The sequence below is a fragment of the Nocardia sp. CWNU-33 genome (genome assembly GCF_046764895.1).
Classification (GTDB): Bacteria; Actinomycetota; Actinomycetes; order Mycobacteriales; family Mycobacteriaceae; genus Nocardia.
The window spans coordinates 1-57,671 of record NZ_JBKOQN010000001.1; the positions used below are offsets into that span (position 1 = coordinate 1).

Genomic DNA, 57,671 nt, shown 5'->3' on the forward strand with positions numbered 1-57,671 from the left:
GCATTACTTTCACCGGCCGGGTTGACACCGACCTGACACCGACCTGACAGGCTCACTGACACGGTGTTCGACCTGGTCACAGCGAACAAAGAGAGGGGTGGACAGGCACCGGTCCGGGTATTTCGCGGGATCATCGGCAGCGGTGCGGCCGACAGAACGCCCCACGCCAGCGAAGGCACCTCATCGCAGGGGATCCAACCCTTTTCGACCGCGTTCAACGCACGATGATGCCGCCTATTGCGTGTTTCAGTCGTTGGTTCAACGGGCGGGGATGCGGCCCAGGTCGCGGTCTTCGAGCCGGTAGCTGTCGCCTTTGAGGGAGATGACTTCGGCGTGGTGGACCATGCGGTCGATCATGGCCGCAACCACGATGTCGTCGCCGAACACCCGCTCCACCGCTCGAAGGGTTTGTTGGTCATGATCAGGGTGTTCGGGGATCCGATCATGCTCCAAGTACAGACCGGGCGGTCCAAAAGGATCAGTGAATTTTTCAGGGTTACCCCCGATGTGCCGAAGTGCTGGTCAAGCCCACTATGGGAAACATGACGAAAACGAGCTTCGGCGATCAACTCCAGCAGATGTGGCACACGCGGCCCGTCCGCTTGCCGCGGCAAGGTCCGATCGCGGGCGTCGCGGCCGGTTTCGGTCAGCGCTACAACGTCGATCCGGTGCTGGTGCGGGTCGCGCTCGTGGTGTCGACGATCTTCGGCGGGGCTGGGATCGTGCTGTACCTGTTGGCCTGGCTACTGCTGAGTGAAGCCGGGGATCAGGCGTCGGCGGCGGAGTCGCTGTTCGGCAAGGGGCAGAGTTCGCAGTCCCAAACCAAGACCATCGTGTTGATCGTGGCGCTGGCCATCGCGGTGAGCACCATGGGCCCGGTCGGGGTCGGGCTGGCCGGCTCGGGGCTGATCAGCATGGCACTGATGCTGGCCGGCTGGTGGATGCTGCATATGCGGCAGCCGACACCGCCGCCCGGCACCAGCGCGTTCGACGGTTTCGTCGCCGACGGTGGCATCGCCGCGACCGGCTATCCCGGCACGGTGTTCCCCTCCGGATCCCCGCTGCGGACGAACACCGCTGACTTCTACTCCCCCGATGTCCCGTCGACCAGCGTGTACACGCCGTACACCAAGCTGCCGGACGCCTACGTCCCGGACACACCGGTTCAGCACGAGACGACACCGGTCCCGCAGGACGAGGCGACCGCAACTCCGATTCAACGCAGCGCAGGCGCTCAGGCGCAGCGCGTAGCACCCGATGCGGTGCTGCTCGACAATGGCGATGCCGAGACTGTCCTGCTGGACAAGAACAACGCCGAGGCAGCGCTGCTGGACAAGACCACCACTGACACAGCGCAGCTCGACAAGAACGACACCGACACTGTCCTGCTCGACAAGAGCGGAGCCGAGACAGTCCTACTCGACCAGAGCGCCGACACGGCACAGTCCGACAAGAGCACGCTGTCACCACAGGGAGCGCCGGTCGCAGGCACATCGACGCCCGGCACCCAGCCGTCGGACCCCACGACACCCGAGGCGAACACCACGCCCGAGACCCCGTCGTCCAACACCAGAGGTCCGGTACCAGAGACGAGGATGACGCCCGAAACAGGCGGCTCGCCATCCGGCTCGGGCACAACGCCGTCGCTCGACAAGGACGCGCCCGCCGACACCGACCGCGCTTCGGACAGCGAGGGGCCCGCCTCGGCAACCGTCCACAAGAGCCTCGGCTCCGACGAACCTTCTTCCGGCACAAAAACTCCGAAGCCCCTGACTGGTCAGCTCCCGACGAGGACCACGAGCACACCGACCCACGCCGCCTTCGGCGACCGGACTCCGCCCTCCTGGGATCCGCTCGGCGTCGCCCCGCTCGCCTGGGATCTGCCCGAACCGACTCCCACCCGGACCATCGTCGCGCCGCCCCCGCAGCGTCCACGCTCCCGACTGACACCAGTGGTGCTCGGCCTTGCCATCCTCGCCGCGGCGGGAGCAGGCGCGGCGGCAGCCTCGGGCGCGGACTGGATGACGCCGGGACGAATCGCGGCGGTGGCGCTGGCGGTGATCGGCCTCGGCATGGTGCTCGGCGCGTTCCTGCGGCGGGGCTACGGCCTGCTGGTGGTGACCGCCCCGTTGGCCGGGTTCGTCATGCTGGCTTCGATGATCGGCCCGATCGAGTTCGACAACGCCACCATGGGTGAGCGCACCTGGGCGCCGGCGTCGATAACCGAGCTGAATGCGAATTACGCGGTGACCATGGGAACCGGCACGCTGGACCTGCGGTCGCTGAATCTGACCGAGAGCCGCAACGTAGATCTCGCGGTCAAGATGGGCGAGGCCAAGGTGCTGCTGCCCGCAGGCATGACGGTGCGCACTGTGTGCACCGTCAATATGGGGGAAGTCAACTGCCCCACCGGGATTACCGGCCCGAACACCCCCGGCGCACCGGTGCTCGATCTGAAGGTCAACGTCCGGGCAGGCAATGCGGAGGTGCGTCGTGGCTGACAAATCCGAGACCAACAACTCGACCGACCGCCGCGGACCGTCCGCCTCGCTGCTGATCGTCGGTCTGCTCGCGCTCACTGTCAGCGTCTGGGCCTTCGTCGGCCCGACCTCGATGCCCGCGACCGGCGTGATTCCACTCGGCTGGATCGTGGTGATCGCCGCCATCGTCATCGGCATCCTGCTGGTGGTCTCCCCACGCAGACGCCGCTGACCGACATCCGGATATGACCGACGACAATGACCCGTCCGCAAGACGGGTCATTGTCGTCGGACGACCGAGGAGAAAGCGATGACCACAGACCCGTTCGACAGACCCGAGACCGACGACGAACCGACCGACCAGGGAACCCCGATGGGACGGATCATCCCGCTGACACCGACCCGGTCCTACCTCGGCGGTGGCCTGCTGCTCGGCCAGTTCATCCTCGGCAGGCCGACGGGACCCACTGCGATGGAGTGAGGCGGCAACCGAACCGCACGGTCGATCGGGGCGCGACACCTTCGATGCGGGGCGTACGGCCGCCCCTCCCTCGATTGCGAACAGCCGCCACGCCCGATCCGCCACGCCACGAATCCCGCTGGGATCGAACGCGATCAGGACCGCGCGGACCACACGATCCGAACCCCGTCGAGATCGAACGCGATCAGGCGCGTCTCACTCCCACTCGATGGTGCCCGGCGGCTTGCTCGTCACATCGAGAACCACGCGGTTGACTTCCGCCACCTCATTGGTGATGCGCGTGGAGATCCGCTCCAGCACCTCATAGGGCAGCCGCGTCCAGTCCGCGGTCATCGCGTCTTCGCTGGAGACCGGGCGCAGCACGATCGGGTGACCGTAGGTGCGGCCGTCACCCTGCACGCCGACCGAGCGCACATCCGCGAGCAGCACGACGGGGCACTGCCAGATCTGGCGATCCAGGCCTGCGGCCGTAAGTTCTTCGCGGGCAATGGCATCGGCCTGACGCAAGGTGTCGAGCCGGTCCGCGGTGACCTCGCCGACGATGCGGATGGCCAGACCCGGACCTGGGAACGGCTGGCGCGCAACGATTTCCTCCGGCAGCCCGAGCTCACGACCGACCGCGCGCACCTCGTCCTTGAACAGCAGCCGCAGCGGCTCGACGAGCTCGAACTCCAGATCGTCCGGCAGACCGCCGACATTGTGGTGGCTCTTGATGTTCGCGGTGCCCGCGCCGCCACCGGACTCGACGACATCCGGATACAGCGTGCCCTGCACCAGGAACTCGACCGAGGGACCCGAGCCGTCCGACATCGCGCCGCCCTCGGCGATCACCACCTCCGACACCGCATCCTCGAACGACCGGATGAACTCACGGCCGATGATCTTGCGCTTCTCTTCGGGGTCGGTGATGCCCTTCAGCTCACCGAGGAACTTGTCGACCGCGTCGACGGTCACCAGCTTGGCGCCGGTCGCGGCGACGAAGTCCTGCTGCACCTGCTCGCGCTCCCCGGCCCGCAACAGACCATGGTCGACGAACACACAGGTCAGCCGATCACCGATGGCACGCTGCACCAGCGCGGCCGCGACCGCGCTGTCCACACCGCCGGACAGACCACAGATCGCGTGGCCGTCACCGATCTGCTCGCGCACCGCGGCGACCAGCGAGTCGGCGATATTGGCCGGGGTCCACGTCGCCGGGATGCCGGCCAGGTCGTGCAGGAACCGGCTGAGCACCTGCTGACCGTGCGGCGAGTGCAGCACCTCCGGGTGGTACTGCACACCCGCCAGCTTGCGGGCCCGATCCTCGAATGCGGCGACCGGGGCACCCGCACTGGTGCCGGTGACCTCGAAGCCCTCCGGCGCGTCGGTGACCGCATCGCCGTGGCTCATCCACACCGGCTGAATGGTGGGCAGGCCGCCGTGCAGCAGACCGCCGTCGATACTGAGTTCGGTGCGGCCGTATTCACGGGTGCCGGTGTGCGCGACCGTGCCGCCGAGCGCCTGCGCCATGGCCTGGAAGCCGTAGCAGATGCCGAAAACCGGGATGCCGAGATCGAACAGCCTGGCGTCCAACTGCGGCGCGCCTTCGGCGTACACGCTGGAGGGACCACCGGACAGGATCACCGCGAGCGGCTGCTTCTCCGCGATCTCCTCCACCGTGGTGGTATGCGGGATCACCTCGGAGAAAACACTCGATTCGCGGACCCGCCGGGCGATCAACTGGGCGTACTGCGCGCCGAAGTCGACGACAAGGACCGGTCTCTGAGTAGCTGCCACCATCACAGTTTAATGAGGGCGCAAATCGTCCCGCGCACCCCCGCACCGCTCGTTATCCTCATGCTCGTGCCATTCGCCCGCGCGATCGACGCCGACATCCACTATGAGGACAGCGGCGGGCACGGTCCGGTAGTGCTACTCGCGCACGAATTCTTCATGGACCGAACGATGTTCGCGTCGCAAATGGCCGCGCTGGCACCGGAATTCCGCATTGTGTCCTGGGATGCGCGCGGCCACGGGCGCACCAGGGACCAGGGATTGCCCTTCACCTATTGGACCGCCGCGCGCGACGCGCTGACGGTGCTGGATCACCTCGGCGCCGAACGCGCCGTGGTCGGCGGGACCGCGCAAGGGGGCTTCACCGCTTTGCGCGCCGCGCTCATCGCACCCGAACGGGTGTCGGCGCTGATTCTCATCAGCACCGAAGCACACGGACCGACTCCCGAACAGTCGACGGCGACCCAGAAATTTCTGGACGAATGGTACGACGACAGCTCCAGGCAGGACGCGGTCGACCAGCTGGCGCACTGGTTGATCGGCGACGACGAGTGGTACCGATCGATCTGGACCAAACGCTGGCTGGTGCGCGATCGCCGCGGCATCGAGGTCGCGGCGGGCTGCCTGCTCGGCCGGGATTCGGTGCTGGACCGACTGCCCGAAATCACCAGCCCCGCCTTGGTGATTCACGCCACCGACAGCGGCATCGCCCGCGACCGCGCCCAACAACTCACCCAGGGCCTGACCGGATCGACCTACGTCGAAATCGCGGGCGCGCGACTGGCCGTCACCATGACCCACCCGGAACCGGTGAACCATGCGATCCAGCAGTTCCTGCGTGAACGCACGGTTCCGACGCGAGTTCGTTGAGCGCGACGCGAGTTCACCGCACCACACGGGGGCACCGGGCGACTAGGGACGTCGGTGGTGATTGTCGCGACTCTGTTGGTTGTGGCCGACCGCGGCCCATGTAGTCGGGGGCTCGCCGGCACCGAACCGGACAACCCGGTGAACACCGCGATGCGGCGTTCCTGCGTGAGCGAGTCACCCCGAGTCACGCACGCTGAACGAGCTTCGGCGAGTGTGACATTCGAGCAATCGAACCGCGCGTCCGATCAAGCGCGAACGCTAAGCCCGACCTTCTGAAATTCCTTGAGGTCGGAGTAACCGGCCTTCGCCATCGAGCGACGGAGTCCACCAACGAGATTCAGCGAACCGAACGGGTCGTCGGAGGGCCCGAACAGCACTCGCTCCAGGCTCGGCCGGACCACGTCGCCGTCCTCGCTGTCGACCCAGCTCTCGTCGACCGGCAACAGCGCGCCGCGCGGCACCGAAGGATGCGCGGCGGCCGAAGGCCAGTACCAGCCGCGGCCCGGAGCCTCGGCGGCGACCGACAGCGGCACACCGAGCATGGCGGCATCCGCGCCACACGCGATCGCCTTGGCCAGCTGACCGGAGGTCGCGACGTCACCGTCGGCGATGACGTGCACGTAGCGACCACCGGTCTCGTCCAGGTAGTCGCGGCGCGCGGCAGCGGCGTCGGCGATCGCGGTGGCCATCGGGACCCCGATGCCCAGCACCTCCCCGGTGGTCGTCGCACCGGGGAAAGAGCCGTAGCCCACGATCACACCGGCCGCGCCGGTGCGCATCAGGTGCAACGCCGTGCGGTGATCGCTCACGCCACCCGCGACGACCGGCACATCGAGCTCGGAGATGAAGGTCTTGAGGTTCAGCGGCTCACCGTCACCGACGTGCTCGGCGGAAATAATGGTGCCGTGCACGACCAGCAGGTCGATACCCGCCTGCACCAGCGCCGGAGTCAGCGCGCGGGCATTCTGCGGGCTCACCCGCACCGCCACCGTGACACCCGCGGCACGCACCTGCGCCACCGCGGCCGCCAGCAGATCCGGCTGCATCGGCGCGGCGTGCAGTTCTTGAAGCAATGCGACGGCCCGCTCGTAACCGCCCTTGCCGACCAGCTCGACCAGCTGATCGATCTTCGCCGCGACATCGGCGTGCCTGGCCCACAAGCCCTCGCCGTTGATGACGCCGAGCCCGCCGAGGCGGCCGAGCTCGATGGCGAACTCCGGCGACACCAGCGCATCGGTGGGGTGCGCGAGGAACGGGATCTCGAACCGGTAGGCATCCAGCTGCCAGGACAGCGATACCTGCTTCGACGAACGAGTCCGCCGCGACGGGACGATGTCGACATCATCCAGCTCGTAGGTACGCCGGGCGGTCCGGCCCATGCCGATCTCGACCATGTCGCGCACTGGCTGTTCTCCTTGTTTTATTTGCAGCGCCTCCGGCGCTGCGTGTTCGCGGCCCCCTTGGTCTCGCTTCCGAGCCGGGCCGCGAACTCTAGGGCTCGGTCTCGCTTCGCTCGGAAGACGTTGTCGTGGCGAGTGGGTGTGTTCGGGGTAATGCTCGCGACTTTGTTGGTTAGTTGTGGGCGGTGGGTCCGGCGCTATGTCCTGACCCACCGTTTCGCTCGACTATTGGCTCGGCACCGCAATGGCACGCGTGCCAGGTCCATCATGCACCGACCGACCGGTCCAGTACATTACCGTCGGGCCGACTAGCCGCGACCGGTGTAGTTCGGGGCCTCGACGGTCATCGTGATGTCGTGCGGGTGGCTCTCTTTGAGGCCGGCGGCGGTGATCTGCACGAACTGGGCTTCCTGCAGGTGTGCGATCGACTGCGAGCCGGTGTAGCCCATCGCGGCGCGCAGGCCGCCGACGAGCTGATGGATCACCTGGTTGACCGGTCCGCGGAACGGCACCCTGCCCTCGATGCCCTCGGGCACCAGCTTGTCCTCGGCCAGCACATCGTCCTGGAAGTAGCGGTCCTTCGAGAAGGACTTCGCCTGCCCACGCCCCTGCATGGCGCCGAGCGAACCCATGCCGCGGTAGCTCTTGAACTGCTTGCCGCCCACCAGGATCAGCTCACCGGGCGATTCGGCCGTGCCGGCCAGCACCGAGCCGAGCATCACGGTGGACGCGCCTGCGGCGATCGCCTTGGCGATGTCACCGGAGAACTGGATGCCGCCATCGGCGATCACCGGAACGCCGTGCGGCTTGCAGGCGGCAACGGCCTCGAGGATGGCGGTGATCTGCGGCGCGCCGACACCGGCCACGACACGGGTCGTACAGATGGAGCCGGGGCCGACGCCGACCTTCACCGCGTCCGCGCCCGCCTCGACGAGCGCGGCGGCGCCTGCCCTTGTCGCGACGTTGCCGCCGACGATCTGGATGCGATCGCCGACCTCGGCCTTGACCTTGGTGACCATCTGCAGCACCTGCGCCTGATGTCCATGCGCGGTATCGACGATCAGCACGTCCACGCCGGCGTCGGCCAGCGTCATCGCACGCGACCACGCATCGTCGCCGACACCGATCGCGGCGCCGACCAGCAGGCGGCCGTCGCGGTCCTTGGTCGCGTTCGGGTACTGATCGGTCTTGACGAAGTCCTTGACCGTGATGAGTCCGCGCAAGCGACCGCCGCCGTCGACGATCGGCAGCTTCTCGATCTTGTGCCTGCGCAGCAGACCGAGCGCGGCCTCCGCGGTGACGCCCTCCTGCGCGGTGATCAACGGCGCTCTGGTCATCACATCGGCGACGCGACGGTTCTGGTCCACCTCGAAGCGCATGTCGCGGTTGGTGATGATGCCCACAAGCTCGCCGGTCTCATCCACGACGGGCAGGCCGGAAATGCGGAAGCGCGCACACATCGCGTCGACCTCTGCGAGGGTGTCGGTCGGGCGGCAGGTCACCGGATCGGTCACCATGCCTGCCTCGGACCGCTTCACGGTCTCCACCTGCGCAGCCTGGTCGGCGGCCGCCAAGTTACGGTGCAGCACACCCATGCCGCCGGCGCGCGCCATGGAGATTGCCATCCTGGCTTCGGTCACGGTGTCCATCGCCGAACTCACCAGCGGGGTGCGCAACCGAATCTCGCGGGTCAGCTGGCTGGAGGTCTCCACCGAGCTGGGGATGAGGTCCGAAGCGGCCGGTAGCAGCAGCACATCGTCGAACGTGAGGCCGAGCATGGCGATCTTGTTCGGATCGTCACCACCCGTATGGGGGCGGACTCCGATACGTTCGCCCGGTACGGGATTACTCATTCGGATCGACCCCTCCTGGACGTCGAAAGCGACCGACACCGGTCGACCGGCGTCGCGCAGAACTGATGGGATGGACGGTGACGGCTCCGCCAATGGTCGGGTACTGGCCGGCGCCTTTCACCCATGGTATCTGTCCCGCAAACTCGCCCACGATCGCGGTGCGCGAGGGCGGCTGCGGCTCTGGTCAACTCGCGACGCGCACCCGCGCAACTCGACGCGCCGGCGAAACTGGCGTGGCGCATAGCTGGCGAAGACCCCCCTGTTCTGCGTACCGTGGGGGTGTGCGTGACCATCTACCACCTGGCTTGCCGCCGGATCCGTTTGCCGGAGACCCCTCCGACCCGTCCGCCGCGCTCGATGCCATCGAGCCCGGCGAGCCGCTGGATCCCCACGAGCGCCTTGCGGTCGAGGAGGATCTCGCCGATCTCGCAGTGTATGAGGCACTACTGGCGCATCGCGGTATCCGTGGACTCGTGGTCAGCTGCGAAGACTGCAGGCAGGATCACTACCACGACTGGGACATGCTGCGCGCCAACCTGCTTCAGCTGCTGGTCGACGGCACCGTCCGCCCGCACGAGCCCGCCTACGATCCGACGCCGGAAGCGTATGTCACCTGGGACTATTGCAGGGGCTACGCGGATGCCTCGATGAACGAGGCTTTCCACGGCGACGGATTCGACGGGTTCGACAGCTGACCCTTCCGTTAGCAACAGGGTCGGCCCAGCCGAGCGAACAGCACGGGACTCGCACAGACGTGCTGTAAGCAAGAACACAGACAAAAAGCCGACCGCCGGTCGGCGATCGGTTGATGTCTTTTTATCGGTTGTTGTTCTCGAGCCTAGGTTGCGGGGCCTGCTCCGCCCGTTCCACCAAAAACTCCGGTTCCTCCGGTTCCGGTGGACCCGCCAGTTCCACCGGTTCCCCCCGTTCCGGTGGACCCGCCGGTTCCAGTTGATCCGCCGGTTCCGGTTGATCCGCCCGTTCCGGTTGATCCGCCCGTCCCGGTGGGAACCACAACAGATCCGGGGTTGCCGGCCGACGGAGGCGTCGCGGGCTGTGTTGGCGGAACGGGCGGCTGGATGACCACCGTAGTCGGCACGGCGGGGGGTGTTTGATCCTGCGTCGATGGCGGATTCTGCGTGGGGGGCGTTGTCGGCTCGGCCGTGATCGGCGGAATCACCGGCGGCACTGTAGTCGACGGTAGGCCAGGAGCAGTTAGGTCCGCGCTCGTCGGCGGCTTGGTCCCCGAGGAATCCGGCGACTGCAGAATGGTCTGCTGCGGGTTGCCGGTCGTCGGCTTCGTACCGGAGGTGTCAGAGCTCGGCTTCGGCTCGGCGGGCCGCGTCGGCGTCGCCGTGATCGAGCTCGCGATATCCGGCGCCTTCTTGCGCAGCTCGGCGAGGACCGATTCCCAGCGCGCCGTCAGCTCACTCTGCTTATCGGTGTCGTTGACCTGAGTCACGTTCTGCCGAGCGCCCTCTAGCTTGGCCTTCGCCATTTCGGGGTTACCCGAATCGAGCAGCGTCTGCGCCTCGGTCAGGTAGTCGCCGGCACGCTGAACCACGGTGGTCTGGGCCTGTTCGCTGAACACGACCTCCTTGACCCGCCATAGCGGATCACCGGGTTCCGCGTTGTAGGAGAACGCCGTCATACCGCCGATGACAAGTGCCAGTGCGGCAGCCGTCCCCGCGATCGGGCGAAGTAGCCGTAGTCGTCCGCCGGTCTGTGCGCCGATGCGGACTTGTCGAGCACCGATCTCCTGGTTGACCGCAGCCACGATTTCATCGAGGCTCGGTTCCCCCGGCATCGGCTCCGAGAACAGCTCGGCCCGCCAATCGGCCAACAGCGTCGCGAGCTGATACTCCTCCGCGCTGTCGGTCCGTACCAGACCATCGCTTGCGATGGCATCGATCAGCGCATCGTCGCGGCGTACCGCTGCGATGTCCACCGGACCGGTGTCACCGACGCTCTCGGCGTAGGGACCGCTATTTCGCGATCCAAGCCGCGCCTTCCAGTCGCCCCGACCGCGCTCGCCATCCCTAGCCATACATTTCACCTGCCCTCGCCACTTGTGACTTCAGTTTCGCGAGTGCCCTGTGTTGGGCCACCCGTATCGCACCCGCCGTACTGCCCACGGCGACTGCGGTTTCTTCCGCTGACAAACCCATGACCAATCGCAGGATCAGGATCTCCCGATGTTTCTCAGGAAGAGTCGCGAGCAGACTGTTCATCTGCCTGCTCGTCTCTGATTCGAGAGCTCGTTGTTCCGGACCATGGTCGGTGGATATGACATCTGGTACTTCGGCCATCGCCTCCGCCTTGTTACGGGCGGCGTTTCGATGAGCATCGGCGACCTTGTGCGAAGCGATTCCGTATACGAAGGCCATGAAGGGCCTGCCCTGGTCTTGATACCTGGGCAAGGCGGTCATCACAGCCAGACATACCTCCTGCGCAACGTCATCCGCAGAGAGTTGTCCTCGCTCCGCAGCGCCGATCCGCGCGCGGCAGTAGCGCACCACCAGCGGGCGGACCATTTCGAGTACCTGAGCTAAAGCGGATCTGTCGCCCTGCGCAGCCGCAGTGACGGCGAGGTCCAACTCTTCGCCCATGTTCGTCATCGTCAGAGAAATTCCTGGCGTTACAAGTGGCACGGTCGGGGATGACCAGTGCTTCCGCCGGTGGGGCGGAACGGATCTAACAATAGCTACACAATGCCGGGAACCGGGCAACACGGGTCGCCTCCAGTGGAAGACCTAGGCAGCACCTGCGGGCCGAAACCGCCCGCCACGCCGAGCAATAGCCGCGGCACATTCGGCGGCTTCGGTGCCGGCAGCGGTTGCGGCGGCGGCGTCGGCGGATACGCCCGCACGCAACATGGCGCACGCCCAGCGCAGCGGAAGCAACCCGTATTCGCGGCATTCGGCGGCGACCGCCTCGGCGAGGACACGCGCATGCTCGGCGTCGCCCCCGGCGGCGGCAGCCGCCGCGACCAGCAGCCTGGATTTGATCCGATGCCGGATCGAGGGGCCACGCTCGGCCAATTCCACCGCGGCCTCGGCATGGGTGCGTGCGGGGTCGGCACGGCCCGAGGCAAGGGCGGTCTCCGCCGAAACCCAGTGCCAGCGCACCCAAGGCCGCCAGCGCAGCTGTTCGGGGTCGAGGCCGTCGTGGCTGCGCCACAGCAAATGGGTGGCCAGCGTGAGTCTGCCGGTGCCGAGCGCATCGGCGGCGAGACCGGTCAGCGCATCGCAGACAGCGTCGGTGCGGTCCGGGCCGACCCCGCTCCTGCCCTCGGCACGAGTGGGAAGGATGAGCGCCGCGGCCCGCCCGTCGGCGACCGCGGCGCGGGCATGCCAACCGAGCTGGCGCGACAGCGAACCCTCGGTACTCGCGGCGAGCGAAAGCAGCACCGGGTCGGTGGTGCGCGAGCGCAGTAATCGGAGTTCGGCGCGGGCTGCGGCGTAGTGGCCCCCGCCGCCGAGAATCACCGCCCGATGCCATGAATCGAGGGCGCTTCGCGGCACCGGCAACTCGGCAGCGCCGAGGGCACGACGATCGCCGAAAGCGGCGGCGGCGAGCGGTGTCGACTCGCTATATATAGGGATAGGTGACGCGGACACGGCCGAACTCTATCGTGCGCCGCGAGCACGTCCGGGTCCCCGGGAACATCGCCGAGACATCCCGGCAACCATCCAGCATTTCGAATGCCAACATCATGTTTCCATCAGGTAAATCTCGTACGGGCAATCAGCGGGCATGCGCGATAGGAATTCACATGCGTTTCGCGCAATTAACCTCAGCGCCCCGATTCCGCCATCTCCGATCCGACGTCCCATCGGCCCCGATCGGCGCTGTGACCGTCCCCACGGTAGCCATGGCTCCCCAGACATGGGGAGCCAGCCGCCGAAACCGCGCCCACCTGCGGATATACTCTCGGATCGAGCCAGATGGTTCGATGCGAGCCGTCGATCAACCGACCAGTATCACCGGAAGCAATGCAAAAAGTAAACACCGTAGAGGTTAAATTTCGCAGCCCAACATTTGGAAAACTGCTGCGTCGAACTATTGACGTAATTTCGCGGCTGGACCTAACGTAACTCATCGCCACGGTCGGCGCCGCGCGAAATTACAGCGACCGCGAAGGGCGAGCCGATAGGCACGCCGCCGACCCAGCGCCGTGGCCACAACTGTTTGCAGAACAACTGCTCGACAACGCTGACGAGCTCGCACCACGAGGAGTTCACCATGCCCATGCCGACCCACCTTCCCGGACCGAACGCCGATGTCTGGGACTGGCAGATGAGAGGGTCTTGCCGCGGGCAGGATTCCGCGGTGTTCTTCCATCCCGACGGCGAACGCGGCCGCGCTCGCACCGCACGGGAGATGCGCGCCAAGGAAATCTGCCGGAGCTGCCCGGTACTGATGCAATGCCGCAGCCACGCCCTGAAAGTCAGCGAGCCCTACGGCATCTGGGGTGGAATGTCGGAAACGGAACGCGAGATGCACGCGCGCCGCAACCGCCGCCGCATGGCGGTATAGCCGAGTGCGCCACGCGGGAATCCGATCCCATCCGCGCGGCGCGGCGCGCCGAATCCCTAGCAAACGACCGGCCAATACAACACCTTCGATCGCGTCGGCGCGCAAGCGGTAGCTGTCACCACCGATATGCCTGCCGCAGCAACGGCCGGAAGCCACCCAGCTGTCGATTCGGCGTTTCGCGACAATTATCGGCGTGCCACGGCGTGTCCCTCGGGGAATCTCCCGGTGCGTCGAAGTTGCTGGACCGCACGTAGATTGCCGCCACCCCACCGGAAGGGCAGTCATAGCGGCACGCTACGGTAGTGACCGATGACACAAAATGGAGCGTTGTGACAACGCGGCCGACGGCCGCAGAGGGCGACTCGTTCCGAAGAGAAGCCATCCCACCTCGTGTGGATTCTGCGGTATCGGCACGCGCAGCCGAAAGTATCGAGCTAGCCGCCCTTCTCGAGCGCTGCGGCCAGTCCGACCAGAAAGCTTTCGCCGAGCTCTACGACCGAACGTGTGCGCGCGTCTTCGGTCTGGTGCTCCGCGTTCTGCATGACCCCGGATATGCGGAGGAGACCACCCAAGAGGTCTTCCTGCAGATCTGGCGGACTGCGGCGAGTTTCGACTCGGCGAAAGGGTCGGCGGTGACGTGGCTGATGACGCTGGCCCACCGGCGAGCGGTCGACCGGGTTCGCGCCGAACAAGCCCATACCCAGCGCGAAGTTGCCTACGGGATAAGGGTTCTCGGCAACGAATTCGATGAGGTCACCGAAGAAGTCGAGCGAAGGCTCGAACAACAGGCTGTCCTCGCGGGTCTCGCCACATTGACGCCGACCCAGCGAGAGGCCATCTCGCTCGCCTACTACGGCGGGCGAACCTACGCAGAGGTAGCCACCTATCTCGGCGTAGGGTTACCAACCGTTAAGTCCCGTATCCGGGACGGACTGACACGACTGAAAAAAAGTTTGGGGGTGACGTGAGATGAACGAAGTCCAGATCGATCTCGCGCACGCCGTCGCGCTCGCATCGATCGACGACGAAGACCATCACGCGGTACAAGACCTGCTCGATAGCGAGGACCCCGCCCTACGTACGGAATTCCTCGCCGAAGTGCAAGAGACGAGAGACGTCCTCGCCGCATTCGCGGCGGTGACAGCGGCTCAGCCGCCCCCTGCCCTGCGTGGGCGGTTGCTCACGGCCATCGCCGCCGAGCAACCGCCCGTCGCCTCTTAGCGTTCATTCCCGACGCCACAGCGCATCGGGAAGAAGACGCGCAAACCAACGTTCGGTGCATAGTCGATTTCGGAAGCAACCCAGGAATTTCCCTGAACTCAACGTACGAAATCCATTGTTCTGTTCATAAAGTTCACAAACGAAGGCCCCCCGGAATCTTCCGGGGGGCCTTCGCATGTCGAACCGAACTCAGTGGCTGTGGCTGTGGCCGTGTCCATGACCGTGGTCGTGGGCCTCTTCGGCAGGCTTGTCCACCACGGCGCTCTCGGTGGTGAGGATCATCCTCGCCACCGACGCCGCGTTCACGACGGCGGAGCGAGTCACCTTGACCGGGTCGACGACACCGTCGGTGAGCAGGTCACCGTAGGTGAGGGTGGCGGCGTTGAAGCCTTCCTTCCCATCCGCGACCTTGCTGACCACCACGGAGCCGTCGACGCCCGCGTTGGTGGCGATCCAGAACAGCGGCGCCGACAGTGCCGTGCGCACCACCTCGACACCGACCGCCTCGTCACCGGAGAGCGAATCGCGCAGCTCGTCGAGCTTGGCGCTCGCGAGTACGAGCGCGGTACCGCCACCGGGGACGATGCCCTCATCGACGGCGGCCTTCGCGGCGCTGACAGCGTCCTCGACCCGGTACTTGCGCTCCTTGAGCGCGGTCTCGGTGGCTGCGCCGACCTTGATCACCGCAACGCCGCCGGACAACTTCGCCAGTCGCTCTTCGAGCTTCTCGCGATCCCAGTCGGAGTCGGTGGCCTCGATCTCGCGACGCAGCTGCGCGCTGCGGGCCGCGATGTCCTCGGCGGTGCCTGCACCGTCGATGATGGTGGTGTCGTCCTTGGTGACGACGACGCGACGCGCCTTGCCGAGCACCTCGAGGCCGGACTCACGCAGCGTGATGCCGAGGTCCGGGTTCACCACGGTGCCCGCGGTGACGACGGCGAGGTCGTCGAGGAACGCCTTGCGGCGATCGCCGAAGAACGGCGCCTTCACGGCAACGGCCTTGATGGTCTTGCGGATCGAGTTCACGACCAGGGTCGACAGCGCCTCGCCGTCGACATCCTCGGCGATGATCAGCACCGGCTTGCCGGACTCGGCGATCTTCTCCAGCAGCGGAAGCAGATCGGGCAGCGAGCTGATCTTCTCCCGGTTCAGCAGGATGAAGGCGTCCTCGAGCACGGCCTGTTGGCTGTCGGTGTCGGTGACGAAGTAGGGCGAGAGGTAGCCCTTGTCGAACTGGACGCCCTCGGTGACGACGAGTTCGGTCTGCAGCGTCGAGGACTCCTCGACGGTGACGACGCCGTCCTTGCCGACGGTGGTCAGCGCCTTGCCGACCATGGCGCCGATCTCCTCGTCGCGCGAGGACACGGTCGCGACTTGAGCGATGGCCTGCTCACCGGAGACCGGGGTGGCCAGCGCGAGCAGCGCCTCGGAGACCACGTCGGCGGCCTTGCCGATGCCAGAGCCCACCGCGATCGGGTTCGCGCCCGCGGCGATGTTCTTCAGGCCCGCGCGCACCAGCGCCTGCGCGAGCACGGTCGCGGTGGTGGTGCCGTCGCCCGCGACGTCGTTGGTCTTGGTGGCGACGCTCTTGACCAGCTGCGCGCCCATGTTCTCGAAGGGGTCCTCGAGGTCGATCTCGCGCGCGATGGTGACACCGTCGTTGGTCACGGTAGGGCCACCGAAGGCCTTCGCGAGCACAACGTGGCGGCCACGCGGCCCGAGGGTGACCTTCACGGCGTCGGCGAGCTTGTCGACACCGCGTTCCAGAGCCCGGCGAGCCTTCTCGTCGAACTCGATCTGCTTTGCCATAAGTCCTATTCCTTAGGGTTCCAGTGCTGAAACGACACTGCCCCGGCCCCGCTCAGGGGAACCGGGGCAGTGTCGTGACGACTCGATCCCGGCAATGGCCGGGCAGCACGGTCAGCCGACCGCGCGGAGCTCGGTCACTTGGTGACGACGGCCAGCACGTCGCGCGCCGACAGGATGAGGTATTCCTCGCCCTGGTACTTGATCTCGGTGCCGCCGTACTTGCTGTAGATGACGGTGTCGCCCTCCTTGACGTCGACCGGGATGCGGTCACCCTTATCGGTGACGCGCCCCTCGCCGACGGCGATGACGGTGCCCTCCTGCGGCTTCTCCTTCGCCGTGTCGGGGATGACCAGGCCGGAGGCCGTCGTCGTCTCGGCCTCGTTGGCCTGGACGAGGATCTTGTCCTCGAGCGGCTTGATGTTCACGCTCGCCACGTTGAGCCCTCCACTTTCAGGGGATATACGGTCGTCCGGAACTGTTGTCCCGGACCATCGGTGTCGTGTTGTTTCGCGCGACCTGTAAGCAGTCGCTAGCTATGTCGACCCCTGCGCATAGCCCCGTCGTCGCGGGTGCCGGGACACCTGCTCAGTGGTCGAACTGGCACTAAAGCACTACTCACAGTGCCGACTAGCACTCTATACATGAGAGTGCCAGCGCTCAAGGTTGGGTTGTGCCAATTCTGACGGCGTGTCGGATCGGTGGCCGGTGTCACGCCATGCCGAAGGGCCTGAAGACTTCCCAAGAGATCAGCAAATCTGTAACGTTCGGGTAACGGATTGTGACACTATGGACGACGGTTGTTCTCCGCGCGCTGCGTTCATCACGAGCCGGCGTCATCGGGGGCGCACGGAGAGCTATGAACAACCAGCGTCACAGGGGAAACCGAGCAGTACCCGGTAGCCCCAGCCGTCACAGTACAAGCGTTGAGAGAACCAGCTTCACCAGAGGGCAAGACCACACGTGATCCATGGCTGGTCCCCGCGACCCATCCGGACAACGGGTCGGCCGGATCCCGAGTCCGAATCGCTCGCAATCCACGCGAGAAGTTCGGTAGTCCATTCGAGATGGTCAGCAGCACATGACCATCCGCTCGAAGGGAGGTGACATGCGAACATCACTCGGCATCTCCGCCGGGAACGAGGTCGTTTGCTCGGCGCTGGTCGCGACCGCGTCCAACGGCGCCCAGAATTTCGACTACCGCGTCGTTTCCGCCGACGCGGCCCACTCCGATCTCGGCGATCTGGTGGCGTCCTCGATCGAGCTCATGACGACCCAGCTACCGACCACGCAGCTACCACGCGACGTTGTGCACCCGGTGGGCGCACGGTTCGCCGGCGCACACTCGATCGGGCTGGAATCGACCTCCAGCCGGCTGCCGACCAGTGTCGCGGTCGCCTATCGCAGCAAGGAACAGGCCCAACTGATCCGCGCGGCGACCGGCAAGCAGCGCGACCTGCGGCTGATCCCGGAGAGCACAGCAGCGCTGACCTACCTGCGCCACACCGGCCTGCTGGAACGCTACGAAACTGTCGCCGTCATCGACCTCGGCGCGTCCGGTCTCACCGTCACCGTCGCCGACCAGGTCGACGGCACCGTGCTCCGCAGCGAGCGCACCACGGCGATCAGCGGCAACGCCGTCGACGAACTCATCTACCACCATCTGGTCGACCTGCACTACGCCCGGCGTGGCACCCGCCCGAACCGCGGCATGCTGACCAATCGCGGCCGCGCCGCCAAGGAACATCTGTCCATCACGCCTGCCGTGACCATCGACCATGTCGCCGGGCAGCCACTCAAGCTGACACGAGCCGATTTCGAGGAGCTGATCGCTGATCTGCTGCGCGAGATCGGCGTCTACGCCGCGGCGGTCTTCGCGCGGGCGCCCACGTTCCCGCAGGCGGTCACGGTGATCGGTGGCGGGGCCAATATCCCCGCCGTGGTGTCCACGCTCTGCAATGAATTCGATATCCCCGTGCACACGGTCCCCGAACCGGAGGCAGTGATCGCCAAGGGCGCCGCGTTGGTCGCCGACGCGGCACAGCCCGCGGTGTTCCCGGTCAACGCGCTCACCTCCGACGCGCCGGTCGGCACCTTCACCAAGGTGGTCGGCACAGTGGCCGGGGCCATCGTGGTGGTCGGACTGATCATCGGCTATGGCGTGAAGACCTTCGCACCGACCTCCGGCGACGACGTCTCCCCCGCGGGCACCACCAGCAGCACCCAGATGCCGTCGGCATCGGCGCCGGTTCCGCCGACACCGACCGGGCAAATTCGAGAGAGCACGAACCGGCCGAGCGGCAGCAGTCTCCCGTCCATCACCCAGGACCGCGGCCAGCCGACCACGCGAGTGAGCACCACACCGACACCCGCGAGCACCACGCCGACGCAGCCCACGCTGCGTCCCGATCCGAACCTGCCGCCGATCCCGTTCCCGGAGCTGCTCGGCCCGTTGTTCGGCAACCCGCTGGCCCCACCGGCAGGGTCCTCCTCGAACCCGGCGGAACACAGCCAGCCGGGAGAAGAGACTGCGGCACCGTCTACCGCACCCACCCCACCGCCTCCGGCACCGACCCAGGAACCAGCGAAATCGCGGGTTCCGCTGCTGCCGCGAGCGAATTCCGGTTCCGCCGGCGGTAACTCACCGCAACAGTTGGTTCCCGCGCGCTAGCCGGATCCGCCGCGGCAGTCAGCCGACCTGGCTGACCGACACCGGCAGGCCGGGGTCCGTCGCCACCGTCAGCGGTGACGGCTTCGCGCCGCCCGCGATCACGTGGGCGCCGAGCGCCGCGATCATCACGCCGTTATCGGTGCACAGCCGGGGTTTCGGCACCCGAAGCGTCAATCCTGCGGCCGCGCAACGCTCCTCGGCGAGGGAGCGGATTCGGGAGTTGGCGGTCGCGCCGCCACCGAGGACCAGCGTGTCGACGCCGACATCCTGGGCCGCACGCACCGCCTTCATGGTGAGCACGTCGGCGACCGACTCCTGGAAGGACGCCGCGATATCGGGAATCGGCAGTTCGGCCGCGGTGAAACCATTGCGCTGGGCTGCCTCCACATAGCGGGCGACGGCAGTTTTCACACCGGAGAAGGAGAAGTCGTAGCGCGCATCGCGCGGACCCGTCATGCCACGCGGGAACGCGATCGCCTTCGGATCGCCGCCGGCCGCCACCGCGTCGAGCGCGGGGCCGCCGGGGAAACCGAGCCCGAGCAGCCGGGCGACCTTGTCGAACGCCTCTCCTGCTGCGTCGTCGATGGTGCTGCCCAGCTCGACGATCGGCTCGGCCAGATCGGTGACGTGCAGCAGATGAGTGTGCCCGCCCGACACCAGCAGCGCGACGCACGGCGGCATCGATCCGTGTTCCAGCGTGTCGACCGCGACATGTCCGCCGAGGTGGTTCAACGCGTAGAACGGCACATCCCACGCTGCCGCATAGGCTTTCGCGGCGGCCGCGCCGACCAGTAGGGCACCGGCGAGGCCCGGCCCGATGGTCACTGCCAGCGCGTCGGGCTTGGCGATGTCCGCGGCCGCGAGCGCCCTGCGCATGGCGGGCACGATGGCCTCCAGGTGCGCGCGCGAGGCGATCTCGGGGACGACGCCGCCGAATCGGGCATGCTGCTCGACACTGGAGGCGACCTCGTCGGCGAGCAGCTCACAGGTGCCGTCGTCGTGCCAGCGCACGATGCCGACTCCGGTTTCGTCACAAGAGCTTTCGACGCCCATGACGATCACGACAGCACCTCCCCGCGAGCCATGTCCCAGGCCGCACCCACGCCGGTCAGCGCGGGCCTGCGCATGGTGTAGGCGTCGGCACCGCTCGGGTGGTAGTAGTTCTTGCGCAGTCCGATGATGTGGAAGCCATGCTTGGCGTACATCGCGATCGCGGGGGCGTTGTCGGTGCGCACTTCGAGAAATACCGGTCCGCCGCGCTTGCCCGCCTCGGCGAGCAACGCCTCGAGCAGCACGGTGCCGATGCCCGCGCGATGGCAGTGCGGGTCGACGCCGATGGTGTGCACCTCGGCCTCGGGGTGTTCCTCATCACCGAGCAGTGCGACGCCCGCGTAGCCGACCATTCGCCCGTCGTCGTCGCGGGCGACGATGTACCGGTTGTGTGGTGCAGCCAGCTCGGACCGGAACGACACCGCCTGCCACGGGTCGTCTTCGGGGAACAGCAGTTGTTCGAGTTCGACACAACGCTCGATGTCGGCGCCGTCCATCGGTTCGATTCGGATCGACAGCATCATCACGCTCCCGTCCGGTCGAGCGTGCGGTAGCTGCGTTCGACCGCGTCCGGCCTACGTAGATACAGCGGGACCAACGGTTCCGGCACAACATGCCCGAGTAACTCGGCAGCCGCCGCCTGCACCAGCCCGGCCGGGGAGGGGGTCTCCACCGGCAGCACCGGCAGATCGAAGAAGTCGACATGGGAGGCGGATCCGGCAATCACTGTGGCGTGCGCCGCATCCAGATCGCCCGGCTTGCTCACATCGGGTCCGGCGATGCGCACACCGTCGCGGTAGCGCGCCCAATACACCTCGCGGCGGCGCGCGTCGGTGACGACGAGCAGCTCACTGTCCGGTGTGAGGTCGGCCGCGGCGTCGGCGGCGATCGCGTCGAGGCTGCACACCCCGTACACGGGCAGCCCCAGTGCGTCACCGAATGCGGCGGCAGTTGCCATTCCGACTCGTAGTCCGGTGAACGGACCGGGACCGATGCCGACCACCACGGCGGCAATATCGGTCCTGGAACGGCCTGCCTCGGTGAGACATTCGAGGATCTGCGGCGTGAGCACCTCGGCGTGCGCGCGGGGATCGACCCGCACCCGGGAGGCGAGGGTGCGTACCCCAGCGGCAGTGTTGTTTCGAGCGACCTGCGACAAGTCGCTAGCGGCGACCTGCTCCAGTTCCACCAATCCCGCTGTAACGGCAGGTGTCGCGGTGTCGACGGCTAGTACAAGCATGATTGACCTAACGATACCGGTTGGTAGGTGCGGCCGGTGCGGAGCTACTCGAGAGCAACCTGGGCCGCGGCCACGTATCAGTGCACCCATTCCCAGATCGCCGTACGCACCTCGGAATCCGGTTCGCGCGACAGCAACACATACAGGTGATGCTCGGCCAAGTGTTCCACGACACCACTGCCCCACTCCACCACGACGACCGCCTGATGCAGATCCGTGTCGAGGTCGAGGGCGTCGAGCTCGTCCAGGTCGCCGCCGAGCCGATATGCGTCCACGTGCACCAGCGGCACCGGCGCGGCACCTTCGCGCTGCCCGGCACGGTGTTGCCTCGCGATGATGAAGGTCGGTGAACTGACTCGGCCCTGCACGCCGAGTCCGGCGGCGATGCCACGGGTCAGCGCCGTCTTGCCCGCACCGAGCGGACCGTCCAGCACCACCAGATCGCCTGCACCGAGTTGGGCCGCGAGTTCGCGGCCGAATGCCTCGGTGTCGGCGACGGTGGGCAAGACGCGCTGTTGCCGTTCAGCCACCGAGGACCTCCGATTCGGTTGCGGTTTGTTCGATAGCACCGGCGCGCATGAGCAGCCGGTCGAGTGCGGCGTTGACGATATCCGGGTATTGCAGGTGCGCCATGTGCGCGGCGTCATCCAGCCGGACGAGTTCACTATTGGGCAGCGCCGCGGCCAAGGCACGGGAATTGCGGAACGGGATCACCAGATCGTGGGTGCCGCCCAGCACCAGCACCGGTAGGTGCGCCAGCGTGGGCAGGGCCGCCGATTCGTCGTGCAGCTCGATCGCTTTCAGGAATTTCACGATCGTCTCGACCGGGGTCCGGTCGATCATCATCGTGGTGAACCGCGACAGCGTCGAGCTCACCGGCCCGTGATACGAGCTGACGTGCAGGATCGGGGCGATCACGTGCCGCGTGGTGGCGCGGCCCGCCTGGACCAGCGCGGGCGCGGTGTGCACGGCGAGTCGAAATCCGTCGACGGCCGGGTGGCGCAGAAGTTGGGCGATGCCTGCAGAGGTGACCTCCGCCGCAGCGGTGGACAGCAGCCCGATGCCGATCACCCGCGCCGCGAACAGCTCCGGGAACTGCGCGGCCGCGGCGAGTATCGCCATCCCGCCGAGTGAATGGCCGACCAATATGACGGGACCGGTCGACACGCGGGCCTCGATGACCGCGGCCAGATCGCGGCCGAGCTGGGCGACGGTACAGCTCTCGGTGGTCGGGGTGCCGGAGCCGCCGTGCCCTCGAAGATCGAAGAACACCAGCCGAGCCCTTGCGCCCCAACGCTTTTCCAGATCGCGACGCTGGAAGTGGAAGGACTCCATGGTGTTGCAGAAGCCGTGCACGAAGATCACGGTGACCGGTGCGTCCGCGGGACCGCATTCGCGGGTGGCCAGCCGCACACTGTCCTCGGTGAGCACGGCGCCGGAGCGGTCGTCGTCGAACAGCGCGAAGTTCTCGTCTCGGTATTCATCGCGGCGCGCGGGCCAGAGCACTCTGGCGCCCATTCTGCGCAGAGCGTGCGTACCGGCGAGGGCGCCGACGACGCCCGCGGTCGCCAGCCCGCCACGCAGCACGGTGATGCGATGGCTCGCCGGCTTCTGCTGTCTCATCCGAGGCCGCCGACGTGTCGCCGGACCACGCGACCGCGCGGGGAGCACACGATCTCGTAGTGGATGGTGCCGAGTACGTCCGCCCAGTCCTGTGCGTGGGGTTCGTCCTGGCCCGCTCCGAACAGGACGGCGGTGTCGCCCTCCGCGACACCCGCCGCGTTGTCCCCCAGGTCGACGACGATCTGGTCCATACACACCCGCCCGACATTGGGGTATTGCGCGCCGCCGAGCGCGACCGCGAAACGGCCGCCGAGGTTGCGGAACACACCGTCGGCGTAGCCGGCCGGGATGAGCGCGACGGTGGTGTCCTGCGGTGCGACCCACTCGTGCCCGTAGGAGACGCCCTCACCCGCGGCGACCTGTTTCACCAGGGCGACCCTGGCCTGGAATGTCATCGCGGGGCGCAACCCGAAGTCGGAGATCTCCGGTACCGGCGATAGGCCGTACACCGCGATGCCGGGGCGCACCATGTCGAAAACCAGGTCCGGCCGGGTCAGCGCGGCGGCCGAGTTCGCCAGATGCACCAGTTCCGGTTCCAAGCCGTGTTCTTTGGCGGTCGCGATCGCCTCCAGGAAGCGGTCGCGCTGCACATCGATCATCGGATGCTGTGGCTCGTCGGCGTGCGCGAGGTGGGAGAAGATCGCCCGGAAGCGCACCACCTGCTCGTCGACAAGCTCGCGCAGCGCCGCGAGCACCTGTGGGTATTCGAGCGCCGAGACGCCGTTGCGGTTGAGACCGGTGTCGACCTTCACTGTCGCAGTTGCCGTCCGACCGGTAGCACGCGCCGCGGCCTCGACTGCCCGCAAATGCGCGAGCGATGAGACACCGAGCTCGATATCGGCGGCGACGGCGGCGCCGAAGTCGGCGTCGGAGTTGTTGAGCCAGCACAGAATCGGCGCGGTGATGCCCGCCGCACGGAGTTGAAGGGCCTCATCGATCGTTGTGACACCGAGTTCGGCCGCACCCGCTCCCAGTGCCGCCTGCCCGACCTCGACCGCGCCGTGGTTGTAGCCGTCGGCCTTGACCACAGCCATTACCGCGGCATCACCGGCATGCTCGCGCAGGATCCGCACGTTGTGCGCAATGGCACTCAGGTCGACAACCGCCTCCACTTGCGCATTCACGCTTGTCCGCCTCTCCGCGTCATCTGCCGGTCGTGGTGTGCATCGATCGTGCCATTGCGGGCCCGCGGTCGAGCACCTGGCCGAGTTCTCGGCGTACCGGCTGTGGATTACCCGCGTTCTGGTGATAACACGTGTCACTTTGGTCACCAGCACAGCACGTGAACGACCCGCACGGCCAACGTTCCTGATCGGCGTGTACGGGTTGCCCCATGATCACCGGCTCATCGGGGACTGGCGGACTGGGTCGTCGCTATGTGAGTAGTCGGAGTCCGACGTCGATGCGGCTTTGCCGCCGCGCCTCGTGGGCACGACGAGCACAGCGCACGGCGGGTGTGGGTGCGGCCGAACTTGCTGCGGCCGCGAGATTTCCGCAGCAGTCAGTACTCGCCGAGGGCGAAGGCGCGGAGGGTGCGGATGGCCGGTCGAACGTGCTGTAGAAGTGGGGTTGCCGAGGTGGGAGCTCCGGCGAGGTGGTTTTCGTGGGCAGCAAGGTTGGCGGCCAGGGCGTGTGCGCGGGCGGCGGCCGCGGCGGACCAGGCCGGGTCTCGGCCCGCGGCGAGGAGGGCGCCGATGATGCCGGAGAGGACGTCGCCCGCGCCCGCAGTTGCGGCCCATGAGCCGCCTGCCTCGTTGACGAGCACTGGTGCGTCAGGGGCGGCGACGAGGGTAGCGCGGCCTTTCAGCAGGACGGTGACCTGCCAGGAATCGGCCAGCTCGCGGACTGCGGCGAGCCGGTCCTGCCCCACATCGTGTCCGGTCAGACGCGCGAATTCGCCGGCGTGCGGAGTCAATACGGTCGGTGCGCAGCGTCCGCGAAGCAGATCGGGATCGGCGGCGAGCAGGGTGAGGCCGTCGGCGTCGACGACGACAGGAAGGTCGGTCGCGAGTACTTCGGCGAGCCGTTTGTGTGCGTCCGTGTCGGTGCCCGCGCCCGGGCCGAACACCCAGGACTGGACTCGACCGGTGTCTGCGATGCTCTGGGCGGCAACCACTTCCGGGAAATGCGCGAGGACATCGGCCGAGCCGGTTCCGGCGTAGCGGACCATGCCCGAAGTCGCGGCGATGGCCGCGCCGGTGCACAGCACGGCCGCACCCGGATACGTGCCGCTGCCCGCGCAGACGCCCGTGACGCCCTGCGTGTACTTGTCGTCGAGCGGTCCCGGTACCGGCCAGAGCGCACCGACCGACGCCGGATCCAGCGCCGCGAGGTTCGGCTCGGGCAGCCGTAAACCGATGGGCACCAGTTCGATTCGCCCGCAGTACGGCGCGGCGAGCACATGGACCGGCTTGTACGCGCCGAAGGCGACGGTGACATCCGCGCGGACCGCGGGACCGGTGACGGCACCGGTGTCCGGGTCGACACCACTGGGCAGATCCGCGGCGACCATCGGCGCGTCGAGCGCGGCAACGAGTTCCGCGGCGTTCGGACGCAGCGGACCACGTCCGGAGATCCCGACAATGCCATCGATCACCAGATCCGGTGCGCCGACGTCGCCGCGCAGACTCGACGCCGACGTTCTCGCACCACCGGCGTCGCGGACCCGACCGCCGGCCTTCCGAAGCGCAGCCAGCCCTCGGGCATGTGCCCGTTCGGGATTCAGCAACACGGCCGTGACGGCCACTCCGCGACGACGCAGCATCGAGCCCGCCCACAGCGCGTCGCCGCCGTTGTCACCGGAACCGACCAGCAGCGTCACCGACCGCCCGGCGATCCCGCCGGTCCGCGCCCGCAACTCGCCCGCGACAACGGTCGCCAGGCCGCGCGCGGCGCGTTGCATCGGTACGCCGTCCGGGACTCGGGTGAACAGTTCGGCTTCGGCCGCCCGCACTTCGTCGGCGGTGAAGAATCCCCGCTGGGTGAACATGGATGCTCGCCTCCACTGCGTTGCTCGGGCACTGCTGCTGATCAGGCTCGGCCGCACAGGCACTGCGTAAGCCCGCACCGTCAGCAGACTACGCTTGGCCGTCATGCCGATGCTCAGCCGTGCGAGGTCCACTCAGGTCGTAGCCGGGCTCGGCCTGGCCGCGACGATGTTGCTGTCCGGCTGCGGCTCGGACGAACCGAAATCCGCCGCGGTGACCACAACGAGGTCGGCCAAGCCCGCCGCGTCGAGCACCGCGCCCGGCGAAAAGAAGTCCGCCGCAGTGACCGTCGATGCCGACAACATGAAGTTCTCCCCCACCGAGGTCACCGTCAAGGTCGGTGACACGGTGACCTGGAAATTCAGCGACAGCGTGCCGCACAACGTGCAGGGCATCGGCGACCGGGCGATGGGCCTCAACAGCCCCATCTTCGACAAGGGCGAGTGGAGCTACACCTTCACCGCACCGGGCAACTACCGCTATCTCTGCTCATTGCACCCGCAGATGCGCGGCAGCGTCACCGTCGAATAGCGCGAGACCGCTCACAGCCGACGCTTTTGGAGTAAGCAGGCCCGGCTGCCTATGTCGACTGCCCCAACTGAGCACGGCGATGAGGAAGGGTCGGCCGGATAGGCCGGACATCCCTGCCTACCGAACTCGGCTCGGAACTCGGCGAGCAGCCCGGCGCGCAAGCTGCTGATCACACCGGCCTGGACACTCCGACTGTCCGGCCCACTGTCGACGCGGTGTTCATAGCCTCCACAGCGGCGACCAGTGGTGCGAGCTCCGGGTCGGCGGCGGCTTGACCCAATGCGGTCGACAATGCCGCGTCGTGAGTGGGGCGCGCCTGCTCGAGTAGTTCCTGGCCCGGTGGCGTGACATCGGTGTAGATGCCGCGGCGGTCGTCGGCGCACAGATAGCGCGTGAGCAGGCCGCGATCTTCGAGCCGGGACACCAGTCGGGTGGTCGCGCTCTGACTGAGCACGACGGCGTCGGCGACTTGGTTCATGCGCAGATGGCCACCGGGCCCGTCGTGCTGACGGCTGAGCACGACCAGCAGTGAGAACTCGCGCACGCTCAGATTGTGACCGGTTTGCAGGGCGCGCTCGATATGCGCCTCGATCCGATCGTGTAGCAGCGACAGTGCGTACCAGCCATCTGCCAGGCCGGTCAGAGCGGCATCCGCGGTCATGGTGTTCCTCCTGCGTCGTGGTCGCAGTTCCAGAATAGACGAATTCCGCAATAGCCCGCGCTTGCAATTAACGCGCGCCTGCAACTATTGTTGACGCCTGTAAAGCTCAGGCGCAACAACAAGTGGAGGCACCATCCATGCCACTCGCACTCCTGGCTCTGACCCTCGGGGCATTCGGAATCGGCACCACCGAATTCGTCATCGTCGGGCTGCTCCCCGACATCGCCGACACCTACGCCGTGTCGATCCCGACCGCGGGCCTGCTGGTCACCGGGTATGCCCTCGGCGTCGTGGTCGGCGCACCACTGATGACCGGACTCGGCACCCGCGTGTCCCGCAAGCGCATGCTGCTGGGCATGTTGCTACTGCTGGTCGCGGGCAACGTATTGTCAGCAGCCGCACCGACTTTCGGCCTCATGATGACCGGCCGGATCGTCGCCTCGCTCGCACACGGCGCCTTCTTCGGCATCGGCGCGGTCGTCGCGGGAAGTCTGGTGAACCCGGACCGCAAGGCAGGCGCGATCGCCACCATGTTCACCGGACTCACCGTCGCCACCGTCATCGGGGTGCCACTGGGCACCCTGCTCGGCCAGCATTTCGGGTGGCGGCTCACCTTCCTTGTGGTCGCAGTGGTCGGGCTGGTCGGCCTGATCGGCGTCGCCGCCCTGGTTCCCGAGCAGCCGGCGCCGCACGACGCCCGGCTACGCAACGAGCTCGCCGTGTTCCGCAATCCACAGGTCCTGCTGGCGATGGCGATGACGGTGCTCGGCTTCGGCGGCGTCTTCGCCGCGATCACCTATCTCGCCCCGATGATGACCGAGGTGACCGGCTACGCGGATTCCTCCGTCACCTGGCTGCTCGTGCTCTTCGGCATCGGCATGTTCGCGGGCAACCTGATCGGCGGCCGCTACGCCGACCGCCATCTGATGCCGATGCTCTATGTCGCACTCGGCTCCCTCGCGGCCGTGCTCGCCCTCTTCGCCCTCACCGCCCACAGCAAGCCCGCCGCCGCCGTCACCGTGGTGCTGATCGGCGCCCTCGGCTTCGCGACCGTCCCGCCGCTCCAGAAACGTGTGCTCGACCAGGCCACAGGCGCACCGACCCTGGCCTCCGCAGTCAATATCGGCGCCTTCAACCTCGGCAACGCACTCTCCGCCTGGCTCGGCGGCCTGGTCATCGCGGCCGGCTTCGGCTACACCGCACCCAACTGGGTCGGCGTAATCCTCGCCCTCAGCGCACTCGCACTGGCCGTGCTGTCAGGCAGCCTGGAACGCACCGCCGGCCGCCGGGAATCCACCCCGCCTGCCGAAGCACTGGTGCCCGTCGGCCACCCCTGACCCATCTCCCCGGCTCCGGCGGCGATCCCCGATCGCCACCGGACTCATCTGCGAAAAGATCTGCGGCGGTGGCCTATTCGACGGTGACGGACTTGGCGAGGTTGCGGGGCTTGTCGACGTCGTAGCCGCGTGCCTGGGCGATCTCGGCGGCGAAGATCTGCAGCGGGACGGTCGAGAGCAGCGGCTGGAACAGCGTTGGCGCCGAGGGGATCTCGATGAGATCGTCGGCGAACGGGCGGACCGTGTCGTCGCCTTCCTCCGCGATCACGATGGTGCGCGCACCGCGGGCCTGAATCTCGCGAATATTGCTGAGCAACTTGGAGTGCAGCACGGCGCGCCCCTTCGGGGACGGCATCACCACGATCACCGGCAGCCCGTCCTCGATCAACGCGATGGGGCCGTGCTTGAGCTCGCCCGCGGCGAAGCCCTCGGCGTGCATATACGCCAATTCCTTCAGCTTGAGCGCACCCTCCAGCGCCACTGGGTAACCGACGTGGCGGCCGAGGAAAAGCACCGTCGGCACGTGCGCGAGCTGCCTGGCCAGCGCCCGGACCTGCGGCCCCGTCTCCAACACTCGCTCGACCAGCTTCGGCATCGCCTCGAGCTCGGCGAACTCGCGGGCCACCTCGTCCGGATACTTGGTGCCACGCGCCTGCGCCAGAGCCAGCCCGACCAGGTAATTCGCGGCCACCTGGGCCAGGAACGCCTTCGTGGACGCGACACCGATCTCCGGGCCGGTCCTGGTGTAGAGCACCGCGTCGGACTCGCGGGGGATCTGCGCACCGTTGGTATTGCAGATCGCGAGCACCCGCGCCTTCTGCTCCTTCGCGTGCCGCACCGCCTCCAGCGTGTCGGCGGTCTCCCCCGATTGCGAGATCGCCACTACCAACGTCGACCGGTCCAAAACCGGGTCGCGGTAACGGAATTCGCTGGCCAGCTCCACTTCGACGGGCAGCCGGGTCCAGTGCTCGATCGCATACTTGGCCAGCAGGCCGGCATGGTAGGAGCTGCCGCAGGCGACGACGAAGACCTTGTCGAAGTCGCGCAGTTCCTGATCCGCAAGGCGCTGCTCGTCGAGCACGATCCGGCCGGAACCGGTCTCGTCGAGCGTGAAATGCCCGATCAAGGTGTCCGCGACGGCGCTGGGCTGCTCCTCGATCTCCTTGAGCATGAAGTAGTCGTGGCCACCCTTTTCCGCGGCGGCCAGATCCCAGTCGATGGTGAACGGCCGGGTGCGCCCGTTCGCGTCGTTGCCGTCGAAATCGGTGACCTGGTAGCCATCGGCGGTGATCACCACGGCCTGGTCCTGACCCAATTCGACCGCTTCGCGAGTGTGCTCGATGAACGCGGTGACATCGGAGGCGACGAACATCTCGCCCTGGCCGACACCCACCACCAGCGGGGTGGAGCGGCGGGCGGCGATAATCCGGTCCGGGTGGTCGGCGTGGGTGAAGACCAGCGTGAACGCGCCCTCCAGCCGGCGCAGCACCGCGAGCGCGCTCGCCACGAAATCACCTGCGGTCGGGCCCGCGGCGTACGCGCGGGCGACCAGGTGCACGGCGACCTCGGTGTCGGTGTCGCTGCTCAGCTCGACGCCTGCTTCCTCGAGCTCGCGACGCAGCGGCGCAAAGTTCTCGATGATGCCGTTGTGCACCACAGCGACCTTGCCGCTGTCGTCACGGTGCGGGTGCGCGTTGCGGTCGGTAGGCGCGCCGTGGGTGGCCCAACGGGTGTGGCCCATGCCGGCGGTGCCCGCGAAGCGCGCCACGCCGTTCTCGGCCAGTTCCGCCTCGAGATTCGCCAGGCGACCCGCCTTGCGTTCCACCGCGATCGCGCCCGACCCACCGAGGATCGCGACCCCCGCCGAGTCGTATCCGCGATATTCCATGCGGCGCAACGCGTCAACGACAACGCCGAGGGCGTCCCGGTACCCGACGTACCCCACGATTCCGCACATGGCTCACCAGAGTACTTATCGGATAACGTTCTCGTCGTGTCGGCGTCTGTGAAATCACTTCTGAGCACCCTGACCAGCAAAGGCCCGCATCGGGTGCTGCGCGGCAATCTGGCCATCGCAGGCCAGCCCGGGGTGGTGTACACGCCTGAATCGGGGCTGAGCCTGCCCGCTGTCGCGTTCGGCCACAGCTGGCTGACCAGCGCTTCGAACTATCGCGGGCTGCTCGAGCACCTCGCGTCCTGGGGTTTCGTGGCGGCGGCTCCTGATACCGAGCGCGGGCCGATTCCGTCACATCTGGGCTTGGCCACCGATCTGCTCACCACGCTGGACATCTGCACTCGTGTCCGACTCGGTGACGGCACGATCAGCGTGCACCCCGACCGGCTCGCCCTCGCCGGTCATGCCATGGGCGCGGGCGCCGCGGTCATCGCCGCCGCGCAGCGTAAGGTCGCCGCGGTCACCGCCCTCTATCCGGCGCCCACCGCGCCCTCCGCCGAGACCCTGGCCCCCGACATCGACACCCCCGCCCTGATCCTCGCGGGCACCGACATCGACTCCGTCAGCTCCAATGCCATTCCTCTCGCCACCGCCTGGGCCGGCCCCGTTGTCCTGCGCCAACTCGACGGCGCGTCCCATAACGGCATCATCGAAGGCCGCCGCGCCCTTGCCGCCCTCGGCGCGGGCAGGCACGAATCGAAAACCGCCCGCACCACCCGCGCCCTGCTCACTGGCTACCTGCTCCACAAACTCCTCGGCGACAAGACCTACGCCCCCTTCGCCGACCCCGAGGCGGTAATCCCGCACACCACAGTCATCGACCCCGACGCCCCCCGGGACGAGGAGAAGAAGCCGAAACTCTCGGTGGGTCAGATCAGCCAGCTCTTGCGGCGGTAGTACTCGCCCTCCGGATCGTCATCCTCGTCCACGGGGGTGACGAGTTCATGCGCTTTGCGAGCGGCGATCGACCGCGCGATCGCCTCCCGCTGCTCCCGAGCTTCGGCCTCGAGACGTTCCTTCTCTTCGGCCTCGGCGCGAGCGGCCTCTTCGGTTTCGGCGTGCTCCTGCCAGAATTGACTCATCTCGGTGGCCAGGTTCGCCGAGAATTCCTGGTCCCGCCGAGCCGTCTCCTGCTTGATCTCCTCGAGTTCTTCTCGGAGCACCGACATCCGTCGAAGGCTCTCCTCGGCAAGGCGCTCGACCTCGGCAACGTAGTCAACCATCCCGACCCTCCTTGGTAATCACAGATTTTCGGTGCATTCGACCGGCATCACAGCGGCCCGGCCTCTGCCAGTTCGGCACCACTGTCGAATGGGGGTTGCGGCCCTTCGGACGCGGACATAGGAGGCGGGCGGTGCTCACCGTCTTCCTCCCGCCGCGGTGGCGGCGCACCGGTCGGAACACCGGGCTGATTCGGGTTCTCCGGCGGTGTACCACCTCCGGGAGCTGCGGGGCCGGCAGGAGCGCCGGGGCTGCCCGAGTTGCCAGGAGGGCTGCCGGGGTTGTCCCCCGGCGGTGACGCCGGCTTCCCGTCTTCTCCCTTGGGCTCCCCGCTGGAGATGACCGGGTTTCCCTTCTCGTCCAGCTTCACGCTGTACTCGTGGGGTTTCCCGTCCGCGTCGGTCACGACCGCTTTCAATTGACCGTCCGGACCCATCTCGAACTTCAGGTGTTTGCCTGCCAGGTCGAATTCGGCAGCTGGTTTGCCGGCCTTCTTGTCGTCGGGCTTCTCGTCGGGCTTCCCGTCCCCGTCCTTATCTTCAGCCTTGGTCGGATCGATCGTCTTCTCGATCTGCTGCAGCGCCTGGTCGAGACCCTCTTTGATGGTGCCGCTCAGCGAGGTCAGTCCTTGACTTACCGCGCTGGCGACCTGCGTCGCGATCGGCGACAGCGTGCTGGCGACCTGGCTGAGGGAAGCGAGTCCTTGTAGCGAGTTGGTCGACGTCGGATTCGTAGAAGTCGGGGTGCTGGCAGGGGTTGTCGGAGTGCCCGGCGTACCGGGGGTGCCCGGCGTACCGGGAGTGCCCGGCGTACCGGGAGTGCCCGGCGTACCGGGAGTGCCCGGCGTACCGGGAGTGCCCGGCGTACCGGGAGTGCCCGGCGTACCGGGAGTGCCCGGCGTACCAGGGGTACTCGGCTTGTCCGAAGGCGCAGCAGCAGGCCTCGGATAAGCAACTTCGGCGACTTGATTCATTGCCTTCACGGCAATCTGATACTGATCCTTGAACAGCTTGTCGGTTGTCTCGCAGGCTGCGTTATAGCGGACGAGCTTGTCTTCTACGTCCTTCTTGAATACATCCTTGATCCAGTTATCACAAGCCTCCCAAGTCTTCAGCCCAATTCCTGTGCTTATATAGTTCTCATCCTTCAATTGACCGCTTCGGACGTCGAGGTCTTCGAAAACCCTACCCAACTTTCGGATCTGATCATCACTGATCCATTCGGTAGCGCTGCGGACATCTATCATCAATTCGATGTCTTCGGGAGTCTTACCGCGAATCTTGATCTCACGCATCCCACTTGCCCCGTTTTCAAGCAGCCCGAGCGTAATGTCGGCCTTCGTGTAGACAGACTTTCGCAACGGTTCCACCATCGCCGCGATAGCAACGGCAGCGACTCGCGCCTTGTTGATATCGTCGAGCGCAAGCTTCAGTTGGTCGCCCATCATGGTTGTCGCCGCGGTGGCCGCTTCGCCTTGCCACATGTCGGTCATGCTCGTGAGTTGGCCTTGCTGGGCGTTGCGCTGTCCGTCCGCCTCGTTCAATGCCATGGTCAATTCCCACGCCGCGGTTTCCAGCTTGGGAAGATCCATACGACGCTGCTCGTCATACTTTGCCTGCAGCTTGTTCAGATCGCCGAACTGTCCAGGCCCGCTGTTGAACGCTTTTTCATAGAGTGGAAGGAACTTGCGCCAGTACTCCAGACCGTGAACGCCATAGTCCAGGATGTCATCGATCTTCTTACCAGCATATTCGTATACCACAGTGCCGGCCCCTCACAATTCCGAGTTCGTCGGGGTGCTATTTCTTGTCGTCTGCAGCAGCGATCTGTTTCGCATGCTCTTCGACCGTGGTCGAGTAGACAACCACCGCAGCACCGACGGAGTCGGCAATTGCAGTCGCCGCCTCGGACCAGTTCCTGAGCCAATTACCGATCTTCTCGAAACCCCCATGAACGGCAATCCCCTCCTGTGAATAGTTTCGGCCGGCTTCGTCGTTACCGACACCGAACATTCGGTCGGTCACGCGCTTCGATTGGGTCTGCACCACGCCGGCCGATGTCCGAATATCGTTGGCCAAGTTCCCCAACTCGCCAGTGCTGACACCGAGCATGGATGCTCGGCTCGGCGTGCTGCTCATCTACACCCTCCATCTCGCTGCGCGTACACCGCGCTGCTGGATCCACCGCTGGTCGGCCAGTACCGCCATACTTCCTTCGACGCGTCCGGCCCACGTTCGGTTCCATCCAGTCCACCCCCGACCCAGACGAGGTCGCATCCAGCAAAACCTACTGGCAAGCGCGGTCGCCTACAACCAGCCGAACCCCGTATGCATCTGCCCCATCGCCAGGACAACGAGCGGCTCCGGCTCTACTGACCGATCTTCCCGTGATCGGTGCGCACCCACCCCGAGGTTCCATCGGGGTTGTGGTGGAACTCCCATGCCGCGTAGTCGCCGTCTTTTTCGACGACGGTGACCTGATCGGCGACGCCGTCGTGGTCATAGTCCGACCAGACCTGCATCGCTTCGGGACCGGAGGTGGTGACGGTGTCGAGAGCACCGTCACCGTCGATGTCCTGGGTGGGGTGGTGCAGCTCTACCGGACCAAGTCCTTCCAGCGAGGAGGATGCGTCGACGCCCGGTAGATCCAGGCCCGGGAATTCGCCCGAGGTGACCATGACTCCTCCTCATCGAGACTCGCGTGATGGTGCGGCATTTCACCCGAATGGCGGGTATCGCTCCATCCTGTCATCCGCGAGTCCCGGTCGCAGCCCCGACGCCCTACTTGTTGAGGATTGTCACTTCCTGGGGATGATCAGCCACAGCACCAGATAGACGATGAACTGCGGGCCGGGCAGCAGACAGGACAGCACGAAAAGGAGTCGGACGACATTGGCGTTCCAGCCGAAGTATTCGGCGATGCCACCGCAGACGCCGGCGATCCAGCTGTCGGTGGTGGAGCGGGTGAGGCGGCGAGCGGGTGCGGTCATGGTCTTCTCTCTCTTGTGTCGATCTCGATACTCTCCACTTTCCGCGCAATCGCCCGTCGGCACATCGGTCCCATGACCGATCCCGACCCTGATTTCTCCCCGGCCCACCCTCAGGGTCCAACCCCGATCCGACCGAAAAAGCGGGCACGGCAGACTATGCAGGTGAGCACCACTCTGCATGCCCGCGGACTGTCCGCGGGCCACGGCGAACGCACCCTGTTCGAGGACCTGGATCTCACCCTGGCACCCGGCGACGTGATCGGTTTGGTCGGGGTGAACGGCGCAGGTAAGTCGACGCTGCTGCGCATGCTGGCCGACCGGACCAGCGCCACCGGCAGCATCACGCTGAGCCCGCCCGATGCCACCATCGGATATTTGGCGCAGGAACCCGAACGCGTCCCCGGCGAGACCGTGCTCGAATTCCTCGGCCGCCGCACCGGAGTCACCGCGGCGCAGCAGGCGATGGATTCCGCCGCCGAGCGTCTTGCCGACGGCGGTGCGGACGACTACACGCCGGCCTTGGAGCGGTGGCTTGCGCTCGGCGGCGCTGACCTCGATCAGCGCGCCGAAGAAGTCGCTGCCGACCTCGGCCTCGCCGACAGCCTCGCGAGCGGCCTCGATACCCCGATGACCGGACTCTCCGGCGGCCAGGCGGCGCGAGCCGGACTCGCCTCGGTGTTGTTGTCCCGCTTCGACATTCTGCTGCTCGACGAACCGACCAACGACTTGGATCTGGACGGACTCGCGCGACTGGAGCAGTTCGTGACCGGCGTCCGCGAACCGCTGATGGTGATCAGCCACGACCGGGAGTTCTTGGCGCGCACGGTGAATCGGATCATCGAGCTCGATCTCGCGCAGCAGCAGGTCGGTATCTACGACGGCAGCTACGAGTCGTACCTGATGGAGCGTGAGATCGCCCGCCAGCACGCCCGCGAGGCCTACGACGACTACGCGGACACCAAGTCCGGTCTCGAGGCTCGGGCACAGATGCAGCGCAACTGGCTCGAGCACGGCGTCCGCAACGCCCGCCGCAAGGTACGCGACCCGAAGAAGGTCGACTCCGACAAAGCGGGCCGCAAGATGCGCGCCGAATCCACCGAGAAGCAGGCCGCCAAGGCCCGCCAAACCCAGCGCCGCATCGAGCGACTGGACGTGGTGGAGGAGCCGCGCAAGGAATGGGAGCTGCGGATGGAGATCGCCGCGGCGCCGCGCAGCGGATCGGTGGTCGCCACCCTGTCGAACGCGACCCTCACGCACGGCGATTTCACGCTGGGTCCGATCACCACGCAGGTGGATTGGGCCGATCGCATCGTGTTGACCGGTGCGAACGGATCCGGCAAGTCGACGCTGCTCGCACTGCTATTGGGAAAGATCCAGCCGGATAACGGAACTGCCGCACTCGGGTCCGGTGTCGAGATCGGCGAGGTCGACCAGGCGCGCGGCCTGTTCCGCGGAAACACCCCGCTGGCAGAGACTTTCGGTATCGAGATGCCCGACTGGCCGGACGCGGAGGTCCGCACCCTGCTCGCCAAGTTCGGCCTGCGCGGCGCGCATGTGACACGTGCCTGCGAAACCCTCTCCCCTGGCGAACGCACGCGCGCCGCACTGGCGCTGCTGCAAGCCCGCGGCGTCAACCTGCTCGTCCTCGACGAGCCGACCAACCACCTCGACCTGCCCGCCATCGAACAACTGGAGCAGGCTGTCGAATCCTTCACCGGCACCATGCTGCTCGTCACCCACGACCGTCGCATGCTGGACTCGGTCCACTCCACTCGCCGCTGGCGCATGGACAACGGCCGCCTCACCGAGGACTGACCGGCAGGAATTACGGCTTGCCGACTGCATCGGTGCCCGAGGAAGCGATGGTGCGGAATCGACCGCCCACTGCGGCGCAGGCCGAGATCAGACCGACGCCACTCGCTTCGCGAGATCGTCGGCAAGCTGCTGGGCTCGGACCGGATCGGTGGCCTCGACCATCACCCGGACGAGTGACTCGGTTCCGCTGGGGCGCAACAGGACTCGCCCGGAGTCGCCGAGAACCCGCTCGGCCTCCAACACTGCCTCGCGGACCTCGGCCGCGTTGGCGACGACCGACTTGTCGGCGACCGGGACGTTGATCAGAACCTGCGGCACCGTCTGGATCACCGATGCCAGGTCGGCGAGAGTGCGGCGGGTCCGTGCCATCCGCGCCATCAGTTTCAGGCCGGTGAGGATTCCGTCGCCGGTGGTGCCGAAGTCGGGGAAGACCACGTGGCCGGACTGTTCGCCGCCGAGGTTGAACCCGCCGCGGCGCAATTCTTCCAAGACGTAGCGGTCCCCTACCGCGGTGGTGCGCAGGGTGATTCCGGCCTCGCGCATGGCGATGTGCAGACCGAGGTTGCTCATGACGGTGGCGACGAGGGTGTCCTCGACCAGCTCACCCGCCTCGTGCATGGCAAGGGCCAGAATCGCCAGGATGGCGTCGCCGTCGACGATCGCGCCGTCGGCATCGACGGCCAGGGTGCGGTCCGCGTCGCCGTCGTGCGCGATGCCGAGATCCGCGCCGTGCTCACGCACCGCACGGCTGACCTGGTCCAGGTGCGTCGATCCACAACCGTCATTGATGTTCAGGCCGTCGGGTTCGGCGTTGATGGCGATCACCGTCGCCCCCGCCTCGCGGTAGGCGGCCGGACCCACTTCGGAGGCCGCACCGTGGGCGCAGTCCACCACTACGGTCAGCCCGGACAGATCCTGACCGGTCGCCTCGACCAGATGCTCGACGTAGCGCTCGTGGGTGCCCGCCACGCTGTACTGATCGGGAATGACCAGGCCGTGATCGCGCGCGCCGGATGCGTTGAGTACCCGTCCGATAGCGGAGCCGATCGGGCGCACCGGCGCCGCCTCGGCGATCAACGCTTCGATCCGGTCCTCGATCGCGTCGTCGAGCTTGTGCCCGCCCGCGGCAAAGATCTTGATTCCGTTGTCCGGCATGGGATTGTGCGAGGCGGAGATCATCACGCCGAGGCACGCGTCGTACAGGTCGGTGAGATAAGCGACGGCGGGCGTCGGAAGTACACCTACCGCAAGCACATTCACGCCCGCGGCGGTCAGGCCTGCGGTCACCGCGGCCTCCAGCATCTCGCCGCTGGCGCGCGGATCACGGCCGACCACTGCGAGCGCACGCTTCTTGCCGCGACTCAGGATCTGCGCGGCCGCACCGGAAATCTGCAGTGCCAGTTCCGGACTCAACGACTCGTTGGCGAGCCCGCGGACTCCGTCGGTGCCGAACAAACGTCCCATACCTCGCCCCTCATCGGTTGCTCCGCGGCGTACGCGACGGGCCCCGGAGACGGTAGCCTGTGTCACCACGCCGGGTCCCGCAAACGCCGCAAGTTGTTGATACAGCACGAGAGCAGGCGCCCAGCCGTGCTGGAAGCCTGCTCTCGCACAGGTGCCGCGTCGACCGTACCGTCTCCGACATGACCAGGATGACGGAAGACGGCGGCCGACGTAGCCAAAATCAGCGCTTCGAGTACTGAGGCGCCTTACGGGCCTTCTTCAGACCATACTTCTTGCGCTCGACGGCACGCGGGTCACGCGTGAGGAAGCCGGCCCGCTTGAGGGCGGGACGATCGTCCGGGGTGACCTCGATCAGCGCGCGGGCGATCGCCAGACGCAGTGCACCGGCCTGACCCGAGGGGCCACCGCCGACGAGGCGAGCGTAGATGTCGAAGGACTCCGCCCGTTCGACGGTCACCAGCGGCGACTTGACCAGCTGCTGGTGCACCTTGTTCGGGAAGTAATCCTCGATGGTGCGGCCGTTGAGCACGAAGTTGCCGGAACCCGGCACCAGACGCACGCGAACCACGGCCTCCTTGCGACGGCCGACGGTCTGCACCGGACGGTCGATCACGATCGGGGCGAAGGTGGCGGGCTCGGCCTCGTAGCCGTATTCCTCGTCGACGACCTCGACGTTGCCGTCTTCGGCAACAGTCTCCTCGACGAATTCTTCGGTGTATTCCTCGGGCGCGGTCACTGGGCCACCTGCTTGATCTCGAACGGAATGGGCTGCTGAGCGGCATGCGGGTGCGTCGGGCCTGCGTAGACCTTCAGCTTGCTCGCGATGGCGTCACCGAGCTTGTTCTTCGGGATCATGCCCTTGATGGCCTTCTCCACGAGACGGTCGGGGCGGGTGTCCAACACCTGACCGACAGTGCGCGACTTGAGGCCGCCCGGGTGCCCGGAGTGGTGGTGGATCAGCTTGTCCGCCTTCTTGTTGCCGCTGATGGCAACCTTCTCGGCGTTGATGATGATGACGAAGTCGCCACCGTCGAAGTTCGGAGCGTAGGTCGGCTTGGTCTTGCCACGCAGCAGATTCGCTGCCTGGACCGAAAGACGGCCGAGCACTACGTCAGTGGCATCGATGACGTACCACTTGCGGGTCACGTCACCAGCCTTGGGGCTGTACGTAGGCACAGTGCTTCCCTGTCTGTAGTCGGTGTTGCCGGCCAAGCGTGTGGTCGAGGCGATTCCGGCGGCCGGTGGAGACCCGGACCTCGACGAACATTCCACACACCAACGGGCCACGATACCAGCCGCGATAGCGCAAACCGAAACCGGTCAGATCGTGATGGGCGGACCGGGGTCGGTGGCTCCCGGCGGGCCGGGCACCACGAAGCGCAGGGTGTCGATGCCCGGTTGTGCGCAGTCCGGATCGTCGGCGTCGCCCTCCGCGCCACCGCGCTCCAGCGCACCGACCTGGTGTCCGCGCGCCGAGGCGACGCCCGGCCGGTGCTCGTTGGTGATCTGCGGGGTCAGCGTGCAGGAAGCCGACGCGAGCTGCACCGGACCGGCCTGCTCACCGTCGGACGGCATGGCCACGACCGCCAACGCCACCGCACCCAGCACCACGTTCGCGCCGAACAGGTTGTCCTTGAGCTTGTTCCACCGCTTGCCCTTGCGCGCTTTGCCGTCGTCGTCCGATTCGGGCGGTGGCGGCTGCCACTGCCCGTGCTGGACCTGCTCCGGGCCGGTCTGCGGTGGCCCGTAGGGGTGACGCGGACCCAGCGGCGGCACCTGGGCACCTGATCCCGCACTGGGCGGCGGCGCGGGTGCGGGCGGCGCGCTCTGCGGGCGCTGTTCGTCGGGCTGCTGGCCGGGCGGCCTGGTGAAACGGCTGCCGAGCTCGGCCAAACCCGGCGGCAGGCCGCGGGGAACATCCTCGCGCGGGACCCGGGTGGTCGCGTCTTCGCTCGGGTCCTGCGACCCGGCGGTCGGGTATCCGGCTCCGTACTGCACAACCGCGTCCCGTCGGGGCTGCGACTGGTCGGGTTTGCCCTGCATCGCCTCGCCCTGGCGCTGCGCCGATTCGGGCTGACGCTGCGGTGGCTCCGCCTGACGTTGATGCTGCTGAGCCGCTTCGGTCTGATATTGCGCGGATTGCACCGGAGGCGGCGCCGACAGCTGCGGCCCGGCCTGCCGTTGCGGCCCCGGTTCCGCGTGCCTGCCCGCCGATTCCGGCTCCCCGTTTTCGTTGTCGGTGGCCAACAGGTGCGCGGCGCCGAGCACCAGCGCGTGCATCGGATGATCGGCCACCTGCAACCGGTGCCCGAGATGATTCTGGAAGGCCAGCCGCAGCGCGTCGTTGAAGCACACGTTGCCCGACAGCAGCACCGTCGAGGTGTCCGCGCCGATGGAGCGGGCCGCCGCCATCACCTCGATCACCACGTTGTCCGCGGAGCGGGCATCACGCATCGATTCCGCGTTGACCATGACGTCGACCGATTCGGTCGGCTGCTCGTCGTCGCCGTGCACCGCGACAACCAGCATGGTCCTGCCGTCGGAGTACACGCCGGTGGCGCCGATACCACGCGAGTTGCGCTCGTCGGGCGCGCGGACCAGCCCCAGCGCACGCACGTACCCCGACAGCGCGACACTCTCCGGCAGCGGCTCGACGGTGACATCGAGCTGTTCGACCAGTTCGGCGAACACCTCGACCTTCTCGTCGGGCCAGCTGTCCGGGAAGGGCAGGGCCACCACGTCGGGCTTACCGCGCAGGTATTTGCCGACGGCCGCGAGCGGGTTGTACATGCGAGCCCGCATCACCAGTTCCGCGGGCCAGGTCGCGCCCGCGATCAGGATCTGCGGATGCCCGAGGATGTCGCGCACGTCGGCGATGGCCATCCCCAGATCCGGTCGTTGCCGCTCCACCCCGGCGGTGTGCAACCGCCCCGACGCATCCGCCAGCAGATACGCGGGCGGCGTATACGTACCTTCCACCTGTACCGGGCGGATCGGCGTGCCACCGCCGCCCGCAGCCACGGACACCACATCCCAACCGAGATGTACCGCCCCTACTCGCACCGTCACAGGCATAAGTGTGCCTGGTGCGTGTCCGACATGCGCGGCGCGTCGGCGCCGGCACGGGTACCGGCGGGATTCACGCCGCCGACTTCTTCAGCCGCAGCCTGCGCCAGGTGAAGATCGCCAGGATCACCGTGATCACCACGAGCAGCGCGACGTCCAGTCCCCAGATGTCGGACTTGTGCTGCCAGAGCGTGTCCGGTTGCGCGTTGAGGAAGACCTCGCGAACATTCACCGTCGACGCCCCTGCGGCATATCCCCAGCGGGCCGGGAAAAGCCACGACAGCTGCTCCAGCACCACGCGGCCGGTGACCGGGATCAGGCCGCCCGCCATCACGAGCTGGGCCATGATCATCACCACGAGCATCGGCATCACCTGCTCGTTCGACCTGGCCAGGCTGGAGAGCAGCAGGCCGAAGACCACACAGCAGACCGCGGTCAACGAGATATCGATGTACAGCTCGACGCTGCCGTTGGCGATCACCGAACCCTCGGCGGGCGCCTTTTTACCCGCGAGGGTGATGCCGACGAGCACCGCCGACTGCAGGAACGCCGTGACGCTGAAAACGGCGATCTTCGCCATCAGGTACGCGGAGGGCTTCAGTCCGACCGCACGCTCCCGGAAGAAGATGGTGCGCTCGCCGACCAGGTCGCGCACGGTGAGCGTGGAACCCATGAAGCAGGCACCGAGGATGAGCACCACCAACAGCTGCTGGGTCTCGCTACCTCCGGTCGGGGCGAAGGTGCCGTCCGGCAGCGCCGCGAGCGCGCCACGTTGGAAGCCGTTCTGGCCGGGCACTACCAGCGACAGCACACCGAGAATGAACGGCAGGATCACCAGGAACGCCAGATATCCGCGGTCGGCGAAGATCAGGCGCACCTGCCGTCGCGCCAAGGTGGAGAACTGTTTGCCACCACTGGATTGGGGTGGGCTACCCGCATGCCCGGTCTGCGCGGGCGGCGGTGGCGGCGGCACAGCGGCCTGTCTGGAACGGTAGGCGGCAAACGCCTGGTCCGGGTTCGCGGCGACCTTGGCGAAGATCTCCGCCCAGTCGCTGGTGCCGAGCGCGCCACCGACCCCGGCCGGGTGGCCACAGAAGGCCGTCTTGCCGCCGGGTGCGAGCAGCAGCACCTGATCGCACATGTCGAGGCAGGCCACCGAGTGGGTCACCACGATGACAACGCGACCGGCGTCGGCCAGCTCGCGCAGCATCACCATCACCTGGCGATCGAGGGCCGGGTCGAGACCCGAGGTCGGTTCGTCCAGGATCAGCAGCGACGGACCGGTCAGCAGCTCCAGCGCCACCGAGGCACGCTTGCGCTGACCGCCGGAGAGCCGGTCGACCCTGGTGTCGGCGTGCTCGGTGAGCGAAAGTTCTTTCAGCACACCGTCGATCACCTGCTGGCGATCGGCCTTGCTGTTGTCGGGCGGCAAGCGCAGTTCCGCGGCATAACCGAGCGCCTGACGCACAGTGAGCTGCCGATGCAGCACGTCGTCCTGCGGCACCATGCCGATGCGGGAACGCAATGCCTCGTACTCGGCGTGCAGGTTGCGCCCTTCGAAGGTGACCACACCGCCGGAGGGGTTGGTGGTGCCCGCGATCAGCTTGGACAGCGTCGACTTGCCCGCACCGGAGGGTCCGATCAGTGCGGTCAGCGTGCCGCGCCCGGCCTGCATATTGACATCGACGAGCAGCTGCTTGTTGCCCTCGACGGTGAACCCGACGCCGTGCACGTGCAGACCTTGCTCGGCGACCGGTTTCTGCCGATGCACCAAAGTGCCCTGCTGGACGACGAAGTCGATATTGCCGATGGTGATGATGTCGCGCTCGCGCAGTACCGTGCGCTGCTCGCGGCGGCCGTTGACGAAGGTGCCGTTCGCCGAACCGAGGTCCTCGATCGTCAGCCCCTCCTTGGCTGCGACGAGGCGGGCATGCTTGCGCGAGGCCAGTGGGTCGTTGACGACGATCTGGTTGTCGGTGGTGCGGCCGATGTCGAGGCCGCCGGGCGGCAGGCGGTCGCCGCGGGCGATCTGCGAAGTGGACGGTCTGGCCCGCAGCGGCGGCAGTGAGGAGGTGTCGGCCCTGGTCGTCATATTGATATTGAGCTGCTGCGACGGCACGTTCTGTGGCAACTGCCCCGACTGCGGCAACTGCGCGGACGGCGGCAGCTGCCCCGACTGCGGCGGTTGCCGCTGCTGCTGGTGGTGGTGGCCCGGCGGCGGCGCCAAGTGGGTGCGCGCCTGTCGGGGCGAGGGAACAGCAGGAAGCAGATGCAGCAGTGGGCCGCTGATGGCATCACCGAGCCGAACCTGAGTCGGCCGATCGATCGAAACGGGCTGGCCGAGCCTGCGCGCATCCACGAAAACGCCGTTCGTGCTGCCGTTGTCGGTCAGCACCCAGGCACTCCCCTGCCAGGTCAGCGTCGCGTGCACTCGTGAGACGAGCGGGCTGTCGACGAACAGCGTCACTTCCGGCGCGCGGCCCATCGTGATCGGATTGCTCGAATCGAAAACCCGTTCGGTTCCATCATGGCGCACGGTGATGGTCTGCGCCCCCGGTGAAGACATGCAGCGGATACTATTCCATCACCCGGACATCGGCGGTGCCCCCGATGCGCCATTACCCCGATCCGGCGACCGATGTGAACGTCTTTCCGGCCGACCAGGGGGAGCCTTGCCGAAACTCCAAGCGACCGCCCTCTTTACGGCCGTCCTGTGCGCGGTGACGCTGTTGGCCGGCTGCACCCGTTCGGTGCAGGGCAGGGCGGTCTCGGTCTACGACGATCCATTCAAAGTGGCGGGGCTGCCGACCACCAGCGGACCGAGCGGACCGCGCGCCGGCGTCCCCGGTACCGGACTCACGGCAACCAACGGCGATGGCAGCGCGACCGACACCCTCGCCCTCAACGCCGTCGACGATATCCAAACCTATTGGCGCGGCGAATTCGGCAAAGAATTCCAGGGCGAGTTCAAGCCGGTCGACAAGCTCATCTCCTGGAGCGCGAAAACACAGAAGAGTCAGGCTCCCGAGTTCTGTAAGGAAACCACCTATCACCTCGTGAACGCCGCGTACTGCCGACTCGACAACTCCATCGGCTGGGACCGTTCGGTGTTGCTGCCGACCATGGAGGACACTTTCGGCAAAATGTCGGTGGTCATGGTGCTCGCCCACGAATACGGGCACGCGATCCAGAGCATGGCGAAGATCGTCGCGCCCAAGGACCCGGTGATCGTCAAGGAACAGCAGGCCGACTGCTTCGCGGGCGCGTTCATGCGGCATGTGGCCGAGGGCGGCGCCGCGCATTTCACCATCAACACCTCCGATGGCCTCAACTCGGTGCTCGCCGCGACGGTCGCGATCCGCGATGCCGACCCCGACGATCCGGAGAGCGTGCACGGCTCGGCCTTCGAACGGGTCACCGCGGTGCAGGTCGGTTTCACCGACGGACCCAAGGCCTGCAGGGCTATTGATATCAACGAGATCGCGCGGCGGCGCGGCAATCTGCCACAGAGTTTCACCGGCGACCAGGGCCGCGGCGAATACCCGATCACCAAGGAAAACCTGATCGAGCTGAGCAAGGCGCTCGCCGCGATCCTGCCGATCGAGCAGACACCGACCTACAACTACTCCGGCGCGAAGATCGACTGCCGCGACGGCGTCACCACCGAACCCGTCTCCTACTGTCCCGCCGCGAACACCATCGCGACCGATATCCCGGAACTCGCGCAGCGCGGCACCTCCAACGCCGACATCGACAATCCGTTGCCATTGAAGGTGACCGGCGACTACAACGGCTACGTCGTCTTCATCTCCCGATACACCCTTGCCGTACAGCAGAGCAACGGCCAGCAGCTGGTCGGCGCCAAGACCGGATTGCGTGCGGCCTGCCTGTCCGGGGTGGTCACCGGGAAACTCGCCCAAGCGGGGCGTCCGATCTCACAGGGCGATATCACCCTCGCCGCAGGCGATCTCGACGAAGCAGTATCAGGATTGCTGACAGACGGACTGGCAGCAAGCGACGTCCAGGGCCAGACCGTGCGAAGTGGATTCTCTCGTGTCGACGCGTTTCGCGCGGGCGTCATCAACGGCGAAAAGACCTGTATGTCGCGATATTCGTGACCGCAGAACCGAGCCGCTGACCGTCCGGGCCGCCGGTCGGGGCGTGGCAGTACTCGTACGCGCAGTGCGCTAGCCGAAGGGCGGCGGGGCGGCTGGTTCGAATCGCAGGACGCGGTTGCCGATCAGGATCTCGGTGCCCGGCACCAGCACCAGCGGCTGATTCGGTGGCAGCCGCACCCAATCGCGGTAGCCGGGCAGGCGGGTCCGGGTGCCATTGGTGGATCCCCGATCCACCACGGACACATCCCAATTCACCAGCATGATCTCGGCGTGCGCGCGGGACATACCGCCGGAGGAGTCCTTGACCTCGAGCGGAATCAGGCCGCGCTGCGCCTGCTCGGAATGCTCGGGGTCGCGGCCGAGCACGGCGTCTGCGGCCAGCATGTAGGTCATGCCGTCGTCGAGGATCAGCATGCCGAGCGGCGGACGGACCACCTCGATCAATTGCTGGGTCTGGTCGACCGGCATCCCGCACACGGTGCAGAACGCCGAGCGCGGATCGCTGGGATGGGCACGCGCACATTTGAATCCGAGCACTTTCACGGTGAGGACGGTGGCCTTGGCGGTGGCCTCCAGCCTGCGCTGCAGATCCGGATCCGGTAGCGGCGCCGGGTTGGTGCCGCCTGCCTGAGTGGGCGCGTAGTGCAGGTCGATGCCGTGCTGATCCTGGGCGGCATCGAGCATCGCCGTCGACGCCTGTGTGCCGGTCGGATACGGGTCCGCATCCGATTCGGAGGCAGGCGTGGGCGCTGCATCAATGTGCGCGGTCGGCGGCGCGATGCGCCGATGGTCGGCGGTAGGTCCGGCCCCGCCGGACCTACCGCGCACCGGATCCGACCAGACGATGGCGCCGCCTGCCTGTGCGATGCCCTCCACCAGCCAGCCGATCCCCCGCTCAGCGGGCAGCTCGGGGACGCGACCCTTCGCATCGTCGACGAACAATGCGACCGCCCGTGCCGGGACGCTCGCGACGCGATCGACGGTGAAGGCCGCGTCGCTGCCTCGATATCGCTCGACTGTGCCGTCTCCGGCGAGCACCGCAGTAACCGAACCGTGCAGGAAAATCGCCACCCCGCCGGTCTCGGCCGCGGAAAGCACACCGAAATCGATCGGCTCCCCCGGGCTGATCTGTTCGGCGTGCGTCATCAACCAGCGGGTGGCCTGCCGTGCCACCAGCGCGCCCGGCCCGGCAGGCTGCTGCTCGGCGGCCGTACGGATGAGCTCGGCGATCGATTCCAGGGCCAGCACAGCAGGTGATTGCGGAGTCGGCTTGCCCGGCCCGCGATGGGCGACGACCACCACCGCGCCCCCGACCCTGGCGACCGCGTGACCTCCGGCGACGACCTCAACCTGCCGATCCTTCAACGGTATCGGCCCCCGACGGCTGTGGAGTGCGGGTTCGTCCTCACGACACCAGAGTATGGCAATACGAGCGACACGATCTATTGAACCTTCTGCGCGTGACTCCGGTAACTTCAGATGTACAAACGGGAGGAATGAGGGGCCTGTCATGGTTCGGATTTCGCGCATTGCGCTGGCCGCGGCCTGTATCGGACTGGCGGGTGTCGTGACCGGATGCAGCGTGCCGGGGACGCCGACCGCCGGGGAACTGGACGTCCGCAAGCTGGAGGTCGGCAGTTATCAGGTCGACCGTCACAAGTACCCACAGGACGCGGGCAGCAACGGGGCGCTGCTCGAGGGCATGCGGATGTCGGAGTTCGTAGTCCCGACCGTGCGGATCGACCCGGTACTCAACTACGGGCGCGGCAGCACGCTGCTCGCCACCGCCGAGGATGCCATCGACTTCCTGGCCAACGTGTCCAAACCGATCCTGGAGAACCGCAAGATGGTCGTCGGCTACGCCGCCATCGGCGCGGACCGGCCGGATCCGCCCGGCGAGAAGCGTCCGTCGCCGGAGGCCACCTCCGTCACCAATGTCGTGCTCCGCTTCCCCGACGAGGCCACCGCGAAGCTCGCCGCCAGGGAGTTGGAGGACACCGATCTCGCGGTCTCCCCCGACAACCGCAAACTCCAGTCGACGAAATTCCCCGACTCCTATAACCATTGGCGCCCTGGCGTTCCCACCATCGGCACCTTCATGGCCTACAAGGAATTCGTCATCTCGCTTTTCGTCCAGCGCCCGAAGGCCGACGGCCCCGACCTGTTGAGCTGGGTCGACAAGACCCTCGCCGCCCAGGTCCCCGCGCTGGACAAATTCCAGGCCACTCCACAGAACAAGCTCGGCACCCTGAAGGTCGACCCCGACGGCCTACTGGCCAGGGTTGCGGTCGCCGACCGCAAGGGACATACCCCCGACGGCATCAGCTTCGCCATCTACGGAGCGAATTTCATGATCAGCTCCTCCGAGGACGAGGGCGTCCGCAAACGCCTGATGGAGGAGACCGGTGTCGACCGCGTCGCCATCGTCGATGCCAGCTCCGTGACGCGGGCGCGCGATTCCGCCGCTGCCGAGAAACTCATCAGCGGACTCATCGGCAGCGCCGGCAGCCAGTTCGACCCGATCGGCGCACCCAACGATGTTCCCGGCGCAAAGTGCCTGGAGCTCAATAGCAAAGGCGATCCGGACCGCGAATACAAATACCGGTGCTATGTGCCGTACAAGCAGTACGTCGGCGTGGTGACCAGTGACAAAGAGCCCGATGTCCGACAGAAGGTCACGGCGCAATACGCACTGCTCGCCAACAGTCTCTGACACCGCCGCACAGACTCCTACGACGAGAAGCTGATCCCGGTGCGACCCGCGCGAGTGAAGTAGTATCCCGCGAGAACTGCGGGAACGCGGGGTGGGTGTGAGGCTTGCCGGCGTCCCGTACGGACGGACGATGGCGAGGATCTGCCGGGACGGGGGAAGAATGAGGTTCAGAAGCGGGCTGGCCGCACTGATTACGGCGGCGGCCGTGGCAACCGTGAGTTGTTCGAGCGGTGTTTCGGGAAACCCGCAGCCGGGTCTGACACCGGTGGATGTGGCGTCGTTGAAGGTGGGGGCCTACACGCCGGAGCCGATGGCCTATCAGCCCGATATCGTCGGTTACCCGGACATCCGGCTGATCGAGGCGCGCCGAATGCTCAATTACCTGGTACATCCGTTCGAGATCGATAGCGACATCACCGATATCGGCAATCTGAAGTTCATGAACGACGCCGAGTCGATGATCGGCCCGAACTACGTTCCCGAGAAGTTCCGACCGGCCGCCGAGGACAACAACCTGCTCGCGGGCGTGTACATGTCGGCGATCAACTCCGATCTGCGCCATCGGAAAAAGCTGATCATCTCGATCATGCGATTCCCGACCGACGCCGCGGCCGCGAAGGCCGCCGATCAGTTCCATCAGATCGCCAACATCGACCCGGGACGCCACCTCATTCCGATCGCAGGCCACCCGGATGCGAGGGCATCATCCCTCGATGACATTGCGGCCCTCGCGTTCATCTCGCACGGGCCCTATGCCATTCTTGTGAATACCGGTGTCCCGCAACCGAACCAGAGTGCGATCGCCGACATCTTCGGTAAGACCATCAGCCAGCAGATCGAACTGTTGGACAAGCAGCAGCCGACTCCGCTGGACGATATCCTCGATCTACCGTTCGATCCGGACGGCATTATGCGGTTGGCGCTGCCCAAGGCGCCGGACTACAGCGACCCGTTCTTTTCCGACAACGACTTCGCGGCCTTCCAACCCTCCGGTGAGTTGCATTTCGAGCGGAACCCGGGCGAAATCAGTAAGGCATTCGAGGAGAGCGGGGTCGATCTGATCGGCCGGCGCGGCGGGATCGTTTACCGCGCACGCGATCTCACCGCCGCATTCCATCTGCAGTCAGCGCTGGTCAAGACCGGCAAGAACGACGAGGTGCTGAATCCGCCGCCCGGGCTGCCCGACGCACGGTGCATCAAGCTCGACAGCACCGACAGTCTCAGGAATTTCGACGAGCTCTGTGCCGTCGTCTACGGACGGTATGTCGGCGTCGTTGTCTCGATATCTCCGCTGTCCTCGCGGGTCGACACCGCGCTGTATCAGCGAGCCGCCGCGCAATACGCGGTGCTGGCGAAGGGGGCATGACATGTTGCGAACTCGATTCCTGTGCCTGACCATCGCCGCGACGCTCGGCGCGTTGACCGGTTGTGGTGACTCGGGCGACAGCGTCGACTCCCCCTCCTACGATGTGGCCACGCTCGATGTCGGCAACTATCCGACCGCGCCGCGCGATATCGAAGCGTCCCGAACGGAGTTGTCGGGTCCGCGCCTGGAGGCGGCCAGGATCGGTGCCGCGGTTCCGCTTCCGATGGAAATCGATAGAAGGCTGGTCTTCAAGCAGACGATTTATTGGGAGCGACGCATCACACCCGCGGATCCCAGAGAGTTGCCCTCCATCGACAAGAAGGAGTTCAACGATCTGACCCAGGGCCTGGTCGCGGGCTGGTACACCCGCGGCCTACGTCGCGAATCCTTTCCGGGTTCGGCACTGCAAATGTTTACACTGCGCTTCACCGACGCCGTGCACGCCGAGGCAGCCGCCACCCGCATTGCCGACCGGCAGCAGGAGGCACTACCCGGCGAGCCCGTAACGATTCCCGGAATTCCGGCGGCCAAGGCGAAATGGTCGGTGAGCAAACGTTTTCTCGACGCCCAGCTCACCAAGGACGCCATGCTGCTGCTGGTCCGCGTCGAGGACCCGCTCACCGAACCGGTGAACACCGCACCGTTGGCCGAGCTTGCGCAGCGCGCCTTCGACAAGCAGCTCGAAGGACTGAAGGCTTACATCCCGACACCGGTCGACCAGCTCAAATCACTGCCGATCGACGTCGACGGCGTACTGAGCCGTACCTTGCAATTGGAACGCTCGCCGTCGGAAAAAGACGGCGGTGATCTGTCCATGGTCCTCGAGAAACAGGCGGCGCTGCACACCGAGTTCTATCCCGACCTGGCCAAAGCCGCCTTCGAGGACGCGGGCGTCGATCTGGTCTCCTACTCCGACGACCGCGTGTACCGGACCAAGGACAGGGACGCCGCGGAACGCCTGATCGCCGCATTCATCGATCAAGAAGCCAAGGGCTACAAGACGATCGATAGTCCGCCTCATATGCCGGGGGTCAAATGCTTCGATCTCAAAGATCCGAAAGGCAATAACTACCGTTATCCGCCGGTGTGCTACGTGGCATACGACCGCTACGTCGCGCGCATCGAAAACAAGAACGTGCAGCAGCTCCATCAGCAGGCTGCCGCGCAATACAAGCTGTTGGCTCAGGGGCGATAGGCAGTGCGGACTACCCGAATGACAGGGGCGGGTATGCGGCCCGCCAGGAGATCGACACCGGGGCGAGCCGCGGTGGCACTGCTGCTCGCCGGGGCACTCGCGCTGGGTGCGAGCGCCTGTGGCTCAGCGGTGTCCGGCACCCCCACCCGGCCGCAGCCCGACCTATCCCAGTGGGATGTCGGCAACTATCAGACCACACCGCACGTGATCGGTAATGCCAAGAGCGAGCGCCAAGCTCGCGCCCGAGAGGCGCAACGGCTGGCCGACTTCGTGGCCTTGCCGTTCGAGGCCGACCCGTCTTACGTCGAGGACGCATGGCAAATCCGTACGCATATCGTGCTCAATCGAAAAACGATCGCCAACCTCGTCATCAACGACACCTTCGATACTGTCGCAGCGGATCTGGTGGCAGGCTGGGTCAACGCCTGGCAGACCGGCGGCGAACCCGAGGCCAAACGACGCACCCTGAACGTCGCGGTCCTGATGTTCCCGGACGCGAAGACCGCGTCGGCGGTCGGCCCTGCGCTGGAACACGACGACTTCACCTATAGCCGCGACAACCAGCCGGTCCCGATCACCAAACATGCGAACACGACGGCCCATTGGCGGCCCGATGTCTCCTCGATCGGTTCGTGGACCGTGCACGACCGGTACGTCATCTTCATCAAGGTCGTCGACGACACCTCCGCGCCCGACTTGCCCGCCCTGACCGATCAGGTCGAGCGGATGCTCGACGTGCAGCTTCCACTCATCGATAAGTTCCAGCCGACGCCTGCAGGCGAGCTGCAGCACATCGCCCTCGATCCCTCGGGCCTGCTCGGACACACGCTGCCGAGCAATCCAGAAGCACCACTGCGCGCCGAGCCGGATGGCCTCTACACCGGCCGTGGCGCGCTATCGCTGTTGCAGGCGGCTCCGACGTCGCTGACCAGACTGGAGGACGGCGAGGTCGACCTCGTCTCGTTCGGCGACGCCGTGGTGTTTCGCAGCCGATCCGACAAAGGCGCGCGCGCCCTGTGGAAACAGTGGCAGCCCTCCACCACCCTGGAGCCGAATCAAAAGATGATCGAGGCACCGCCCGGGCTCGAGCAGCAGATCGAATGCTATGCGGATTTGGTCGGGTCCGGCGATAAGCAGGTTGTCGCCATGAACATCTGTTCCTTTCAGGTCGACCGATACACCGTGCAGGCCGCCTCCAAGCAATTGCAGGACCTCCATCAGAAGATCTCCGCGCAGTACGCCCTGATCACAAGTAACTGAGGCCGGATCGAGTGGCCGGGAGACGACCGGCGCGAGCGCCATATCTTGCGGTGACTTGCTAGATTTCTCCGGAAGGCTCGCATGTCCGGGCGTTCGACATCGTTGAGGGAGGACCGAATGGCGTTGCGGCCCGGTGCAATCGTTGGCGGCTACCGGGTGCTTCAGGTCCTCGGTGCGGGCGGAATGGGCACCGTGTATTTGGCGCAGAACCCGATCCTGCCCCGTCGCGACGCCTTGAAGGTGCTCAGCGCCGATCTGTCCACCGACGACGAGTTCCGGGCCAGATTCGAGCGCGAGGCGAACCTGGCCGCCGGGCTCGACCACCCGAACATCGTCGCGGTGTACAACCGTGGCGAAGAGGCCGGACAACTGTGGATCGCCATGCAGTACGTCGAGGGCACCGATGCCTCGGAGGAGGCCAAGAAGGGGCCGTCGGTGATGACACCGCAGCGGGCCCTGCGGATCGTGTCCGAGGTCGGCAAGGGCCTCGACTACGCACATCGGCGCGGGCTGCTACACCGCGATGTGAAGCCCGCCAATTTCTTGCTCTCCGCCGCGGAGGAGGGCGATGAGGAACGGGTGCTGCTGACCGATTTCGGTGTCGCGAAGTCCGCCGACGACGGCCAAGACCTCACGGCGACAGGCAACTTCATGGCCACCGTCGCCTACGCGCCACCCGAGCAGCTGGTGGGCACCAGCTTGAACCACCGTGCCGACATCTACAGTCTCGGTTGCTCCTTCTTCAAGCTGCTGACCGGGCAGAATCCCTACCCGTCGACCATGCCCGCCGTGGTCATGATGGGCCATATGCATGAGCCGCCGCCGAAGTTGAGCGCGGTTCGCCCCGGTCTGCCCGCCGCGCTCGACGGCGTGATCGAGACGGTGATGGCCAAGGACCCCGCGCATCGTTACGCGACCTGCCGCGAATTCGTCCAGGCAGCCGAGGCTGCGTTGTACGGCAACCAGTTTCGCGCACCGGAGGCCGGCTACTCGACGGATCCACGGACCCCGCTCGCCGCGCCGCTCACCGGTTCGCACATCCCCATCACCGGACCGATCACCGACCCACGCGGACCCGTCGGCGGGTACTCCCCGCCGCAGCGCGAGGACACCGACCAGCGCCTTGTCGCGACCATGCGAAACGGCAACGGGCGCTCCCGCTCTCGCCGATTCCTGGTGCCCGCGATACTGGCCGTGGTCATCGCCGCCGTCGCGGCAGGCACTTTCTTTTTCACGAGCCGCGGATCGGATTCCGGTGGCGGCGGCGACAAGTTGGCCAACGCCCGCAGCGAAAATCCGCAATTCTCCGGGAAATCTGTTGTCGCTTTCAATTTCGGCAACTCCACGCTGTCGGCGGTGATCAACCCGAGCGAACAAGCCAAATTCCTGCAGAGCATCGGCTTCCTGTACAGCCCGAAGTACAAAGCGGTCGGCGATGAGAAATCGCCGCGTGCGTTGTCGGTCAACGGCTTTACCCCGGACAGCGAGTCCGACGTTGTCATCGTGCTGCGGTCCGACAGCGATGCAATGAACAGTGGCCTGCGCGGCCTGCCGAGCTCGATCATGCAGACCAAAGGCAAGATCGTGGTGGTGGACGACCCGTCGACAGTACAGGCCTTTCAAGTGTGGACCGCGCAATCCCAGGGTGTTCTGCTCGACAAGATGGTTCCCACCATTGCGAAAGTCGTGAAGTAACGGCATGCCATTGGTTCGTGCACGCCGCGTTGGGTTCTGGACACTGCTAGCGCCACGGCACGCCATTGGGTAGGGTGATGCGCAGCCAGCCCACTCGCCAGTTCAGGTGGTAGCGAGCACAGGGGGAAGGAGGGGAGCGCTGGCAGCGACCGACGCGGCGGCACCGCGGTACGAGACGTCCGGGGGGATCTCATCCAGGCCTTCCGTCCACGATGCAGCCGGTCGACAACGCGCACGCGACGAGACGCAATCCAAAGATCTTTTGTCCGAACTGGATGGAACCGATCAGGCCTAGGACGCGTCCAAACATATGAACAGGTCAGCTGGCACCTGCAACGTTGACAATCAGTAGAAAGAGGAGGAGCCACCATGGCAGCAGGGCATCTTGAAGCTAGTCCAGAGTTGATCGCGCAGAAGGCGAAGGAGTTCCAGGAGCAGCACAACAGCCTGATGATCGCCATCCGGACGCTGAAGGCCGACGAGGACAACGTCACCAACGGCGCCAACTGGCAGGGCGCGGCGCGTGATGCGTTCAACGCCTTCATGGAGCGCTACTACTTCCAGGCCGACAAGCTCAACGACAAGCTGATGGAGACCTCCGAGAAGCTCATCAAGGCCGGATCGTCGTTCGAGTCTCAGGACACCGACTTCGCCCAGCAGGTGCAGGCCCAGGTTTCCAGCCTCGACCTGCCGCCGGTCTAATCCCCCAAACTCGCACGAAAGGAACCTGAAAATGGCCGGTGCATCGCAGAATATCTCCGCTAACTTCGAGGGTGTCGCCGAGGGCGCGCGCCAGATCATCAAGCGCGCCGAAGGCATTCGGGACGAGCTGGAATCCTTCCACAAGAAGGTCGAAGAATTCGTCGCCCAGAACTGGAAGGGTGCGACCAACGATGCCTTCGCCGAGTTCCAGCGCAGCTGGCAGCAGCACGTCGTTCAGCTGAACACCACGCTGTCCGGAGCCGGTACGCTGATCGACAAGGGCAACTCGGAGCTTCAGGGCACGGACTCCGCGCTCGCAGGACTCTTCTGAGAGTACGACTCAGACCATTCGTGCCCCCGGCAGAATCTGCCGGGGGCACGAATTTTTTATCCGGTGTCGATGCCCCATGGATTGATTTCTCCACGGGCACAACGTTTTACGGAGTCACCTGCACCGAGGCCGCGAACTGTTCGCAGGCCGGCGCAATCGACTCCCACTCGCCGAGAAACTGACATCCGGTGCTGACCTGAAGCCCGTGCTCGACCAGCACATGCCAACGCACCGTGGAACCATCACCCGGCCGTTCGATATAGGCGAGGCCCGACTTTCCGCCGAACACCTGGTCATGCTTCAGATCGGTCAGCGCACCATTCGGCTTCTGCCGCATCTGCGCCTCGAGGCTCCTGGCCACCTGCTCATAACCGATCCCGGCGGCGACCGGCGTTTGGATCACGGTGATCCGCATGCGGCTGCCGTCCTCCGGTACGAGGTCGACGCGTGGCCTGCTCGGGTCGGGAGCCTGCGCGAGACGCCAGCCCGCCGGTGTCTGAAAACGCACGCGCCCAATGGTTTCCGATGACGGTGCGCGTCCAGGCGGTGGCGTGGGCTTGCCGTCGGCCGTCGCTTGTGCGGTGGCGTGGACCGACGCCGAGGCTCCCGCAGACACCGCGGGAGTGTCCTGCGAGCCGCCGAGGACGACGACCGCTCCCACCGCCGCCGCGGCGACCACCAGAACACCGGCGACCGCGGCGACCAGGTATCCGGTGCGGCGACGGTCGGGGCCCCCGACAGCGGCCGCACGCTGCCGAAGCGGCTGCATCCACTCCGCGGTCGGCAGCGCCGAGACAGCCTCGGTCCGATAGTCGGGGTCCGGCCGCAGCCCGCGCACCAGGTCGGCGCCTGCGATCGGCCGCAGCTCGACGGCCGGTCCAGCGATCGGCGGAACCACCGAGCGGATCACCTCGAGTTTCGCCGGATCCGAAACACCCACCACCTGAACGACATCGGCCGGGCGGCCCGCGAGGAGCCGGCCGACGAGCGCGGCAAGATCGTCGGCGGCCTGCGGGTCGGGGCCGAGGTCGGCCAGCGCGAGATTCGGTTCGTGCTCACATGATTCGACATGCGTGCCCTGATGGCTGCGCACGACGGTGCTCGCGGTGCTCGACAGCGTGCCGAATTCCAGCACCACCGTACGGCTGCTGCGGTCGGCGCCCTCATCGGCAGCCACCGCGCGAACGGCCATGTCCTCGAACACGACATCGTTGGCGAAGCGGCGCAGTGCGGCCTCGAGAACCGCACGCCGTCGCGCGCCCCACTCCGTCGGACACGCGACGGTGACCCGGCCGCAGGGGGTGGCGACGCCGAGGTTCTGCAGCACAGTGCCGACGATCGCCGTCATCGCCTCGGCGACGGCGGGCACCCGTGGCAGCAGTGCGATCCGCTCCCCCGTGACGAACTGGACGGCGGAGCTGACCTGGGTCGGCGGCGTCAACGGCTCACCGACGACCAGATTCCCGTTGCTGCCGAGCACAACCGACGGCGGCACATCCCAATGGGTGGCCGGACCGCACGCCCAGATACGCGTGTCGGTGACCACCAGGTCGACGACGGACATCACTCCGCCGCTGGCATCCACGCCAGCTGAATCAGATCCTCAGTGTTGCGCGTGACGTAGGTGCCGCGGCCCGGTGGCTTGGGGCCGGGACGGGTGGTGCCCATGAGCACGCCTTCGTCCTTGTTGCAGCTCATGATCAGGCCCGCCGAGCCGAGGTCCTTCATCCTGGCCAGCGTGGCCTCGTACATTGCGCGGCTCGCGCCGCCGGAGCGGCGGGCGATGATCAGGTGGAAGCCGAGGTCGCGAGCGTGCGGCAAATGCTCGACCAGCACCGACACCGGATTGCCCATGGAGGTGGCGACCAGGTCGTAGTCGTCGATGATGACGAACAACTCCGGTCCGCTCCACCACGAGCGATCGCGCAGCTGCTGCGGCGTAACGTCCTGCCCCGGCGTCCGCTGGGCGACATAGGCGGCGAGATCGGACATGTTCTGGGTGAATTGCGGCGCGGTCGATCCGTAACCCGCGAGGTACCCGTCGGGCACCAAACCGAGCATGGTGCGCCGGTAGTCGCCCAGGATGAAGCGCGCTTGATTCGGGGTGTTCGATGCGGCGATGCCCTCGACGAGCGAACGCAACAACGTCGACTTACCGGATTCGGTGTCACCGATGACGACGAAGTGCGGGCTCTCGTTGAAGTCGATGTAGACCGGCGCGAGCTCGGATTCGTTGATACCGAGGGGAATACGCATGTTCTTGCGGTCCTGGTCGACCTGCGACGGCCAGTTGCCCGCCAGCTGCAACAGCTGTTCGCGCGGCAGCATCTCCGGCAGCATGCGGGCCGCGGGCGCGTGCCGGCCCGGCGTGAGACGGGCGATCGTCGCGACCGCCTCACCGACCGCCGCACCGAGATTGTTGGGGTCGGAGCTGCCGTCGATGCGGGGCAGACCGGTCAGCATGTGCAGGCATTCGGGTGTCATACCGCGACCCGGCCGCCCTTGCGGGACCAGCGCGGCGAACTTGCGGCCGAGGTCGGAGTCCATCGGGTCACCGAGGCGCAGCTCGATCCTGGTGCCGATCTGGTCCTTGAGCGCCGGACGCGCCTCGGCCCACCGCGCCAGTGCGATGACAACGTGCACACCGTACGAAAGCCCCTGCACCGCAAGGTTCATGATCGGCTGCTCGAGCGGATCGAAGTCCTGGCGGATGGAGCCGAAACCGTCGATCACCAGAAAGACGTCGCCGAAGGGATCCTCGTGCGCGCCCGCAGCGGCCGGGCTGCTGGCGGGGTCCATGGCCCGCAGGCGGCGGAACTCGGTCATGGACTCGATGCCGAGCTGACGGAAGCGCGCCTCACGGGACCGGACGATGGTGCCCATCTCGGCGACCGTGCGCCGGACCTTGTCGTCGTCCAATCGGCTTGCCACCGAACCGACATGCGGCAACCCCTGCAGGCTGGCCAGCGTGCCGCCACCGAAGTCGAGGCAGTAGAACTGCACCTGCTCGGCGGTGTGGGTCAGCGAAAGCGCCATGATCATGGTGCGCAATGCGGTCGACTTGCCGGACTGCGGACCGCCGACCACCGCGACGTTGCCTCGTGAACCCGACAGATCGACGACCAGTGGATCGCGGCGCTGATCGTAGGGCCGGTCGACAATGCCCATCGGGGCTCGCAACGTCGCGACGGCCGAGTACTCGCCGGTGAGGATGGAGCGCGGGATGAGCTGATCGAGGGTGGGCGCCTCGTCCAGCGGC

General features: G+C 66.6%; 52 protein-coding genes and 1 pseudogene (1 of these 53 running past the window's edge). 21 read left to right on the forward strand and 32 right to left on the reverse strand.

Annotated features, from left to right (window positions below; genetic code table 11):
* Positions 1-258: 258 nt before the first annotated feature.
* A pseudogene (locus tag ACLMAL_RS00005) lies at positions 259-425 on the reverse strand (ATP-binding protein); the annotation flags it as partial.
* Positions 426-542: 117 nt separating this feature from the next.
* Between ACLMAL_RS00005 and ACLMAL_RS00010 the strand changes: the two are divergent.
* From ACLMAL_RS00010 to ACLMAL_RS00020, 3 genes are all read left to right on the forward strand, one after another.
* On the forward strand, positions 543-2,501 hold the full coding sequence (locus ACLMAL_RS00010; protein ID WP_411997216.1) for a PspC domain-containing protein: 1,959 nt from the start codon (positions 543-545) through the stop codon (positions 2,499-2,501).
* Positions 2,494-2,712, forward strand: a complete 219-nt coding sequence (locus ACLMAL_RS00015) for an LPXTG cell wall anchor domain-containing protein (protein ID WP_328409434.1) — start codon at positions 2,494-2,496, stop codon at positions 2,710-2,712. Before ACLMAL_RS00010 ends, ACLMAL_RS00015 begins: the two co-directional genes overlap by 8 nt.
* 78 nt (positions 2,713-2,790) lie before the next feature.
* Positions 2,791-2,961, forward strand: coding sequence for a hypothetical protein (locus ACLMAL_RS00020; RefSeq protein WP_411997217.1), 171 nt, complete (start codon positions 2,791-2,793; stop codon positions 2,959-2,961).
* A gap of 195 nt (positions 2,962-3,156) precedes the next feature.
* Here ACLMAL_RS00020 and guaA read toward each other — a convergent pair whose 3' ends face one another.
* Positions 3,157-4,740 (reverse strand): glutamine-hydrolyzing GMP synthase, encoded by a 1,584-nt coding sequence (gene guaA, locus ACLMAL_RS00025; RefSeq protein WP_411997218.1) that lies wholly within the window; start codon positions 4,738-4,740, stop codon positions 3,157-3,159.
* Positions 4,741-4,797: 57 nt separating this feature from the next.
* On the opposite strand from guaA, the gene ACLMAL_RS00030 reads away from it, so the two are divergent.
* The gene (locus ACLMAL_RS00030) at positions 4,798-5,604 is read left to right on the forward strand and encodes an alpha/beta fold hydrolase (protein WP_328409428.1); all 807 of its coding nucleotides are present in this window, start codon (positions 4,798-4,800) and stop codon (positions 5,602-5,604) included.
* A gap of 245 nt (positions 5,605-5,849) precedes the next feature.
* On the opposite strand, the gene ACLMAL_RS00035 is transcribed toward ACLMAL_RS00030, so the two are convergent.
* Both ACLMAL_RS00035 and guaB read right to left on the reverse strand, forming a co-directional pair.
* The gene (locus ACLMAL_RS00035; protein WP_378687692.1) at positions 5,850-7,007 is read right to left on the reverse strand and encodes a GuaB3 family IMP dehydrogenase-related protein; all 1,158 of its coding nucleotides are present in this window, start codon (positions 7,005-7,007) and stop codon (positions 5,850-5,852) included.
* 305 nt (positions 7,008-7,312) lie between these two features.
* A complete protein-coding gene (gene guaB / locus ACLMAL_RS00040) occupies positions 7,313-8,857 on the reverse strand; it encodes an IMP dehydrogenase (protein ID WP_328409426.1) in 1,545 nt (514 codons plus the stop codon).
* 281 nt (positions 8,858-9,138) lie between these two features.
* Here guaB and ACLMAL_RS00045 point away from each other — a divergent pair, with 281 nt between their 5' ends.
* Positions 9,139-9,552 (forward strand): DUF5319 domain-containing protein, encoded by a 414-nt coding sequence (locus ACLMAL_RS00045; protein ID WP_011207424.1) that lies wholly within the window; start codon positions 9,139-9,141, stop codon positions 9,550-9,552.
* Between the two features lie 143 nt (positions 9,553-9,695).
* On the opposite strand, the gene ACLMAL_RS00050 is transcribed toward ACLMAL_RS00045, so the two are convergent.
* The 4 genes from ACLMAL_RS00050 to ACLMAL_RS00065 all read right to left on the reverse strand — a co-directional run bounded on the left by ACLMAL_RS00050 (position 9,696) and on the right by ACLMAL_RS00065 (position 13,110).
* The gene (locus ACLMAL_RS00050) at positions 9,696-10,904 is read right to left on the reverse strand and encodes an anti-sigma-D factor RsdA (RefSeq protein WP_411997219.1); all 1,209 of its coding nucleotides are present in this window, start codon (positions 10,902-10,904) and stop codon (positions 9,696-9,698) included.
* Positions 10,897-11,475 (reverse strand): sigma-70 family RNA polymerase sigma factor, encoded by a 579-nt coding sequence (locus ACLMAL_RS00055; RefSeq protein ID WP_328409422.1) that lies wholly within the window; start codon positions 11,473-11,475, stop codon positions 10,897-10,899. The genes ACLMAL_RS00050 and ACLMAL_RS00055 overlap by 8 nt, the downstream gene beginning before the upstream one ends.
* A gap of 135 nt (positions 11,476-11,610) precedes the next feature.
* Positions 11,611-12,477 carry a hypothetical protein gene (locus ACLMAL_RS00060; protein ID WP_411997220.1) on the reverse strand — a complete coding sequence of 289 codons (867 nt, stop codon included), beginning with the start codon at positions 12,475-12,477 and terminating at the stop codon, positions 11,611-11,613.
* Positions 12,478-12,945: 468 nt separating this feature from the next.
* Positions 12,946-13,110, reverse strand: a complete 165-nt coding sequence (locus ACLMAL_RS00065; RefSeq protein WP_411997221.1) for a hypothetical protein — start codon at positions 13,108-13,110, stop codon at positions 12,946-12,948.
* Between ACLMAL_RS00065 and ACLMAL_RS00070 the strand changes: the two genes are divergently transcribed.
* From ACLMAL_RS00070 to ACLMAL_RS00080, 3 genes are all read left to right on the forward strand, one after another.
* Positions 13,103-13,396, forward strand: a complete 294-nt coding sequence (locus ACLMAL_RS00070) for a WhiB family transcriptional regulator (RefSeq protein ID WP_040704593.1) — start codon at positions 13,103-13,105, stop codon at positions 13,394-13,396. The genes ACLMAL_RS00065 and ACLMAL_RS00070 overlap by 8 nt on opposite strands.
* Before the next feature lie 392 nt (positions 13,397-13,788).
* Complete coding sequence (locus tag ACLMAL_RS00075) at positions 13,789-14,364, forward strand: sigma-70 family RNA polymerase sigma factor (protein WP_411997516.1); 576 nt, start codon at positions 13,789-13,791, stop codon at positions 14,362-14,364.
* 1 nt (position 14,365) lies between these two features.
* Positions 14,366-14,617, forward strand: coding sequence for an RskA family anti-sigma factor (locus ACLMAL_RS00080; RefSeq protein WP_411997222.1), 252 nt, complete (start codon positions 14,366-14,368; stop codon positions 14,615-14,617).
* Between the two features lie 189 nt (positions 14,618-14,806).
* Here ACLMAL_RS00080 and groL read toward each other — a convergent pair whose 3' ends face one another.
* Both groL and groES read right to left on the reverse strand, forming a co-directional pair.
* Positions 14,807-16,426 (reverse strand): chaperonin GroEL, encoded by a 1,620-nt coding sequence (gene groL, locus ACLMAL_RS00085; protein ID WP_411997223.1) that lies wholly within the window; start codon positions 16,424-16,426, stop codon positions 14,807-14,809.
* 134 nt (positions 16,427-16,560) lie between these two features.
* The gene (groES, locus tag ACLMAL_RS00090; protein WP_014981824.1) at positions 16,561-16,860 is read right to left on the reverse strand and encodes a co-chaperone GroES; all 300 of its coding nucleotides are present in this window, start codon (positions 16,858-16,860) and stop codon (positions 16,561-16,563) included.
* A gap of 671 nt (positions 16,861-17,531) precedes the next feature.
* Between groES and ACLMAL_RS00095 the strand changes: the two genes are divergently transcribed.
* Positions 17,532-19,094: an Hsp70 family protein gene (locus tag ACLMAL_RS00095; RefSeq protein ID WP_411997224.1), complete on the forward strand. Its 1,563-nt coding sequence runs from the start codon at positions 17,532-17,534 to the stop codon at positions 19,092-19,094.
* A gap of 18 nt (positions 19,095-19,112) precedes the next feature.
* On the opposite strand, the gene tsaD is transcribed toward ACLMAL_RS00095, so the two are convergent.
* The 7 genes from tsaD to ACLMAL_RS00130 all read right to left on the reverse strand — a co-directional run bounded on the left by tsaD (position 19,113) and on the right by ACLMAL_RS00130 (position 25,996).
* Positions 19,113-20,156 carry a tRNA (adenosine(37)-N6)-threonylcarbamoyltransferase complex transferase subunit TsaD gene (gene tsaD / locus ACLMAL_RS00100; protein WP_406236484.1) on the reverse strand — a complete coding sequence of 348 codons (1,044 nt, stop codon included), beginning with the start codon at positions 20,154-20,156 and terminating at the stop codon, positions 19,113-19,115.
* The gene (gene rimI / locus ACLMAL_RS00105) at positions 20,153-20,662 is read right to left on the reverse strand and encodes a ribosomal protein S18-alanine N-acetyltransferase (RefSeq protein ID WP_328412748.1); all 510 of its coding nucleotides are present in this window, start codon (positions 20,660-20,662) and stop codon (positions 20,153-20,155) included. Before rimI ends, tsaD begins: the two co-directional genes overlap by 4 nt.
* A gap of 5 nt (positions 20,663-20,667) precedes the next feature.
* Entirely contained in the window at positions 20,668-21,384 is a 717-nt protein-coding gene (gene tsaB / locus ACLMAL_RS00110) for a tRNA (adenosine(37)-N6)-threonylcarbamoyltransferase complex dimerization subunit type 1 TsaB (RefSeq protein WP_411997225.1), read from the reverse strand.
* 77 nt (positions 21,385-21,461) lie between these two features.
* Positions 21,462-21,914 (reverse strand): tRNA (adenosine(37)-N6)-threonylcarbamoyltransferase complex ATPase subunit type 1 TsaE, encoded by a 453-nt coding sequence (tsaE, locus tag ACLMAL_RS00115; RefSeq protein ID WP_379058631.1) that lies wholly within the window; start codon positions 21,912-21,914, stop codon positions 21,462-21,464.
* Positions 21,907-23,007, reverse strand: a complete 1,101-nt coding sequence (locus ACLMAL_RS00120) for an alpha/beta fold hydrolase (protein ID WP_411997226.1) — start codon at positions 23,005-23,007, stop codon at positions 21,907-21,909. Before ACLMAL_RS00120 ends, tsaE begins: the two co-directional genes overlap by 8 nt.
* Complete coding sequence (alr, locus tag ACLMAL_RS00125) at positions 23,004-24,131, reverse strand: alanine racemase (protein ID WP_411997227.1); 1,128 nt, start codon at positions 24,129-24,131, stop codon at positions 23,004-23,006. The genes ACLMAL_RS00120 and alr overlap by 4 nt, the downstream gene beginning before the upstream one ends.
* 377 nt (positions 24,132-24,508) lie before the next feature.
* Positions 24,509-25,996, reverse strand: coding sequence for an NAD(P)H-hydrate dehydratase (locus ACLMAL_RS00130; protein ID WP_411997228.1), 1,488 nt, complete (start codon positions 25,994-25,996; stop codon positions 24,509-24,511).
* A gap of 103 nt (positions 25,997-26,099) precedes the next feature.
* Between ACLMAL_RS00130 and ACLMAL_RS00135 the strand changes: the two genes are divergently transcribed.
* The gene (locus ACLMAL_RS00135) at positions 26,100-26,525 is read left to right on the forward strand and encodes a cupredoxin family copper-binding protein (RefSeq protein ID WP_411997229.1); all 426 of its coding nucleotides are present in this window, start codon (positions 26,100-26,102) and stop codon (positions 26,523-26,525) included.
* Between the two features lie 169 nt (positions 26,526-26,694).
* Here the strand turns inward: ACLMAL_RS00135 and ACLMAL_RS00140 are convergent, their stop codons facing one another.
* Positions 26,695-27,186, reverse strand: a complete 492-nt coding sequence (locus ACLMAL_RS00140; protein WP_328409395.1) for a MarR family winged helix-turn-helix transcriptional regulator — start codon at positions 27,184-27,186, stop codon at positions 26,695-26,697.
* Positions 27,187-27,323: 137 nt separating this feature from the next.
* Here ACLMAL_RS00140 and ACLMAL_RS00145 point away from each other — a divergent pair, with 137 nt between their 5' ends.
* Entirely contained in the window at positions 27,324-28,523 is a 1,200-nt protein-coding gene (locus ACLMAL_RS00145; RefSeq protein WP_411997230.1) for an MFS transporter, read from the forward strand.
* Between the two features lie 73 nt (positions 28,524-28,596).
* Here the strand turns inward: ACLMAL_RS00145 and glmS are convergent, their stop codons facing one another.
* Positions 28,597-30,480 (reverse strand): glutamine--fructose-6-phosphate transaminase (isomerizing), encoded by a 1,884-nt coding sequence (gene glmS / locus ACLMAL_RS00150; RefSeq protein WP_411997231.1) that lies wholly within the window; start codon positions 30,478-30,480, stop codon positions 28,597-28,599.
* 36 nt (positions 30,481-30,516) lie between these two features.
* Here glmS and ACLMAL_RS00155 point away from each other — a divergent pair, with 36 nt between their 5' ends.
* A complete protein-coding gene (locus ACLMAL_RS00155; RefSeq protein ID WP_411997232.1) occupies positions 30,517-31,374 on the forward strand; it encodes a dienelactone hydrolase family protein in 858 nt (285 codons plus the stop codon).
* Here the strand turns inward: ACLMAL_RS00155 and ACLMAL_RS00160 are convergent.
* From ACLMAL_RS00160 to ACLMAL_RS00180, 5 genes are all read right to left on the reverse strand, one after another.
* Positions 31,347-31,700: a hypothetical protein gene (locus ACLMAL_RS00160; protein ID WP_411997233.1), complete on the reverse strand. Its 354-nt coding sequence runs from the start codon at positions 31,698-31,700 to the stop codon at positions 31,347-31,349. The genes ACLMAL_RS00155 and ACLMAL_RS00160 overlap by 28 nt on opposite strands.
* Before the next feature lie 47 nt (positions 31,701-31,747).
* Positions 31,748-33,460 (reverse strand): WXG100 family type VII secretion target, encoded by a 1,713-nt coding sequence (locus ACLMAL_RS00165; RefSeq protein WP_411997234.1) that lies wholly within the window; start codon positions 33,458-33,460, stop codon positions 31,748-31,750.
* A 37-nt stretch (positions 33,461-33,497) separates the two neighbouring features.
* Complete coding sequence (locus ACLMAL_RS00170; protein WP_406236463.1) at positions 33,498-33,836, reverse strand: hypothetical protein; 339 nt, start codon at positions 33,834-33,836, stop codon at positions 33,498-33,500.
* 230 nt (positions 33,837-34,066) lie between these two features.
* Positions 34,067-34,375, reverse strand: a complete 309-nt coding sequence (locus tag ACLMAL_RS00175) for a DUF6802 family protein (protein WP_406236461.1) — start codon at positions 34,373-34,375, stop codon at positions 34,067-34,069.
* 120 nt (positions 34,376-34,495) lie between these two features.
* A complete protein-coding gene (locus ACLMAL_RS00180; RefSeq protein ID WP_411997235.1) occupies positions 34,496-34,687 on the reverse strand; it encodes a PspC domain-containing protein in 192 nt (63 codons plus the stop codon).
* A 156-nt stretch (positions 34,688-34,843) separates the two neighbouring features.
* Here ACLMAL_RS00180 and ACLMAL_RS00185 point away from each other — a divergent pair, with 156 nt between their 5' ends.
* On the forward strand, positions 34,844-36,502 hold the full coding sequence (locus ACLMAL_RS00185; RefSeq protein WP_411997517.1) for an ABC-F family ATP-binding cassette domain-containing protein: 1,659 nt from the start codon (positions 34,844-34,846) through the stop codon (positions 36,500-36,502).
* 87 nt (positions 36,503-36,589) lie between these two features.
* Here the strand turns inward: ACLMAL_RS00185 and glmM are convergent, their stop codons facing one another.
* The 5 genes from glmM to ACLMAL_RS00210 form a co-directional block, all read right to left on the reverse strand.
* Positions 36,590-37,966, reverse strand: coding sequence for a phosphoglucosamine mutase (gene glmM / locus ACLMAL_RS00190; RefSeq protein ID WP_411997236.1), 1,377 nt, complete (start codon positions 37,964-37,966; stop codon positions 36,590-36,592).
* A gap of 220 nt (positions 37,967-38,186) precedes the next feature.
* A complete protein-coding gene (gene rpsI, locus ACLMAL_RS00195) occupies positions 38,187-38,702 on the reverse strand; it encodes a 30S ribosomal protein S9 (protein WP_328409374.1) in 516 nt (171 codons plus the stop codon).
* Positions 38,699-39,142 (reverse strand): 50S ribosomal protein L13, encoded by a 444-nt coding sequence (rplM, locus tag ACLMAL_RS00200; RefSeq protein ID WP_328409372.1) that lies wholly within the window; start codon positions 39,140-39,142, stop codon positions 38,699-38,701. The genes rpsI and rplM overlap by 4 nt, the downstream gene beginning before the upstream one ends.
* Before the next feature lie 144 nt (positions 39,143-39,286).
* Positions 39,287-41,041, reverse strand: coding sequence for a hypothetical protein (locus ACLMAL_RS00205; protein WP_411997237.1), 1,755 nt, complete (start codon positions 41,039-41,041; stop codon positions 39,287-39,289).
* 64 nt (positions 41,042-41,105) lie between these two features.
* Positions 41,106-43,598: an FHA domain-containing protein gene (locus ACLMAL_RS00210; RefSeq protein WP_411997238.1), complete on the reverse strand. Its 2,493-nt coding sequence runs from the start codon at positions 43,596-43,598 to the stop codon at positions 41,106-41,108.
* Between the two features lie 106 nt (positions 43,599-43,704).
* Between ACLMAL_RS00210 and ACLMAL_RS00215 the strand changes: the two genes are divergently transcribed.
* On the forward strand, positions 43,705-45,150 hold the full coding sequence (locus ACLMAL_RS00215; RefSeq protein WP_411997239.1) for a metallopeptidase: 1,446 nt from the start codon (positions 43,705-43,707) through the stop codon (positions 45,148-45,150).
* Between the two features lie 69 nt (positions 45,151-45,219).
* Here the strand turns inward: ACLMAL_RS00215 and ACLMAL_RS00220 are convergent, their stop codons facing one another.
* The gene (locus ACLMAL_RS00220) at positions 45,220-46,515 is read right to left on the reverse strand and encodes an FHA domain-containing protein (protein WP_411997240.1); all 1,296 of its coding nucleotides are present in this window, start codon (positions 46,513-46,515) and stop codon (positions 45,220-45,222) included.
* A gap of 145 nt (positions 46,516-46,660) precedes the next feature.
* Here ACLMAL_RS00220 and ACLMAL_RS00225 point away from each other — a divergent pair, with 145 nt between their 5' ends.
* From ACLMAL_RS00225 to ACLMAL_RS00255, 7 genes are all read left to right on the forward strand, one after another.
* On the forward strand, positions 46,661-47,863 hold the full coding sequence (locus ACLMAL_RS00225) for a hypothetical protein (protein WP_411997241.1): 1,203 nt from the start codon (positions 46,661-46,663) through the stop codon (positions 47,861-47,863).
* Between the two features lie 160 nt (positions 47,864-48,023).
* Positions 48,024-49,229: a hypothetical protein gene (locus tag ACLMAL_RS00230; RefSeq protein WP_411997242.1), complete on the forward strand. Its 1,206-nt coding sequence runs from the start codon at positions 48,024-48,026 to the stop codon at positions 49,227-49,229.
* A gap of 1 nt (position 49,230) precedes the next feature.
* On the forward strand, positions 49,231-50,424 hold the full coding sequence (locus ACLMAL_RS00235; protein WP_411997243.1) for a hypothetical protein: 1,194 nt from the start codon (positions 49,231-49,233) through the stop codon (positions 50,422-50,424).
* An 18-nt stretch (positions 50,425-50,442) separates the two neighbouring features.
* The gene (locus tag ACLMAL_RS00240) at positions 50,443-51,684 is read left to right on the forward strand and encodes a hypothetical protein (RefSeq protein ID WP_411997244.1); all 1,242 of its coding nucleotides are present in this window, start codon (positions 50,443-50,445) and stop codon (positions 51,682-51,684) included.
* 117 nt (positions 51,685-51,801) lie between these two features.
* A complete protein-coding gene (locus ACLMAL_RS00245; RefSeq protein WP_411997245.1) occupies positions 51,802-53,379 on the forward strand; it encodes a serine/threonine-protein kinase in 1,578 nt (525 codons plus the stop codon).
* A 369-nt stretch (positions 53,380-53,748) separates the two neighbouring features.
* On the forward strand, positions 53,749-54,081 hold the full coding sequence (locus ACLMAL_RS00250; protein WP_406236433.1) for a WXG100 family type VII secretion target: 333 nt from the start codon (positions 53,749-53,751) through the stop codon (positions 54,079-54,081).
* Positions 54,082-54,112: 31 nt separating this feature from the next.
* Entirely contained in the window at positions 54,113-54,412 is a 300-nt protein-coding gene (locus ACLMAL_RS00255) for a WXG100 family type VII secretion target (protein ID WP_406236431.1), read from the forward strand.
* Positions 54,413-54,518: 106 nt separating this feature from the next.
* Here the strand turns inward: ACLMAL_RS00255 and ACLMAL_RS00260 are convergent, their stop codons facing one another.
* Together ACLMAL_RS00260 and eccCa are read right to left on the reverse strand one after the other, a co-directional pair.
* Positions 54,519-55,997 (reverse strand): type VII secretion-associated protein, encoded by a 1,479-nt coding sequence (locus ACLMAL_RS00260; RefSeq protein ID WP_411997246.1) that lies wholly within the window; start codon positions 55,995-55,997, stop codon positions 54,519-54,521.
* On the reverse strand, positions 55,976-57,671 hold the 3' end of the coding sequence (gene eccCa, locus ACLMAL_RS00265; RefSeq protein ID WP_411997247.1) for a type VII secretion protein EccCa. Its footprint extends 2,345 nt past the window's final position; 1,696 of the gene's 4,041 nt are visible here — the last part of the coding sequence; its start codon lies beyond the right edge, outside the window — the gene reads right to left on this strand; it ends in the stop codon at positions 55,976-55,978. Before eccCa ends, ACLMAL_RS00260 begins: the two co-directional genes overlap by 22 nt.

Excerpts from the sequence above, each read along its gene's own strand:
- ACLMAL_RS00055 (WP_328409422.1), bottom strand. The coding sequence starts at position 11,475 with ATGACGAACATGGGCGAAGAGTTGGACCTCGCCGTCACTGCGGCTGCG.
- ACLMAL_RS00020 (WP_411997217.1), top strand. The coding sequence starts at position 2,791 with ATGACCACAGACCCGTTCGACAGACCCGAGACCGACGACGAACCGACC.
- ACLMAL_RS00080 (WP_411997222.1), top strand. The coding sequence starts at position 14,366 with ATGAACGAAGTCCAGATCGATCTCGCGCACGCCGTCGCGCTCGCATCG.
- ACLMAL_RS00245 (WP_411997245.1), top strand. The coding sequence starts at position 51,802 with ATGGCGTTGCGGCCCGGTGCAATCGTTGGCGGCTACCGGGTGCTTCAG.
- ACLMAL_RS00170 (WP_406236463.1), bottom strand. The coding sequence starts at position 33,836 with ATGAGCAGCACGCCGAGCCGAGCATCCATGCTCGGTGTCAGCACTGGC.
- ACLMAL_RS00130 (WP_411997228.1), bottom strand. The coding sequence starts at position 25,996 with ATGTTCACCCAGCGGGGATTCTTCACCGCCGACGAAGTGCGGGCGGCC.
- glmM (WP_411997236.1), bottom strand. The coding sequence starts at position 37,966 with ATGGGACGTTTGTTCGGCACCGACGGAGTCCGCGGGCTCGCCAACGAG.
- ACLMAL_RS00135 (WP_411997229.1), top strand. The coding sequence starts at position 26,100 with ATGCCGATGCTCAGCCGTGCGAGGTCCACTCAGGTCGTAGCCGGGCTC.
- ACLMAL_RS00095 (WP_411997224.1), top strand. The coding sequence starts at position 17,532 with ATGCGAACATCACTCGGCATCTCCGCCGGGAACGAGGTCGTTTGCTCG.
- ACLMAL_RS00185 (WP_411997517.1), top strand. The coding sequence starts at position 34,844 with ATGCAGGTGAGCACCACTCTGCATGCCCGCGGACTGTCCGCGGGCCAC.
- ACLMAL_RS00175 (WP_406236461.1), bottom strand. The coding sequence starts at position 34,375 with ATGGTCACCTCGGGCGAATTCCCGGGCCTGGATCTACCGGGCGTCGAC.
- ACLMAL_RS00050 (WP_411997219.1), bottom strand. The coding sequence starts at position 10,904 with ATGGCTAGGGATGGCGAGCGCGGTCGGGGCGACTGGAAGGCGCGGCTT.
- guaA (WP_411997218.1), bottom strand. The coding sequence starts at position 4,740 with ATGGTGGCAGCTACTCAGAGACCGGTCCTTGTCGTCGACTTCGGCGCG.
- ACLMAL_RS00240 (WP_411997244.1), top strand. The coding sequence starts at position 50,443 with ATGACAGGGGCGGGTATGCGGCCCGCCAGGAGATCGACACCGGGGCGA.
- ACLMAL_RS00180 (WP_411997235.1), bottom strand. The coding sequence starts at position 34,687 with ATGACCGCACCCGCTCGCCGCCTCACCCGCTCCACCACCGACAGCTGG.
- ACLMAL_RS00225 (WP_411997241.1), top strand. The coding sequence starts at position 46,661 with ATGGTTCGGATTTCGCGCATTGCGCTGGCCGCGGCCTGTATCGGACTG.
- ACLMAL_RS00070 (WP_040704593.1), top strand. The coding sequence starts at position 13,103 with ATGCCCATGCCGACCCACCTTCCCGGACCGAACGCCGATGTCTGGGAC.
- guaB (WP_328409426.1), bottom strand. The coding sequence starts at position 8,857 with ATGAGTAATCCCGTACCGGGCGAACGTATCGGAGTCCGCCCCCATACG.
- ACLMAL_RS00255 (WP_406236431.1), top strand. The coding sequence starts at position 54,113 with ATGGCCGGTGCATCGCAGAATATCTCCGCTAACTTCGAGGGTGTCGCC.
- ACLMAL_RS00160 (WP_411997233.1), bottom strand. The coding sequence starts at position 31,700 with ATGGTTGACTACGTTGCCGAGGTCGAGCGCCTTGCCGAGGAGAGCCTT.
- ACLMAL_RS00230 (WP_411997242.1), top strand. The coding sequence starts at position 48,024 with ATGAGGTTCAGAAGCGGGCTGGCCGCACTGATTACGGCGGCGGCCGTG.
- tsaB (WP_411997225.1), bottom strand. The coding sequence starts at position 21,384 with ATGCTTGTACTAGCCGTCGACACCGCGACACCTGCCGTTACAGCGGGA.
- ACLMAL_RS00250 (WP_406236433.1), top strand. The coding sequence starts at position 53,749 with ATGGCAGCAGGGCATCTTGAAGCTAGTCCAGAGTTGATCGCGCAGAAG.
- groL (WP_411997223.1), bottom strand. The coding sequence starts at position 16,426 with ATGGCAAAGCAGATCGAGTTCGACGAGAAGGCTCGCCGGGCTCTGGAA.
- ACLMAL_RS00140 (WP_328409395.1), bottom strand. The coding sequence starts at position 27,186 with ATGACCGCGGATGCCGCTCTGACCGGCCTGGCAGATGGCTGGTACGCA.
- ACLMAL_RS00120 (WP_411997226.1), bottom strand. The coding sequence starts at position 23,007 with ATGAGACAGCAGAAGCCGGCGAGCCATCGCATCACCGTGCTGCGTGGC.
- ACLMAL_RS00210 (WP_411997238.1), bottom strand. The coding sequence starts at position 43,598 with ATGTCTTCACCGGGGGCGCAGACCATCACCGTGCGCCATGATGGAACC.
- ACLMAL_RS00030 (WP_328409428.1), top strand. The coding sequence starts at position 4,798 with ATGCTCGTGCCATTCGCCCGCGCGATCGACGCCGACATCCACTATGAG.
- ACLMAL_RS00235 (WP_411997243.1), top strand. The coding sequence starts at position 49,231 with ATGTTGCGAACTCGATTCCTGTGCCTGACCATCGCCGCGACGCTCGGC.
- ACLMAL_RS00010 (WP_411997216.1), top strand. The coding sequence starts at position 543 with ATGACGAAAACGAGCTTCGGCGATCAACTCCAGCAGATGTGGCACACG.
- ACLMAL_RS00145 (WP_411997230.1), top strand. The coding sequence starts at position 27,324 with ATGCCACTCGCACTCCTGGCTCTGACCCTCGGGGCATTCGGAATCGGC.
- glmS (WP_411997231.1), bottom strand. The coding sequence starts at position 30,480 with ATGTGCGGAATCGTGGGGTACGTCGGGTACCGGGACGCCCTCGGCGTT.
- ACLMAL_RS00065 (WP_411997221.1), bottom strand. The coding sequence starts at position 13,110 with ATGGGCATGGTGAACTCCTCGTGGTGCGAGCTCGTCAGCGTTGTCGAG.
- ACLMAL_RS00205 (WP_411997237.1), bottom strand. The coding sequence starts at position 41,041 with ATGCCTGTGACGGTGCGAGTAGGGGCGGTACATCTCGGTTGGGATGTG.